The organism is Catellatospora bangladeshensis (assembly GCF_016862575.1).
Lineage (GTDB): Bacteria > Actinomycetota > Actinomycetes > Mycobacteriales > Micromonosporaceae > Catellatospora > Catellatospora bangladeshensis.
Map to the genome: position 1 here is coordinate 172044 of NZ_BONF01000019.1, position 56565 is coordinate 228608.

The following is a 56565-nucleotide window of genomic DNA, read 5'->3' on the forward strand; positions in this document are numbered from 1 at the left end:
ACGACCAGGTAGATCACGGTCTCCGAGGCCCACATGTCCACCTCGGAGCCGCCGCCGGGCCGCGGCTTGATGTCGATGGACATGGTGATGCCGCCGCGGACGCCCCGGCGGCGCATGTTGATGTCACCCGGTCCGCCCGCCGTCGTCCACAGGACGCCACGGGCACCGCCGAACGCGCCCTGCACGAGCCGCGCGACGTCCTCCGGCGCGTACCGGGTGACGACCGTCGTCGTCGCGACGGCGCCCCGCGTCTCGATGAACTGCCACACCAGCGCGCCGATGGTGCCGGCGACGAAGACGAAGCACCAGAAACCTTCCAACGGAGTTCTCCTGTCTCGGGTGAGGGAACGGGACGGACCGATCAGCCGGCCTGCTCGCGGAGCTCGGCGAGCCGCCGTCTCTCGTAGCCCGTGAGCATGGCGTTCGGCAGGCCGCGGGCGAGCTTGAACTCGATGCCCGCGTCGATGAACGGCAGCGTGGCGGGATCGCGCCGGGCGTCGCTGTCGAAGAACTCCCAGACGAGGCGGGCGGCGCCGAGCGTCGCGAAGCCGCCCCGGTCGGCCGCCGTGATCGCCCCCAGCTCCCGCAGGAAGCCGGTGCGATCGCTGCGGGCGTACTCGTACAGCTTTCCGAGGCGGCTCCACAGCTCCCCGCCGTCGATGCCGCTGTGGTGCTCGTCCAGCCAGTACCGGCCGAACGTCTCCAGCAGGTGTGGCATGTCGGCGGGCAGGCGCGGGCGGGGTGCCCGGTTGAACAGTCCCATGGCCGCTGTCTGACGGACCGGCGTCCGTCAGAACCGGTGCGGACCGAGGGAGGTAGCTCATGTCCGCTGGCCGACGGCTGCCACGCACTTCGTACGGCTACCAGGCCCCGCCCGAAGCACGCGCGAAGGGCTGGGAGTGCAACAACGAGGAGTGCGGGACCGGTGACGAGCCCGCACCGCGGTCCTGGCCGTTCCCCTGCCCACAGTGCGGGCGGCCGGCCGATCCCGCCTTCCCCGAGCCGTGGGCCCACGCCGCCCGGGGTCACCAGATCCGCCACCGGCTGACCAGCCCGGACCGGTACCGCCGGGAGATGGCTCAACTCGAACAGCACGAATGGGCGTACGAGGACGCCTGGCGGCGGTCCGACCACGCGGCGGCCGACGCGGCCTGGCGGTCCTACCAGCGGGCCAGACCGGCGGGCTGGCAGACCGCCGACGACTGGTGGATCGCGTCGAGCGTCATGTTCGGGATGGTCCAGGTGGCAGCCGAGTTCGACGATCTCGACCGCGCCGCGGCCGAGCTGCTGGAGTGCTACCCGTTCGTGGACACGCGCGACGTCGACGACGACAACACCACCCGGACCCTCTCCCGCAACTTCGTGTCCATGTGCGTCTTGGTTCTGGAGCGCGAGCGGTCCATCGACCGCCACTGGGAGACGAAGCTGCTCGCCGCAATGCACGATGTCGCTGATCGCATCCGGGGTGTCCTCATGGATCACCACCATCGGGGGTTCCAGCGCATCAGCGAGATCCGCGCGCTGCACCGTTCCCGCGCGGCCATCGCGGGCGCCCGCCGCTCGGCCACGTCCGTCTTCGAAGGGCTGCCGCCGCTGACGTGGGCGGCGGTGCGCGGGGAGAAGCCGAGACCGCCCGCCACCGAGGACCCTCGCGGCCTGGTAGGCGCTTTCGGGCCGAATCCGTGGCTCGCACTCACCCGCGCCGACGCGGCGATCGAGACCGCCGAGGTGCACGGCGACACCGGCCCGCTGGAAGCGCTGGTCCAGCGCCTCGACCAGTCCGGTTTCGACCCCGGGATCGTGCACCTGGCGCGGGCGCGGCTGCACGTGGTGACGGGTGATCTGGCAGCCGCCCTGCGCGAGCTGGACCACGGCTCCCGGGCGACCGGCTTCATCGCCCGGCGGCTGCGGCCGCAGATCCTCGCCACGCGAGGGCTGCTCCAGGCCCGGATGGGCCACGGAAGTATCGATCAGGCCATCGGGCTGTGCCGGGACGGTCGCCGCGCGGGGCTGCGCTGGTGGCGCCAGGTCACGCCCGCCGACTCCGCGCTGGCGAGGCTGCTGCTGTGGCGGGCACTGGAGCCGGACACACCGCCGGATCGGCAGGCCGACGATGTGCGGGAGGCGGTGCGGCTGATCCGCCGCAGGTGCCGGCTGTGGCACATCCACGGCGCCGACGACCGGTTACTGCTGCAGGAGGCGCTCGCCGCGCGGGACGCGCTGCGGGGACGGCCCGACAGCGCACGGCGGCATCGGGCGTGGCGGAACGCGGTGGACGCGCCCTGGAGCACCGCCGCGCGGGCCAGGCTCGCCGCCGCGTGGGCGCAGTGGGCCGCCGGCACGGGCGTCCCGGAGTTCGCCGCCGAGGCGTACGCGCAGCTCGTCGCCCTGACCACGCAGGACGCCGTCGCCCGGTACGGGGCTGGCGCCAAGCAGCGGGTGCTCGCCGCGGCGCAGGAGTACGCCGAGGACGCGGGCTACTGGCTGTCGCGCGCCGGGCGGTTCCGGGAGGCGGTGCTCGCCCTGGAGACCGGCCGCGCCGTGGGCCTGTCGGAGGTGTTCGGGCGGGACAATGCCGAGGTCCTGGGACGGCTGCGCGCGTCCGGGCGGGCCGGGCTGGCCGAGGAGTACCAGCGGGCCATCGAGGCGTTCCGGGCGAAGGAGCGCCGGCCGGCCGCGGAGCTGCGCCAGTCCTGGACGGCGTTGCGGGAGGTCGCCCGGCGGGTCGCGGCGGCGACTGGGGCCGATCCGCTGGCGCTGGACGTGAGCTACGCCGACGTCACCGCCGAGACCGGCGACGGCGCGCTGGTCTACCTCGCCGCCGCGAAGGCGGGCGGGTATGCGCTCGTCGTCGCCGCGACGCACGACCCGCAGTACGTCGACCTGCCCCGGCTCGGCCGCGCGGCGGTCGCCGAGATCGTCGCCAAGGTGCTGCCCGGAGCGGACCCGGAGACCCGCATCCCCAGGCTGGTGCGGGACGCGCCGCGGGACGTCAAGCTGGTGGACGCCGCCCCGGTCAGCCCGCTCGCCGACGGCATGCGCACGCTGTGGCACGCCGGCATCGGGAACCTGGTCTGGCAGAGTGCACGGGGCCGGGTCGTCACCCTGATCCCGGTGGGTCTGCTCGGGCTGCTGCCGCTGCACGCGATCGGGGAGCCGGGCGCGCCCGGGGACCGCTTCACCGAGGGCCGCCACGTCGGTAACTTCTCCGCGATCCGGTACGCGCCCAACGCCCGCGGCCTGCGGCGTTGCCGTGAGACGGCGCGCGGACTGGCCGGGCGCGAGCAGACCCTGCTGGCGGTCGACGTGCCGGACGGCCACGGCCTCTCCGGCGGTCATCACCTGCACCACGTCGGGCGCGAGACCGCGGAGGTCACCCGGCGCTGGACGGGCGGGGCCGCCGCGCCGGTGCACGGGTGCACGTGGGCGGAGTTCAAGGCGGCGGCCGAGCAGCACACGGTGTGGCATCTCGCGTGTCACGGCGCGGCCGACCCGGACGCGATCCTGGACAGCCGCCTCTACTTCGCCGACCGCACCATCACCCTGGCGGAGCTGCAGCAGGAGCTGCGGCCGGGGCAGCGGCGGCTGGCGGTGCTGTCGGCGTGCCGGACGAACGTCACCGGCACGGCCATGCCGAACGAGGCGGTCGGGCTGCCGTCGGTGCTGATCCAGATCGGGTTCGCGGGCGTGCTCGCCACGGCGTGGGCGGTCGACGATCTCGCCACGACCTACCTGATGACGGCCTTCTACCAGCGGTGGTGCCACGGCGGCGAGGAGCCGGCCGTCGCGCTCAACCGCGCCCAGCAGTGGCTGCGCGCCGCCACCCGCGCCGACCTGACGGCGCTGCTGCCCGGTGTCGAACCCGCGGGCGGCGCGGGTGAGCACCCCTACGCCGATCCGCGCTACTGGGCCGCCTTCGCTTACCACGGCGCCTGAGCAGATCCCGCTCTGGACGCCACGCCGCCGGGCGGCCCGGTCTCCCGAGACGCGCCCGGCGGCGTGGTGGTCGTGCTCAGGCGGTGCCGTCGAGCCCTGGGCGCCCGGTCACGCGCCCGCCCGCGCCAGCGCCCGGCCGCCGGTGGCGGCCTCCGCGGCGCCGAGCGCGTCGACGATGTCCTCGACCCGGGCCTTGGCGTCGCCGAACAGCATCTGGGTGTTGTCGCGGAAGAACAGCGGGTTCTGCACCCCGGCGTAGCCCGCGGCCATGGAGCGCTTGAACACGATCACGTGTTCGGCCTCCCAGACCCGCAGCACCGGCATGCCGGCGATGGGGCTGCCCGGGTCGGCGGCGGCCGGGTTGACGGTGTCGTTGGCGCCGATCACCAGGACCACAGAGGTGCCTGCGAAGTCGTCGTTGATCTCGTCCATCTCCAGCACGATGTCGTACGGCACGTCGGCCTCGGCCAGCAGCACGTTCATGTGCCCCGGCAGCCGCCCGGCGACCGGGTGCACGCCGAACCGGACCTGCACGCCGCGCGCCCGCAGGTTGCGGGTCAGCTCGGCGACCGGCCCCTGGGCCTGCGCGACGGCCATGCCGTAGCCGGGCGTGATGATGACCGAGGTGGCCTCGCGCAGCAGGGCGGCGGTGTCGGCGGCGGTGGTCTCCCGGTGCTCGCCGTACTCGGTGTCGTCGCCGGCGGCCTGCTCGGTGCCGAAGCCGCCCGCGATGACCGAGATGAACGAGCGGTTCATCGCCTGGCACATGACGTAGGACAGGTACGCGCCGGACGAGCCGACCAGCGCGCCGGTGACGATCAGCAGGTCGTTGTCGAGCAGGAAGCCCGACGCGGCGGCGGCCCAGCCGGAGTAGCTGTTCAGCATGGACACCACGACCGGCATGTCGCCGCCGCCGATGGAGGCCACCAGGTGCCAGCCGAGCGCCAGCGCGATCACGGTGACCGCGACTAGCAGCCCGCGCTGCGGGTCGGCGACGAACCAGCCGGTGAGCGCGACGAACGCGACGAGCGCGCCGAGGTTGAGCACGTGCCGTCCGGGCAGCATGAGCGGCCGCGAGGCGATCCGGGCGGAGAGCTTCAGGTAGGCGACGATGGAGCCGGTGAAGGTGACGGCGCCGATGAACACCCCGACGAACACCTCGGCGTGGTGGATGTGCAGCAGCGTGCCGGTGAGGGCGGCGTGGGCCGGGTCGGCGACCTCCAGGTAGCCGTTCCAGCCGACGAGCACGGCGGCCAGCCCGACGAAGCTGTGCAGGATGGCGATGAGTTCCGGCATGCCGGTCATCTGCACGACGCGGGCGCGCCACAGGCCGATGCCGCCGCCGATGACCATGGCGATGACGAGCAGCGCGACGGCGGCGGCGGTCATGTCCCGCGCGGCCAGGGCGATGGTGGCGACCAGGGCGATGGTCATGCCGGCGATGCCGTAGACGACGCCGGAGCGGGCGGTCTCGTGCTTGGACAGCCCGGCGAGGCTGAGCACGAACAGCAGCGCCGCGACGATGTAGGCGGCCTGCACTGCGGTGGTGGCGGTCATGTCGATCAGCCCTTCGTGAACATGCCGAGCATGCGCCGGGTGACGGCGAATCCGCCGAAGATGTTGATGGTGACCAGCAGGATCGCGGCGGCGGCGAGCCCCGTGACGACGAGGTTGTCCCGGCCGATCTGCAGGAGGGCGCCGACGACGATGATCCCGGAGATGGCGTTGGTGACCGACATCAGCGGGGTGTGCAGCGCGTGGTGGACCTTGCCGACGACGTAGTAGCCGATGACGACGGCGAGGGCGAACACGGTGAAGTTGCCGACGAACTGGCCGGGCGCGAACGCGGTCAGCGCGAACAGCGCCGCCGCGGCGAGGCCGACGTAGCTGTAGATCCGCGCGGGTGAGGCCTTGGGCTTGTCCGGTACGGCGGGGGCGGGCGCGGCGGCCGCGGCGGGGGTGGCCGACACCTGGACCGGCGGCGGGGGCCAGGTCTTGGCGCCGTCGCGCACGACGGTCATCGCGCGGATCACGACGTCGTCGAAGTCGAGCACGAGCCGGCCGTCGCGGCCCGGGGTGAGCAGCTTCATCAGGTTGAGCAGGTTGGTGGCGTAGAGCTGGGACGCCTGGGTGGGCAGCCGGCCGGGCAGGTCGGTGTAGCCGATGATCGAGACGCCGTTGTCGGTGACGGTGATCTCGCCGGGCACGGTGCCCTCGACGTTGCCGCCCTGGGCGGCTGCCATGTCGACGATGACGCTGCCGGGGCGCATGGCGGCCACGTGCTCGGCGGTGAGCAGCCGGGGCGCGGGGCGGCCGGGGATCAGCGCGGTGGTGATGACGATGTCGACGTCGGCGGCCTGCTGGGCGTACAGCTCGGCGGCGCGCCGGTCGTAGTCGGCGGAGGTCTGCTTGGCGTACCCGTCGCCGCCGCCGGTCTGCTCGGCGGCGACCGAGAGGAACTCGCCGCCGAGCGAGCGGACCTGCTCGGCGACCTCCGGGCGGGGGTCGGTGGCGCGCACGATCGCGCCGAGGCTCTTGGCGGCGCCGATGGCGGCCAGCCCGGCCACGCCCGCGCCCGCGATGAGCACCTTCGCCGGGGGGACCTTGCCCGCGGCGGTGACCTGGCCGGCGAAGAAGCGGCCGAAAGTGTGCGCGGCCTCGACGACGGCCCGGTAGCCGGCGATGTTGGCCATGGAGCTGAGCACGTCCATCGACTGGGCGCGGGAGATGCGCGGCACGGCGTCCATGGCCAGCACGCTGATCGGCCGCTGCGCGAGCGCGTCGACCAGCTCGGGCCGCACGGCGGGCCCGATCAGGCTGATCAGGGTCGCGCCGGGGCGCAGCTGGGCGGCCTCGGCCTCGGTGGGCGGGTTGATCTTCAGGACGATGTCGGCCTGCCAGCACTCCTCGCGGCTGCAGATCTTCGCGCCGGCGTCCTCGTAGTCCTCGTCGGGGAAGCTGGCCCGCGCGCCCGCGCCGGACTCGACCTCCACCTCGTATCCGAGCGCCACGAGCTGGCGTACCACGGCCGGGGTCGCCGCGACCCGGGTCTCCCCGGCCGCCGACTCCGCCGCCACGCCCAGGCGGGACGCGGTGCCCGGACCCTCGCTTGTGGATTCCGGTATTGCTTGCTGCACGCCAGGCTCCTGCCCCACCGCTTCTCCCGTCAACGTCCTGAACGATCGATCGAGAATTTCACACATGGTGTGGTCACCGGACGGGGCCGTCAATGAAGCGGGCCACTGATCGGGCGTACATCACACTCGCGGGCAGGTCGCCGGCCGGCCCGCTGATCGTGCGGCAGCGCGCCCACCTGCGGCGGCAGCAGATGACAACGTTCTCGGGGCACCCCAGGGCCGATGTAAAGAATTCTTGACACCGGGCCGCGTAGTTCCTACCCTCAGGATGTCAAGAATCCTTTACATCGGAGGGTGGCATGGCGTTCGAGGAGAAGCGCACCTGGATCATGGTGCTGGTCACCGTCGCCGCGTACGGCACCTACGTCGCCGTCGTGCTCGGACGGGCCGGGGACACCCCGCTGCCCGACACTCCCTACGCCGCCCCGCTGCTGTGGAGCATCGGCGCGGCCATCGCCGCGACGATCGTGCTGACCATCGCCGCGTCCATCGCGGCACCCCAGGACGCCGGGCGCGGCGCCGACGAGCGGGACCAGGCGATCCACCGCAGCAGTGAGCTGACCGGGCAGTCCTTCGTCGTGATCGGATGCCTCGCCGCGATGCTCATGGCACTGGCCGAGGTGGCGCACTTCTGGATCGCCAACGTGATCTACCTGGCCTTCGTGCTGTCCTCGCTGCTCACGTCCACCGCGAAGATCATCTCTTATCGTCGGGGCTTCCAGCCCTGGTGAAGCACCTCGACCGTGAAGGAGACCAGCCGTGAAGGCGATCACCCAGGACGTGTACGGCACCGTCGACGTCCTGCAACTGAGCGAGATCGAGCAGCCGGCCCCCGGCGCCGGAGAGGTCCTGGTGCGGGTGCGCGCCGCCGGTGTCGACCCCGGCATCTGGCACCTCGCCACCGGCCAGCCCTACCTGGTGCGGCTCGGGTTCGGCCTGCGCCGCCCGCGCCACCGGGTGCCCGGCGGGGACCTCGCCGGTGAGGTCGCCGCGGTCGGGCTGGGCGTGACCCGCTTCCAGCCCGGCGACCGCGTCTTCGGCAACTGCCCCGGCGCCTTCGCCGAGTACGCGTGCGCCAGGCAGGACCGGTTCACCGCGCTGCCCGACGGTGTCACCTTCACCCAGGGCGCGGCCGTCGCCGTCTCCGCCGTCACCGCGCTGCAGACGCTGCGCGACGTCGGGCGGGTCCGGCCCGGGCAGCGCGTGCTGGTCCTCGGCGCCGCGGGCGGCGTCGGCACCTACACCGTCCAGCTCGCCAAGCACTTCGGCGCGCACGTCACCGGCGTCTGCAGCACCGGCAAGACCGACCTGGTGCGCTCGCTCGGCGCAGACGAGGTCGTCGACTACACACGCGACGACATCACGGCCACCGGCGGGCGGTATGACCTGATCGTCGACACGGCGGGCAACCGGCCCGTCGCGCGGTTGCGCCGCATCCTGGCCCCCCGGGGCACGCTGGCCATCGTCGGCGGCGTTACCGAAGACGGAGTGCTCGGCGGGATGCAGCGCCCGCTCGGCATGATGGCGCGGGCGCCGTTCGCCCGCCAGCGGCTGCGCATGGTGCTGGCCCTCACCAAGGCCGCCGACCTGGAGGTCCTGCGCGAGCTGCTGGCCGCCGGGATCTTCACCCCGGTCATCGACCACACCCGCCCGCTGGCCGAGGCCGCCGAGGCGCTGCGGCACCTGGAGCACGGCCGGGCCCGGGGCAAGGTCGTGCTGACGGTCTGAGCGGGGCCGCCCGGCACCACCGGCTGACGGCCACGAGCACGGCCCGCTGGATCGGATCCGGCGGGCCGTCCGGCGCCCGTCAGGCCGGCGGGGCAGGCTGCTCACCGTCCAGCCAGCGCAGGGTCTGGTCCTCCGGCAGCGGGGCGGCGAACAGGTAGCCCTGGCCGTAGGTGCAGCCGGCGGCGTCGGCGGTGCGCCGCTGGTGCTCGGTCTCGATGCCCTCGGCCACGATGTCGAGGCTCAGCGCCCGGGTCAGCGTGACGATCCCCTCCACCAGGTCCCGCTGCCGCCGGGACGTGGTCAGCCCGCGCACGAACAGGCGGTCCAGCTTCACGATGTCGAGCGGCACCTGCCGCAGGTAGCCCAGCGCGGAGTAGCCGGTGCCGAAGTCGTCGATGGCGATGCGCACGCCGCCGCCGCGCAGCCGTTCGAGGGCGTGCCACACCTTGTCGTCGTCGCGCAGCAGCGAGCTCTCGGTGATCTCCAGGACGAGCCGGTGCGCGGGCAGCCCGGTCAGGTCGAGCAGCCGGGCGACGCTGTCGGCGAACCCCTCGGAGCGGAACTGGTGGGCCGAGACGTTGACGCTCACGTACGGGGCACGCTCCTGCGCCGCGGCACGCCAGCGCTGGGCGGCCCGCATCGCGGCCTCCAGCACCCACTCGCCGATGGGCAGGATCAGCCGGGACTCCTCGGCGATCTCGATGAACTCGCCGGGCAGCAGCCGGCCGCGGCCGGGGTGCCGCCAGCGCAGGAGCGCTTCGAAGCCGACGGTGCGGCCGGTGCCGAGGGCGACGATCGGCTGGTACTCCAGGAACAGGGCCTGCTCGGCGATGGCCCGGCCCAGGGAGGTGCGCAGCTCCGCCTGGTGGGTCTGGTCGCTCATCGACGGCTCATACCGCAGCCACTGCCCGGTCCCGGCGGACTTCGCGGCCCGCAGCGCGAGGTTGGCGTTGCGGAGCAGTTCCTGCGCGTTGGCGGCGCGCAGCGTGGTGGCGACGCCGACGCTGGCGCTGCAGACCACGACCGTGCCGCCGCTGGTGCGCACCGGCTCGGACAGGGCGCGGCAGATGCGCGCCGCGAGGTGTTCGACGTCGGCCGCGCTCGCGGCGTCGCGGATCAGCGCGGCGAACTGGTCGCCGCCGTACCGGGCGGCGAAGCCGTGCTCGCCGACGGCGCGGCGCACCCTGCGGCCGACCGTGCTGAGCACCTCGTCGCCGACGGCGTGGCCGTACCCGTCGTTGACGGATCCGAAGTCGTTCAGGTCGATGAGGAGCACGGCGGCGAGCCCGTCCCCGGCGGCCACCGCGTGCTCGGTGCGCTCGGCGAACAGGGCCCGGTTGGGCAGGCCGGTCAGGGTGTCGTGGAACATGCGCTCGGTCAGCTCGTGTTCGAGCCGCCGCTGCGCGGTCACGTCGTGCAGGGTGAGCGCCACGTCGCGGGCCGGGTCGCCGGGGTGCAGCTCGCGGCAGGAGACCTCGACGACGGGCGCGCGGCCGTCCAGCGACCGGATGGTCCAGTCGGCGCGGCTGTCTCCCGCGCCGACGGCGCCGGAGCGCACGTGCCGCAGCAGGAACTCCGCGGCGGCCCGCTGCCGGGCGTCGATGAAGTCGAGGAGGCTGACCTCGCGCAGCGCCGAGGTGCCGAACACGTTGCGGGCCTGCGGGCTGGCGTAGCGGACGCGGTCGTCCTCGCCGACGATCAGCACCACGTCGCAGGTCTGTTCCAGCAGCGCCTCGACCTCGCGGGAGCTGCGGATCCGGCTGACCTCGGCGGTCAGCCGGATCCGGTCCATGGCCGCGGCGGCCTGGGCGGACAGCCCTTCCAGCGCGGGGCGCAGGCGGGCCAGGGCGGCGGTGGCCGGGTCGACGAGCAGGATGCCGACGGGTCCCGTGCCGGGCGTGTGCGCCTCGATCGGCACGAGTGCCGTGTCGCCGTGCCCTGCCCGGCGCGCGGCGGGCAGGGCGTCGTCCTCGGGCAGGCGGATGCGGACCTCGTGCGCCGACCCGCCGGTGAGCCGGGCGACGGCGCGGTCGAGGGCCTCGACGACGTCCTCCGCGCCGGCCGCGGCGGCGAGTTCGGCCGCGGCGTCGCGCAGGGCCAGGACGGTCTCGTCGTCCGGGTACGGCTGGGAAGGTCCTGCTGCCATGTGGACGGCCATCCTCGCCGCCGCCTGCCCCGTCCCCGCCCCGGGCGCGGCTAGGCCGCGGTCAGCCCGGCGGTGACCCTGGTCAGGGCCCGTCCGGCCGCCGCGGCGAGCCGCTCCAGGACGGCGATCTCGTCAGCGGACGCCCGGTGCCGGTCGGCCCAGTAGGCGCCGATGGCACCGACCGGGGTCCTGTCGACCCGGATCGGAACCATGAGCAGGCTGCGTACGAACGTCGGGCGGTACGCGGCCTGCGGGATGCGGTCGTCGGTGCGGATGTCGGCGATGACGACGGTCCGGTCGTGCAGCATGGCCCACCCGCTGATGCAGGAGGTGGCCGGGAAGCGCTGCCCCTTCCAGAGCGGGCTCATCGCGTCCTCGTCGGTGTAGTGGCATTCGCCGTCTTCGAGCTGGACCACCGTCATGCCCTGGGCCTGGACGGCGGCGCGGGCGCTGCAGCGCAGGGCGGTCTGGACGTCCTCGACGGTTTTGGCCTCGTCCAGCATGTCCAGCGCCCAGTCAATGGGACTGACCGAATTAACGAGCATTATCCGTCCCTCCCATATCCATAGCCAACAAATAAGAATATACCGGCCCAAATTGCAGGAGGCGATACTCCCGGCGATGACCATGGCCGCGCGCGGCTAGGGTCGGCTCGTGAGCGGGCTGCCGGTGACGATCGTGGACGCGTGCCTGCGCGACGGCACCGGGGGCAGCCCGACCGCGGTCGTCGGCGAGACCGCGCTGAGCGACGCCGCACGCCGGGCCGTCCCGGTGCTGGCCGGGACGTCGCACGCGGTCTTCGTCGCCGAGGACGGCCCGGCGGTGCGGCTGCGCTTCTTCACCTCCGGCGGGGAGCTGCCCGCCTGCGGCCACGGCACGGTGGCCGCGCTGGCGCTGCTCGCCGAGCGTGCCGCCACGGCCGGGGCCGAGCCGGCCCTGCTCGCGCCGGACCGGGTCTTCGCCGCCCGCTGGGTGCGCCGCGGCCCGTTCGCGGATGCCGAGTTCGACCCGGGCGAGGTCGCGTTGCGCGCCAGCACCGGCCCCGAGCCGGAGCAGGTGCTGGCGGCGCTGGGCCTGGCCGCGGACGCGCTGCCCGCGCCCGTGTGCGCCGCCTCGCTGGGCCGGTGGCGCCTGCTGGTGCCGGTCGCCGACCGGGCCGCGCTGTCGGCGCTGGCGCCCGATGCGGGGCGGCTGCGCGCCGCGTGCGACCGGCTCGGGCTCCTCGGCTGCTACGTGTACACGCCCCCGGACCGGCAGGGCCGGCTGGCGGCGCGCATGTTCGCGCCGTCGATCGGCGTGCCCGAGGACATCGCCAACGCCAACAGCACCGCGTGCCTGGCCGCGCACCTGGCGCAGGCGGCGGCGCGGCCGGTCCGGATCGCCGCCGACATGGGCGACTCGCTCGGCCGTCCCGCGACGGTCACCGCCCACGCGACCGGACGTGCCGTACGCGTGGGCGGCGCCGCCCGGGTCGGGCCCGTGCTGCACCTCGACGTGCCCCGGTGACGAACCCGGGTCACCGTCCGGCGCAGGCCGCCTCGAGGGCGGTCAGGTACGACCGGGCCCAGGCCTGGATGTCGTGCTCGCGGATGTGCGCCCGCATCGCGGCGAGCTGCGGGCTCGGCTCGGCCGGGTCGGCCTGCAGCGCCTCGATCAGGGTGTCCTTGACGCCCTCGACGTCGTGCGGGTTGACCAGGTAAGCCTGGGTCAGCTCGGCGGCGGCCCCGGCGAACTCGCTGAGCACCAGCGCGCCGCAGCCGTCGACGCGGGCGGCGACGTACTCCTTGGCGACCAGGTTCATGCCGTCGCGCAGCGGGGTCACGGCCATGACGTCGGCGGCCCGGTACAGCGCGGCCAGCTCGGTGCGGTCGAAGACCTGGCTCAGGTAGTGCACGGCGGCCACGCCGAGCCGGCCGAAGTCGCCGTTGATCCGGCCGACCTCGCGCTCGACCCGGTCGCGCAGCTGCCGGAACTGCTCGACCCGCTCCCGGCCCGGGATGCCGACCTGCACCAGCACCGTCTCCGGCGCCTTGACTCGGCCGTCGGCCAGCAGCTCCCGGTAGGCCTTGAGCCGGTGCTCGATGCCCTTGGTGTAGTCGAGCCGGTCGACGCTGAGGATCACCCGCTGCGGGTCGCCCAGGTCTGCGCGCAGCTCGGCGGCTTTCCGGACGACCTCGTCCCGGCTGGCCAGCGCCTCCATCTCGGCGGTGTCGATGGAGATGGGGAACGCGCCGGTGCGCACGGTGCGGCCGCCCAGGCTGATCCCGTGCTCGTCGGCGGTCGCGCAGAGCACCTTCGTGACCAGCAGGTGGAAGTTGTGCACCGCGTGGCTGCGCTGGAATCCGATCAGGTCGGCGCCCAGCATGCCGAACAGGATCTCGGCGCGGCGCGGCAGCTGCATGAACAGCTCTGGCGGCGGGAACGGCACGTGCAGGAAGAAGCCGATGCGCAGGTCGGGCCGCAGCTCGCGCAGCATCGCGGGCACCAGCTGCAGGTGGTAGTCCTGCACCCAGACCACCGCGCCGGGCGCAGCGACCTCGGCGGCGCGGTCGGCGTAGCGCTGGTTGACCCGCTGGTATGCCTCCCACCAGCGGCGGTGGTGCACGGCCGGCTCGACGGCGTCGTGGTAGAGCGGCCACAGCGTCGAGTTGGCGAAGCCCTCGTAGTGGTCCTGGAAGTCCTCCTCGGACAGCTCGACCGGGACCAGGTGCACCCCGTCCACGTCGATCAGCGGCGGGGTCGGGCCGGGCGTGCCCGCCCAGCCGATCCAGGTGGCCGGCTTGTTGATCAGCACCGGATGCAGGGCCTCGCCCAGCCCGCCGGGGGTGCGCCGCCACTCGAAGACCCCTTCGGAGGCGGCGGCGTCGTTGATGGGAAGACGGCTGGCGACCACGACTAACGAGGCGTCCCGCATGGGGTGCCCCCCTTCCGAGCTTCGCGGATATGAGACGGTTTGCTGCGCTCCACGGCATTGACCAGTCACGCGAACTTGTAGCAACCCAAAGTTACGAGTCGATTACGTTGGGCGCATCATTCGTTCGTGCCGGTCTCCGCGCAGCGCCGCACGGGTCAGCTCCTCTGCGTACTCAGCTCGGACCACTCTACAGAATGGACAGACCGAACCGGCTGCTCGGCCCATGGTGTCCCGCCTGACGGGCGCCCGCCACACCCGGTCGTGCGACCTGCCCGCTCAGTCCGCCACGCCGACGGCCCGCCCGACGGTCTCGGGCCGCTCCAGCGAGGCGAGCATGCAGGCGGCGACGTTGGCCCTGGAGGCGAGGGCGCCGCCGCGTACGTTGCGGTCCAGCTCGGTGCGGTAGGTCCCGGTCAGCGGCTTGTCGGTCAGCTTCGGCGGGCGCACCGCGGTCCAGTCCAGGCCGCTGCCCCGCAGCACGTCCTCCATCCTGGCCAGGTCCGCGTAGTGGTCCCGCAGCGCCGCCTTGATCAGCGGCCCGACGACGTACCGCATGAGCGGGCCGTCGCCGGGATCGTGCTTGGGCGGGTGCGGGTTGCCGGGCGACGGCACGGTGCCGACGGGGGCGGCGCTGACCACCACGATGCGGCGCACCCCGGCGTCCGCCATCGCGCCCACGATGGCGCGGGTGGCGGGCTCGGTGATGCCGGCGGTGGCGCGGCTGCTGGGTCCGACCGCCGACAGCACGGCGTCGGCGCCGGCGATCGCGTCACGCAGGACGGCGGCGTCCGGAGCGGCCAGGTCGGCGGCGACGGCGCGCACCCCGGGCGGCAGGCGCCTGGGGTCGCGGGCCACCGCGGTGACCTCGTGCCCGGCCGCGGCGGCCTGTGCGAGCAGCTGGCGGCCGATGCCGCCGGTGGCTCCGAATACGGTCAGCTTCATGTCGGTCCCCTCGGGAGCACTCATATAATACGAGTATCGTAATATCTCCTTCGGAGTTCAAACAATATGGAACCCGTAACATCTTCGGCGCGCGGGCAGCAACCCGGCGACGTCATCAAGGGCGACCTGCGGGACCTGCGGGTGCAGCTGGGCATGCTCAACCGGCACGTCGGCGCGCGGCTCGGGCTGCGCGAGGTGGACCTCGACTGCCTCGACCTGGTCAGCAGGCACGGCCCGCTCAGCCCCGGCGCGCTGGCCCGGCAGGCGGGCCTGCACCCGGCCACCATGACCGGCATCCTGGACCGGCTGGAACGCGGCGGCTGGCTGGTGCGCGAGCGCGACCCGGCAGACCGGCGCAGCGTGGTGCTCCGGGTGCCACCCGACCGGGGCCGCGAGATCGCGGGCCTGTTCACCGCCGCGAACGCCGCCATGGACGAGCTGTTCGCCGGCTGTACCGAGGACGAACTCCAGGTCATCGCGGGCTTCCTGCACCGCGCCGTCGAAGCCGTCCGCACCGCCGCCACCGGCCTGTGAACGCCGCCGCGCGCCGTCTACCGCAGCGCGGCCCCGTCGCGCGCGGGCAAGATCGCCGTCCCGTGTCGAAAGATGGGCTCCAGCCACAGCTTTCGACACGAGACGGCGATCTTCGCTAGCCGCCGGACGTGGCCGTCGTCGTCGCCGTGCCGATGGCGCGGGTCAGCGTCGCCGGAGACGCCGGGTCAGCCGCCAGCCGCCGACGGCCCCGACGGCGAGGAGCACGAACGCGGTCAGCCGCAGCCACGCCGGCCACAGGCCGCGGTCGGGCGATCCGGCCGGACGCACCGCCAGCTCCGGGAGCAGCCCGCCGGCGACGGAGATCTCGTACGGAATGCAGCGTTGCATGCCCAGCTCGCACCGGTAGGCGTCGTCGAACCGGCTCAGCACCACCGCAGCGGTGCCGTCGACGGGCACCGACCACAGCGCCGCGACGTCGAAGGGGTCCAGGGACATGCCGAGCACCGCGTCGTCGGACAGCCAGCCCAGGAACGTCTCCACGTCGGCCGCGCCCTCCCGCAGCGCCGACGGCTCGGCGAGGCTGACCGTGCGCACCGCGCCCGACCGCGTGTAGTCGAGGGTGTAGGCGCGGCCGGTCCCCCAGTCCTCGACCGCCCACGGCACCACGGCCAGCAGCCGTCCCGACGGCGACCACGCGTTGCGCAGGGTGAGGCCGTACCCCTGCGGCACCATGACCTGCTCCAGGCGGCGGCCGTCGCGGCCCACCAGCCAGGTCTCCAGCCGGGACTGGACGGCCAGGCGCTGCCCGTTCGGCGCGAACGCAGCCGCCGCCACCGGTCCGACGCCGGTCGTCACCGCCTGCCCGGTGCGCAGGTCGAGCAGGATCAGCTCGCTGTGCTCGGACGCACGCTGCTCGATCGCGTTGCCGACGCCCATGGCCAGGTCGCCCGCGATCGGTCCGATGTCGACGAAGGAGTACGCCAGCACGCCGCCGTCCGGGGAGAGCGCCAGCGGGATGACGCCGCCCGCCCTGGGCAGCGGCACGCCCCGGGCCCGCCCGGTCGCCAGGTCGACCACCCGCACCTCGGTGATGCCGCGGTCGGGCGCGGACAGCACGGCGAAGCTCCCGTCCGGGGCGAGCAGCCACGGCCCGGAGCGGTCCGGCATCGCATCGACCTGCCGGTAGGCGTCGCCGTCGGCGCCGAGCACGAGCGACTGGTAGGTGCGGATCGTCTCGTTGTTGCCGTAGCCGTACAGCATGATCGCCCGGCCGGGCGGCGAGTCGGCGATCGAGCCGGTCAGCGGCGAGTAGCCGGCGATCCGGTCAGGCAGGGTGGCCGTGCCGGGCGGGCGCTGCGCCGGGGTGGCCTGCCGCGCGGCGGACGGCAGCAGGACCACGCCCGCGCCGGCCAGCAGCGCGGCCACCGCGCACAGCACGGTGGTCACCCGGCGGCGGCGCAGGTCGCGCCGGGCGGCCGGGATCAGGTCCTCCAGCAGGCCGGGCCGCAGCGGCGGCTCGGGGTCCTGCGGTGCGGCTCCCAGCAGGGCCGCGATCTGCTGCTCGGTCATGCCCGGCCTCCGATGTAGTTCGGCAGCAGCCGCCGCAGCGCGGCGATGGCGTACGACGTCTGGCTCTTGACCGTGCCGGGCGAGCAGCCCAGCGCCCGCGCGGTCTCGGCCACGTCCAGGCCCTCCCAGTAGCGCAGCACGATCACGGCGCGCTGGCCGGGGGCGAGCCTGGCCAGCGCGGCCATCAGGTCGAGCCGGTCGACGAGCCCGTCGGCGGGTGCGGGCGTGTCCGGTGGTTCGGGCACCGGCCTGACCTTGCGGGACCACCACGTCTGCCGCTGGTCGAGGAAGGCGTTGACCAGGATCCGGCGCACGTACGCGTCGGGCGAGTCGGCCCGCGCGACCTTCGCCCAGTGCCGGTAGAGCCGGACCAGGGCGGTCTGGGTGAGGTCGTGCGCCTGGTCCCAGTCGCCGCACAGCCGGTATGCCGTGCGGCGCAGCTCCAGCACCCGCCCCTGCGCGAATTCGGTGAACGCGCGTTCGTCGTCGGCCCGCAAGGCGACCCCTCTCGTCGTACTGCTGACCGGAGCACCCCGCCACCCGGTTGTGCCGGACGGGCCTCGGCGTCGCAGGACGTCACGACCTCGCGCGGCAGCGCAGCCTACGCTCCGGCGACGAGCGCCAGGTGCCGCCCGCCAAAGAGCGAAGCTCCCGCCAAGCGGTCGGCGCCGCATGGGGGAGCTTCGCTTCAGGGGAAGCGGACGAGGTCAGGTCGGTGACAGCGCGACCTGGTCGCGGCGGCCCAGGACACTCAGCGTCAGTGCGGCCGAGCCCGCCGCGCAGGCCGCCATGACGAAGTAGATCGCCGGGTAGCCCCACAGCCCGGCGATCAGCCCGGCCAGCGGGCCGCCCGCGACCAGGCCGATGTCCCAGAAGGAGGTGAACGCGCCGAGCGCCGCGCCCTGCTGCGCCGCCGCGCTGCGGTTGATCACGATCAGCGCCAGCGCCGGGAACAGCAGCGACAGCCCGGCTCCGATGACCAGGCCGCCGGCCACGGCGACGGCGAGGTTGGGCGCGAGCGCGACGATCAGCAGCCCGGCCGCCTCGACGACGACGCACCACAGCGCGACCCGGTTGGCACCGAGCTTGTCGGGCAGGCCGCCGAGGAACAGCCGTACGCCGACGTAGGTGACGCCGAACGCGTTGAACGCGGCGATGCCGTTGCCGATGTGGCGGGCGTCCAGGTGCAGCACGACGAACGCGGACAGCGCCGCGTAGCCGAGCGCGGCCAGCGCGAGCGCCACGCCCGGCACGAGCGCGGGGCCGGGCAGCCATGCGGGCCGTGCCGTCGATGCGGGCTGCTCGGGTCGGGGCTTGCCGAGCACCAGCAGCATGCCGAGCACGGACGCGACCGCGCAGAACACCCACACCATCGGGTAGCCGCCCGACCACTTCATGATCAGGGTGCCGAACAGCGCGCCGAGGGTGATGCCCGCCCACATGTGGATGCCGTACAGGCCGACGACCCGGCCCCGGCGCTCGGGCGGGCACAGCAGCACCAGCCAGGCCGCCCCGGCGGTGTAGACCATGCCCTCCCCCGCGCCGTGCAGCACGCGCACGGCGATCAGCGTGACGGGGTCGGCGGCGACGAGGTAGGCGAGCCCGGCGAGGGTGCACGTCACGGCTCCGGCGAGCATGACGAGCTTGTAGCCGCGCCGGTCGGCGATCCGGCCCGCGACGGGCCGGGTGAGCACGGCCGAGGCCGCGATCGCGGCGACCACGACACCGACCATGACGTCGCCGAGGCCGAGTTCGCCCAGCACGTAGAACGGCAGTACGGCCAGCGACGCGCCGACCCCGAGCAGGCAGCAGAAGATGCCGCCGAACAGGGGCACGAACGGCCGGTAGAAGGCCAGGCGGCTCACCGCCCGCCTCGCTGCGCCGGGATGGCGGCCGGGCGTACGTGGAAGAAGTGCGTGGGCAGGTGCACCGCGACGCCCTCGTAGATCTCGGCGCAGACCGCGATTCCGGGCTGGGCGAAGGTGCCCGGCGGCGGCTCGGCGATCCTGATGACCGACCGGCCGCCGTCGAGCAGCCGCGCCGCCATCGCGAAGTCGCCGACGAGCGCGCAGCCGGGGTCGACCATGCGGGTACGGCTGATCAGCGTGCCGTTGCGGGCCAGGTCGTCGAGCAGGCTGCCCTTGCCGACCAGGTGGAAGTAGTAGTCGTGCGGGTTGATGATCATGGCGTGCGCGGTGGCGCCGGTCTGCTCGATCTCGTTGCAGGCCGCCATCACCCCGGCCACGTAGTCGCCGTGGTACGGCAGCGCGGCGATGCCCGGGTGCCGCAGCAGGCCGTGCTCGCCGATGGTCAGCGCCTGGTTCTCCGCCGTCGCCAGCCGCACCAGCAGCCGGAAGTCCACGAACACGGCGAGCGCGTCCAGGTCGTCGGCCAGCTCGGCGGGGATCTGCACCCAGGCCTGGATCGGGTGCACCCGGGCGGTGGACATGCCGAACCGGAACGCCGCCTCGCGCCGCAGCCCGGACTCGGTCACCGTCTGCGCCTCCTCGGCCGGCGGGCGGCTCTCGCTCCAGAACCGGACCTCGTCGCCGTCGGCGGCCCGCTTCTTCAGCAGGTTGCGCACGGTGACGCGGGGGCGGTCCTTGGTCGGCTGGAACGCGTCGGTGATGGTGAAGTCGAAGTGGACCTCGGCCTTCTCACCGTCGGCGGCGTACGCGCGCGCGAACGCCTCACCGGGCGACAGGGCGGTGGCTACAGCTGTCGTCGACATCGGATGCTCCTCAACTGGCGTGCGCGATCAGGCGCTGATAGAAGGGCAGGTGGTGGTCGTGGAAGGCGCGCAGCCGCGCGTCGTTGTCGACGGTGGCGCCGTAGCTGCGCGCGATCGGGGCGAACCCGGAGCTGGCGCTCGCGTCGACGTGCCACTGCCGGGTCCGGTGCCATTCGGGCCGGTCCTCGGGGCGCCAGCGCAGCGCGTGCGGCAGGAACGGCAGCCCGACCCGCGCGCAGTAGCGGCTGACCGCGCCGGCCGGGTCGGTGGTCAGCTCCTCGGACCGGATCACCAGCGGCGTGCGCCCGGTGACCCGCCGCGCCAGCTCGAACAGGTCCCACTGGTGCTCGAAGCCGATCTCCGGGCAGGTGACCGTCGGTTTCATCGCGTAGTGCGAGGCGATGGCCTTGGCCGGGTCGCGCACGATGAACGTGTGCACCATGTCGGCCACCTGCTCCGGGTGGTCGAAGAGGTGCTGGTGGCGATACTCCAGGGTGTCCTTGAAGAACACCGTCCGGTCCCGGCCCAGCGCGGCCAGGTGGGCCAGCACGGCGTCGGCGTCGTGCACGGTGACCGTGCCGTCCCCGTCGAGCGCCGGCATCGTCAGCTCGTGCCAGTCGGCGAGGGTGACCAGCGGCTCGTGCACCACGGTGACGTCACCGCGTTCGAGCATCATGCGCAGGAACGCGGTGGACACGGCCCGCGGGTGGGCCCACATCGCGATGACGGTCACTGCGACCACGCGGTCGGGGTGCGGTCCCAGCGGTGCGCGCGCAGGCTCTCGACGAGCCCGGCGGGCAGCGGCCGGGCGTCGCTGACGCCCAGGTTGGCGCGGACGTGCGCCGAGCGCCGCATGCCCGGGATCACCGTGCTGACGGCCGGGTGCTCCAGGATGAACCGCAGCGACAGCTCGGGCAGGGTCATACCCTCCGGCAGCAGCTCTTTGAGCCGCTCGGCCCGCGCCACCGTCGGGCCGAGGTTCTCCGGGCCGAAGTAGGTGCCGCGCCAGTCGCCCTCGGGCCATACCGTGTCGGCGGTGAGGGTGCCGGTCAGGCCGCCCTCGTCGAACGGGACCCGGGCGATGATCCCGATGCCGTCGCGCTGCGCGCGGGCGAACAGCTCGTCCTCGGGCGCCTGGTCGAAGATGTTGTAGATGACCTGGATGACGTCGATCAGCCCGGTGTCCAGCGCCCGCAGGCAGTTGGCCGGCTCCCACCGGTTGACGCTGATGCCCACGCCGTCGATCAGCCCGTCGCTCTTGAGCTCGGCGATCGCCTCCTGCCAGCGTTCGTCGGCGGCCCAGCGGTCCTCCCAGACGTGGAACTGCATCAGGTCGATCCGGTCCACGCCCAGGTTCTTGAGGCTGTGCTCGGTGTACTCGCGGATGTGCGCGGCGGGGAAGACGTCGTCGAGGGTGTCGTGCGGGCCGGGCGGCCACTCCCGGTTGCGCGGCGGGATCTTGGTGGCGACGTACAGCCGCCGGTCCGGGTGGCGGCGCAGCAGCGCGCCGAGCAGCTGCTCGCTGACCCCGCGCCCGTAAACCCAGGCCGTGTCGAAGAAGTTGCAGCCCAGCTCGACCGCCTCGTCGAGGCAGCCCGGCGCGGTGTCGTAGTCCCAGCCGGTGAAGCCGCCCGGCCCGCCGCCGATGCCCCACATGCCGTAGCCGACCTCGCTGACCTGCCAGCCCAGCCGGCCCATCGTGCGGTACTCCACTCGTCTTCCTCTCCTGCGACATCTATCGGGACGATCAGAAAGCTGCCGGGTGCAGCGGCACGGCGTCACCGGGCGGCATCGGATCCCGCGGGGCGGGCAGCGCCCCGGGCCCGCTCAGCCACCGGTGGTACGCGGCCATCGAGCCGTGCAGCGGCTCGTCGGACAGCCCCCAGCGCTGCGCCAGCGCCTGGCAGGCGTCGTTGCCGAACAGCACCGGGTTGTCCGTGAGCAGGCCGCCGAAGCGGCGGGCCAGGGTCGCCTCGTCGGCGCCGTCGGGCAGCCGCAGCAGCGCCAGCAGCGTGCTCAGCTCCCAGTCGGACGTGTCACCGGCGGCCTCGCGCAGGCCGGCCACGAAGGTCCGGCAGTCGACCGTCGACCACGTCGCCACGCCACGGGCGGGCAGCTCGGGGTAGCTGACGCTCTCGGGATGGAAGACGTGCAGCGTGCCGCCTGCCGCCCGCGGATCCCGCAGCCCCGCCACGACGCGCCGCGCCGCGTAGTCCACCGGCGTGTAGTCCGAGCGCATCGGCACCGCCGGGCTCATCTTCAGCCGGTGGAACGCCGACAGCAGCAGGTGGGTCAGCGCCCGCCGGTTCGGCCACCCGTTGTCGGCGGCCGGCATGATCTCGCCGAGCCGGTACACGGTCACCGGCGCGCCGCGGCGGCGCGCCTCGGCCAGCAGCCGCTCGGCGACCAGCTTCGAGAGGCTGTACCCGCCGATCGGCGGCTGCACGGCCGGCACGTCGACGTCCTCGGGCAGCGGGCGGGTGTGCAGGGCGGCCTCGGCCTCCAGCGCGCCCAGCGTCGAGATGTGGTGGATCGGCTTGACCCGGCCGGTCATCGCCAGCCGCAGCAGCTCCTGCGTGCCCAGCACGTTGGCGGTGCGGTGCGCCCGGTAGTCGTAGAGGAAGTTGACCATCGCGCCGTTGTGGAGCACCGTGTCGCAGGCTTCCGCCAGGTGGTCCCAGACCTCGTCCCGCAGGCCGAGCCGGGGACGGGCCAGATCTCCCGCGTACGCCGACAGCCGGGGCGCGAACCGCGGCTCCCACAGGCCCTGCCCGGCCAGCGCCGCCGTCACCCGCGCCAGCGCGTCCGCGTCGCCGGCGGCCCGGCACAGGCACACGATCTCCAGTTCGGTGCCGCTGAGCAGCTCGTACGCCAGGCGGGCGCCGACGAAGCCGGTCGCCCCGGTGAGCAGCACCACGCGCGGCTCGGCGAACGGGCCGCCGTCGCGGATCAGGAGGTCGGCGGGCACGGCCGCGTCGGCGAGCGCCAGCGTGCCGTCGCGTACGCCGGGGTCGGCGTCGCCCGAGCGCCGCCAGACGAGGTCGGTCAGCGCGGCGGCGGTCGGCGCGTCGATCAGGTCCTGGACGCCGATGTCGGTCCCCGTCTCCCGGGCCAGCTCGGTCACGGCCGCCAGCGCCTGCAGGGAGTCGCCGCCGCTGCGGAAGAAGTCGTCCTCGCCGCCGAGTCCGGGCTGGCCGAGCGCGATGCGCAGCACGTGCAGCACCCGGTCGGCCAGCGTGGCCGGTTCGGGGAGTTCGCGCGCCAGCCGCCGCGCCAGCATGCCGGACAGCGCCCGGCGGTCGACCTTGCCGTTGCCGGTCAGCGGCAGCTCGGGCAGCACGACGTAGTGCCGGGGCAGCATGGTGCGCGGCAGGACCTCGCGCAGGTGGGCGCGCAGGGACGCCTCGGTCAGCCGCTCGTCGCCGGCCGCGAAGATCGCCAGGGATCTCCCGCCGTCGGCCGTGTGCACGAGCACGCGGCATTCGCGCAGTTCGGGGCAGCTTGCGGCCGCGGCCTCGATCTCGCCCAGCTCGATGCGCACGCCCGCGATCTTCACCTGGGAGTCCTTGCGGCCGTGGAAGAAGAACCTGCCCCGGTCGTCCACGTGGCCGAGGTCGCCGGTGCGGTACAGCAGCGGGCCCGGCAGCTCGGGAAAGGGGTTGCGGACGAAGACCTCGGCGGTGCGGACCGGGTCGTCCAGGTAGCCCCGGCCGAGGCAGACCCCGCCGATGACGATCTCCCCCGGCGTCCCCGGGGGCAGCGGCCGCAGCTCGTCGTCGACGATGACCGCGTAGCAGTTGTCGATCGGCCGCCCGAGCGGGATCACGTCGCCGTCGTCCGCGGAGACCGGATGGAAGATCATCCCGATCGAGGCCTCGGTGGGGCCGTACCCGTTGGTGATGCGCAGGTCCGGCAGCAGGGCGCCGAGCCGGTGGGCCATCCTCGGGCTGATCTCCTCCCCGCCCACGATCAGCTGCCGCAGCGTGGAGATCTTCGCCAGCGACCGGCGGTCGCGGTCGACGATCGTGACGAGCAGGTTGAAGATGCTCGGCACGAAGTCGGTCATGGTGATGCGGTGCTCGGCGATGGTCGCGATCGTGTGCTCCAGGTCGAGGAACTCGCCCTGGGCCGGGATGACGCAGCGGGCGCCCGTGGTCAGCGGCCAGAAGAGCTGCCACACCGAGGAGTCGAAGGTGTGCTTGCTGTTCTGCAGCACCACCTCGTCGCCGGTGGCGGCGAAGTACCGCGTCATGAAGCGGAACCGGTTGGTCAGCCCGGCATGCAGGTTGAGCGCGCACTTGGGCTCGCCGGTGGTGCCCGAGGTGAAGATGCCGTAGCAGAGGTCGTCGGCCGTGGCCGGCGTGCCGAGCCCCTCCGGGGCGCGGCTGATCTGATCGACGTCGAGCGGCAGGGCCAGCCCGCGCAGCTCCTCGGGCACGGCGGCGGGATCGGCGCAGAGCACCAGGCGCGGCCGGAGCGCGCCGATGGTGGCGCGCAGGCGGTCGGCCGGCCAGGCAGGGTCCAGCGGCACGAACGCGGCGGCGAGCTTCATCAGGGCGAGGTACGCGATCGGCATCTCCAGCCCGTTGGCCAGCAGCACCGGCACCACGTCGCCCCGGGTCACCCCCAGGTCACGCAGCTGCCCGCCGAGGCCGTTGGCCAGCTCGTCGACGTCGCGGTAGCTGAGGGTGCGGCGCTGGTAGGTCAGCGCGGGCCGATCGGGACGGCGGCCGGCCTGTTCCTCGATCATCGACGGGATCGCCTGGAAGGGCCCGTCGTCGTACGCGCTCCCAGCGTATGCGCCCAGCACCAGCTCCCGGGTTACCGCGTCCATCTGCCCCAACCATCCCGATGCCCCGTCGACAGTGGCGTGTGGAGGTAGACCATAATGTGGAACCCATTGAGATATCTAGAGGTCTGACTAAAAACTGATCGATGTATCTCACCTGTTACCACAGGTAGCAGCGCTGTTTCGGCAAGACGTTATTGGAGCGTTACCTTTCTCGGCACTCGAATACATCGACGAGTGACGTAGTCTGTCGGGCCATGGGCGATCGGCGACCACCGATGCCGGGCGCCCCACTCACGGAGGGAAGCGCCAGCGTGAACAGGACAAAAATCCTCGCACCCGTGGTCGCGGCGATGACGGCTCTCGGGGTGATCCTCGGAGCCCAGCCCGCCTCAGCGCACTACATCGGCAACTTCATCCGGCTCGAAGGCGCGTGGGACGTCGACGACGAGGGCACCGGCGGCTGCCACGTCGGCTACTTCTGCGCCTGGGACAAGTACGGATACGACGACTACGGCATCGGCTTCTACAACACCAAGTGGGACTGGGCCGCGTCCGACGTGCCGAAACTGGCCAACGGCCAGAGCATCAACGACAACTCCGAGTCCTGGTGGAACCACGGGACCCCGAGCAACAACAACGACGTGCAGATCTACCAGTACGCCGGCGGCTCCGGGCTGTCGCTGTGCATCCAGAACGGCGTGCAGCTCGACAGCTGGAACGGCAACCCCGGCGACATGCGCAACCGGACGTCCGCGCACGTCTGGCGCAGCTCCTGCTGAACGCGTCGTGATGCCAGCCAGACACGGGGCGGTCGGCATCGGGTTAGTGCTGGTCCTGGTCTCGGCGTGCGGCGCTACGCCGCCCGCCGGGACGCAGCCGGCAACCCCCGCCACCGGCACGTCCGCCGACACCTTCGCCGCCGTCGAAGCGGCCCTCGCCGAGGCCAACCAGCTCGAGGCCCAGGTCCGCACCGCCCAGGTCCAGCTGGCCGTGCGGTGCATGACCCGCCAGGGCTTCACCGTGCACCCCGCCAGGCCGCCGGTCACCACCCGCGCCGACGCCCTCGCGCCCCCGCTGCTCTCCCCTGGCCTTCCCGACGCCAGGACCCGCGGGTACGGCATCGGCGAGACGGTCGCGTCCGCCGAGCCCAGCCCACCGGCCGACGGGTTCAGCCGGCTGGCCAGGGCCGATCAGGAACGCTACGAGCAGGCCTGGTCGCGCACGGCTGACGGCGCACCCTGGCGGGACGGCCCCGACGGGCGCCCGCTGCCCGCAGGCTGCCTCGGCGAGGCATACGCGGTCCTCCACGGCGCCGCCCGCCACGGGCCGCGCAACCCCGTCACCGAGCTGAGCCCGGCGGCGCAGGACGCCTACCACGAGCATCCGCGGCTCACGGCGGCGCTGACCGCTTGGTCGTCCTGCGTGGAGCAGCACGGCCAGCCCCGGTTCACCGACCCCGCGCAGGCCTATCGCTACGCCGAGCACTTCCACTACCCGGCGGGCGACTCCGCCGAGGATCCGGTGCCGGCCGGTGGCCCCTGGCCGTTCGCGCAGGCCCGGCCCAGGGAGATCGCCCTGGCCACGGCCGACGCCGAATGCGCCGACCGCAGCGGCCTGCGGCAGGTCCAGCCGCAGGTGTGGCGCGAGGCCGTCGCATCGGCGTACGTCCAGCTCGAACCGCAGTTCGTCGCCTACCGCGACGCCCTGACCCGCGCGCTCGGCAACGCGCGCACGGCCCTGGTGGAGGCGTGAGAGATGTCCGAGACACGTGATGACGACGCCCGGCGCTCCCGCCGGTGGCTCCTGTGGGCCGTGGCGGCCGGACTCGCCGTCGGCGCGGCGGCCGTGCTGCTGCGCGGCGCCTGGCAGCCGGCCGCCGCAGGCGAGGTGGTGCAGGTCGACGGAGTGCCCGGCGTCGCGACCCCGGACGAGGAGCTGCTGGGCTGGGCGGAGCAGACGCTGGCCGCACGCTGCATGGCCGACCGCGGTTTCCGGGTGTGGGTGCGGTGGCGGCCCGCGCCCACCGAGGAAGGGCCGCATCCCCGGTACGGCAGCGACGACGTCGCCTGGGCGGCGGCAAACGGCTTCGGCATCGGCGCGCAGCGGCGCGCCCCGGCGACGCAGGCACCGGAGCCGAACCGCGCCTACCTGGCGAAACTCTCCGACGACCGGCGGGCGGCGTACGACCTGGCCTATCACGGCGATCCGAAGCAGACCGTGTCCGTGTCGCTGGCCGGGGGCGCCGTGGTCCGGACCGGCCGGGACGGGTGCCTCTCGGCCGCCCGCACCGAACTGTTCGGCGACCTCGCCGCATGGCTGCGGCTCGACTCCGGCTGGCGCAACCTCGACGCCGAGGTCGTCCCGGCGGTGACGGCCATGCCCGAGTACCTGCGCGCGCTGACGCGGTGGCGCGGCTGCATGCGCGCCGCGGGGCACGAGACAGCCGACCCGGGGGCCCTGCGGGACGAGGCCTCGCAGGCGTACCGCACCGCCCCGTCCCACGAAGCGGCATTCGACCGGGAACGGGCGTCGGCGGTCCAGGAGGCGACGTGCGCGGCCCAGACCGGCTTCGTCAAGACCGCGGAGGGCCTCGACGCCGCCCATCGGGCCCGCCTCGCCGAGCAGCGTGCCGGCGACCGCGCGGCGTATGACGCCATCCGCGCCGCGGGACGGCAGCGGGCCCTCGCCCTGCTCACCGAACTGTCCTGAGATGGCTGACTTCCTCGTGGTGGGCGGCGGCATCGCCGGGGCCGGTGCGGGCTACTTCCTGTCCGCGTACGGGACGGTCACGCTGCTGGAGATGGAGCCCAGCCCCGGTTACCACGCGACCGGGCGCTCGGCCGCGCTCTTCTCGGAGTACTACGGCAACGCCACCGTGCGGGGCCTGACCGCGGCCAGCCGCCCGTTCTTCGAGTCGCCGCCGCCCGGGTTCGCCGAGCACCCGCTGCTGAGCCCGCGCGGGGTGGTGGCCCTGTGCACTCCGGACGAGCAGGAGCGCTTCGAGCGCGCCCTCGCCGAGGGGCAGGACGCGCCGTTTCCCGTACGCGAGATCGACATGGCGGAGGTGCGGGCGCGCTGCCCGGTGGTGCGCACGGAGTCGTTCGCCCGCGCGATGTACAAACCCGCCGCGGCCGACATCGACGTCGAGGTGCTGCATCGCGGCTTCCTGCGCGGGATCACCGCCGCGGGCGGCCAGGTGGTCACCCGCACCAGGGTGACCGAGGTCGCGCAGCGCGGCGGGCGGTGGCATGCCGCCGGTTTCGCCGCGCCCTACCTGGTCAACGCGGCGGGGGCCTGGGCGGACGAGGTGGCCGCGAGCGCCGGGGTGCGCGGCTGCGGCCTGGTGCCGAGACGGCGCACGGCGTTCCTGGTCGACGGCCCGGCGGGGATGAGCACCGCGCGCTGGCCGATGGTGGCCGACGTGTCCGAGACCTTCTACTTCAAGCCGGAGTCGGGCCGCCTGCTCGTGTCACCGGCGGACGCCACCCCGGCCCCGCCCGGCGACGCCCGGCCCGACGACCTCGACGTCGCCGTCGGCGCGCAGCGCATCCAGGAGGCGACCACGCTGGAGGTCAGGCGGGTCCATCACGCCTGGGCGGGCCTGCGCACCGGTGCCCCGGGTGACGTGCCGGTGATCGGGCAGGCCCCGGACGCGCCCGGCTTCTTCTGGCTGGCCGGCCTCGGCGGGTACGGGGTGCAGATCGCGCCCGCCGCGGGCCGGGCGCTGGCCGAGGCGGTGACGGGGGTCAGCTCTCGTCGTTGAGGACGCTGCTGACGCCGACGAGCTGCGCGGCGTACGCGCGGGCGATGAGCTTGGCCGGCATCAGGCCGGTGAGCAGGCGGACCGGCGCGGGCATCGGCTTGTTGGTCCGCTCGCCGGCCGCCCGGCGGGACACCTTGCGCACCCGGGGCGTGCGCAGCCGCTCGTAGCGCCGCAGCGCGGCGGGCACGTCGGCCGGGCCGCCGCGCAGGATGCGGCTGAGCACCCACGCGTCCTCCAGCGCCTGATTGGCGCCCTGGGCCTGGGTGGGCGGGAAGGCGTGCGCGGCGTCGCCGAGCAGCGTCACCCCACCCCGGCCCCACTGATCGGGGATGCGGTGGGTGACGTGCACGAACGACTCCAGGTCCGTATCGCGGATCTGGGTCAGCAACGTGTCGACCTGCGGACCGTAGCCGGTGAACCGCTCGGCGAGCGCGGCGGCGGGCGACCCGGTCAGCGGCTCGCGCACGTCGAACCACCACTGCAGCAGTCCGTCGCCGGAGGGCAGCATGCCGACGAGCCCGGCGCGGCCGACCACACAGACGCCGGTGCTGCCCGCGGCGAACTCCGGCAGCACCGGGGTCAGGCCCTGCCAGGTGGTCCACTCGTTCTCGGCGGCGGGCGCCGGGTCGAGGACCGCACGGCGTACCGCGGAGCGGTGCCCGTCGGCGCCGACCAGCACGTCGGCTTCGTGGCGCGCGCCGGTGGCGTCGATCGCGGTCACCCCGTCCGGGCGGACCTCGACGTCGGCGACCTCGCGGGAGAACACCACGTCGACGCCCTCGGCGAGGTGCTCGATCAACCGGGCGCGGGGCGTGCTGACCACGGGGAAGCCGGTGCGCCGGGCGACGTCGGCCAGGTCCGCGTCGACCATGGTGCGGCCGTCGGCGGTGTCGAAGCGCAGGCGGTCGAGCCGCCCGCCGAAGCCGCCGAGCGGCGCGCCGAGCCCGGCCAGCGCGGCGGCGCCGTTGCTGAAGACGGTGAACGCCGCGCCGCCGGTGCGCAGCGCGGGTGCCGCCTCCAGCACACGCACCCGGTGGCCCGAGCCCATCAGGCCACGGGCCAGGGCGAGCCCGCCGACGCCGCCTCCGGCGATCAGAATCTCCACGACCCGCCTCCGCTGTTCCAGATCTTGTGCGTTTGGTGCTGCTGGGACGACACGAAGTACACAAGATCTCGCCGGACCGGTTCACTACGATCGTCGTACTACGGATGGTGCCATACGATGGGAATGTGCCACCACCCAACCAGCAGCGGCGGGACCTGCTCGCGGACGCGGCCATCGAGCTGCTCGTGGAGTCCGGGGTGCACGGCGTCACCCACCGGGCGGTCGATCAGCGAGCCGGGCTGCCCGCCGGCACCGCCTCCAACTACTTCCGCAGCCGGGAGGCGCTGCTGGTGGCGACCGCGCAGCGGGTGGTGGAGCAGCACCAGGCAGACATGGCCGCCGCGATCGCGCACGGCCCGCCCCCGGCCCCGGGCATGGATGACCGGGAACGGGCGATCGAGCTGATCGCGGGCTCGCTGCTGCTGGCCGCCGGGCCGCACCGCAGCAGATACCTGGCGATCTTCGAGCTGCGCCTGGAAAGCCTGCGCCGCCCCGCCCTGGCGGCGGCGATCGACGAGCTGATGGCGGCGATGGCCGCGTTCACGGGCGGGCACCATGCCGAGGCCGGGCTGGCGATCCCGCCCGCGGCGGTCCCCGCTCTGCTCGTGCTGTACGGCGGCGCGCTGTTCGCGCTGACCACCGGCCCCGCCGAACTCGTCACGCCGGAGGCGGTCCGGCCCCTCGCCGTGGCCATCGTGGACGGCGGCCTCGCCTCGGCGCGTGCCTGATTCGCGGAGCCGCTCCCGGCGGCCTCACCGGGTCAGGCGACCGCCCGCCCGGTCGCCGTGCTCGGCCGGAGTGCGGCCAGGTGGCGGACGTTGGCCCAGACCACGTACAGGACCGGGGCGGGCAGTAGGAACAGGCCGATCGCGGGCTTCACGGCCACGGCGGCGGTGAGCGTGCCGAGCACCGCGAGATTCACCAGGCTCAGGTGCCAGCCGCGCAGTGCCAGGTAGGCGCAGCTCAGCAGGGTACGGGGCCGCCACCGAGCTCCCGTGGCGAGCAGCACGGTGGTGGCCGCCACCACCAGGGCGATCAGCAGCGCGAGCACCGGCGTCGCCGCCGCGAACGGCCCGCCGAGAGCCAGCCGGAAGTCCACCGCGAGCACGATCACCAGCGCGGCGGCGACCGCGGCGGCGGCCAGGGCGTGCCCGAACGACGCCCGGTACGCCGCCCAGAACGCCCGGCCGATCCGGTGCTCGCCCTCGCCGAAGGCGGCGAACGCGCCGAACGCGCCCGCCGCGGCCGGTCCGCAGATCACGGCCAGCGCGGTGAAGAACGGCCACGCCGCCAGCGGCTCGGGGGACGCCGCGAACGCGAGCAGCAGCGGCAGGGTCGCCGCGACCAGGCACAGGTTGACTTTCAGCCCGGCGTACACCGTGTTGAACACGGTCTCGTAGGGCAGGCGGGCGAGCAGGCGCATGGTCGGCTCACCCCTTGATGCCGGACGTGGCGACGCCCTGGATGAAGTAGCGCTGGCCGAGCAGGAAGATGACCAGGATGGGCAGCACGGACAGCACCGAGCCGGTCATCATCATGGCGTAGTCGGCGTCGTACTGGCCGACGAACGAGCGCAGGCCGAGCTGGATCGTCCAGAGGTCGTTGCTGGTCAGGTAGATGAACGGGCCCATGTAGTCGTTCCAGGTGTTGACGAACGTGAGCAGCGCCAGGCTGGCCAGCGCGGGCCGGGACAGCGGCAGCATGATGCGGGCCCAGATGCCGTACTCGCTGAGCCCGTCGACGCGGGCCGCCTCGCACAGCTCGTCCGGGATGGTCAGGTAGTACTGCCGCATCAGGAACACGCCGAACGCACCGAAGGCCTGCAGCAGGATCAGCGACAGGAACGTGTCGGTCAGCCCGGCCTTCTGCATCATGATGTACTGCGGGATCATGTACGCCTGCCACGGCACCGCGATCGTCGCGATGTAGGCCAGGAACAGCGCGTCGCGCCCGCGGAAGCGCACCTTGGCGAACCCGTACGCGGCGAAGCTGCCGGTCAGCACCTGGAGCAGGGTGATGACCAGGCTCAGGAACACGGTGTTGCCGAGGTAGGTGCCCAGCGGGATCTGGTCCCAGATGCGGGTGAAGTTGCCCCACTGGAACTCGTCCGGGATCCACCGGATCGGGCTGGTCAGGACCTCGTTGTTGCGCTTGAGCGAGGCGCTGACCATCCACAGGAAGGGCACCAGGATCGCCACCGCGCACAGGCCGAGCACGGTGTAGAGGACGACCTGGGCGAGGGGGCGGGGTCGGCGGGCCGCCGGGGGCGCGGCGGTGTCGGCGGTGCTCACGAGCGCTCCCTGCGGTTGTTGAACCAGAACTGGGTCAGCGTCAGGACGAGTACGAGCAGGAACAGCACCAGGGAGATCGCCGAGGCGTAGCCGAACTCGCCCTCGATGATGCCCCGGCGGTAGATCTGCTGGGACAGCACGAGCGTGGCGCGGCCCGGCCCGCCGTCGGTCATGACGACGACCAGGTCGAAGACCTTGAAGCTCTGCACGGTCAGCAGGATCAGCACCAGGAAGGTGACCGGCCGCAGGCCCGGCAGGGTGACGGCGCGGAAGCGCTGCCAGGCGTTCGCGCCGTCGACGCGGGCGGCCTCGTGGTGCTCGGTGGGGATGGCCTGCAGCCCGGCGAGGAACAGCACCATGTAGTAGCCCATGTCGCGCCACACGCTGGTCAGGATGACGGCGGGCATGGCCCAGTCGACGCTGGTGGTCCAGCCGGGCGGGGAGTCCACGCCGAGCCACGACAGGAACTGGTTGACCGGCCCGAACTCGGGGTTGAACAGCATGTTCCAGACGATCGCCACGGCCACCAGCGAGGTGACGTACGGGAAGAACGCCGCGGCCCGGAAGAAGCCGACCCCGCGCAGCCGCCGGTTGAGCAGCAGCGCCAGGCCGAGCGCGGCGAGCATGGTCAGCGGCACGTGCCCGAGCGCGTAGTAGGCGGTGTTGCGCAGCGCGATCATGGTGGACTCGTCGCGCAGCAGGCGCTCGAAGTTGTCCAGCCCGACCCATTCCGGCGGGTTGTAGGAGTCCCACTCCATGAACGACAGGGCCAGCGCCCCGGCCACGGGTACGAGCGTGAGCAGGGCGAAGCCGAGGAAGTTCGGCAGGATGAAGCTCCAGCCGATGAGGGTGTTGCGCCGGGCGCGGCGGGGGCGCGCCCGCGGTGGCGAAGGCGCGGCGCCCGGGGCCGCCGTCGGCGCGGTGAGCAGGTCTGCCATCTCGTCCTCCCGGGGGCCGCGGGGACGGCCGGTATGCCGTCCCCGCGGGCCTGCGTGTGGGTCAGCCGATCTCGTTCTTGACGCGGGTCTCCATCTCCTTGATCGCGTCGTCGATCGACTTCTGCTTCGTCATGATCAGCTGGTGTTCCTCGTTGAGGACCGTGTCGACCTTGGCGGTCTTGTCGCTGACCGGCATCTCCGGGTTGATCTTGTCCGGGCTGAACGCCTTCTTGGACAGCTCGTCGGTCGGCATGCCCTGCAGCGCGAAGTACTGCTGCAGGACCTCGTCGGTCTTCAGCGCCGGCACCACGCCGATGCCCGCGATCGCCTTGGCGCCCTCGATCGACGCGGCGAACTCGACGAACTTCTTCGCCGCCGCGGCGTGCTTGGCCTTCTTGTTGACCGCGAACGCGGTGGGCGCGCCGAACGTGGTGACCCCGCTGGCGCCGGTGCGCTGCGGCATGGGGGCGATGCCCCAGTCGACGTCGGTGGTGCCCTTCTTCTTCTCCGACAGCAGCTTCGCGATGAACCAGGTGCCCATCGGCAGCATCGCGGTCTTCTGCGACTCGAACATCGAGGCGTAGCCGGTCTTCTGGGTGACCGCGGTGCCGAAGTCCTGGGTGGCCCCGGCCTCCTGCAGCGCCAGCGCGGTGCGGTACTGCTCGGCGAAGAACTTGTAGTCGCCGCCGAGCTGGTCGCCGCCGTTCTGCGCGGCCGAGATCGCCTGCACCACCGAGCGCCACGTGTGCTGGTAGGCGCCGTAGACCTTCTTGTCACCGGTGCCGGTGGTCAGCTTCTTGGCGGCCTCGACGTACTGGTCCCAGGTCAGGTTCTCCGGGTAGGGCAGCTTGGCCGTGTCGAACATCTTCTTGTTGTAGTAGAGGACCCAATGGTCCTGCCGGTACGGCAGCGCGTAGTACTTGTCGCCGTCCTGCTTGTACTGGTCGAGCCCGGCGAGCTTGGCCGACTCCGGCTTGGTCGCCAGGTCGGTGACGTCGGCGAGCTGGCCCCGGCCGGCGAAGCGCACGTAGTCGGCGAGGGTCTTCATGGTGATGACGTCGGTGCTGTCGCCACCGGCGAGCATCGTCGTCACCTTGGTCGGGTAGTCGGCGGCCAGGATGTCGACGGGCTTGATGGTGATGTCCGGGTTCGCCTTGTGGAAGGCGTCGAACAGGGTCTGGAACTCGGGCGTGGAGGCCAGGCTCCATACCGCGACGGTGAGCTCGACGGGGCCGCCCTCGGCCTCGTCCTCGCCGCCGCCGCACGCGGTCAGCGGCAGCAGGGTGGCCATTGCCAGGCCCACCGCTGCGAGCATCCTTCTTCTGATCACGAAACGTTCCTTCCTGCCAGGACAGCCGCTCACGCGGCGGAGGATTCGTTCTGTGCTGGGTGGTGCGGGCCGGTCGGCGGCAGGGGCAGCGCCGCCGTGGTGTTGACCTGGTCCGGCCAGGTGACCCGGACGACCGGCGCGTCCTCGGGTCCGGTGATCTCCGCGTGCGGCGGCGTGGTGCCGCCGCCGTTCAGTGCCAGGGCCGCGACGTGCCACGCGCCCGCGCGGGGGACCGCCTTCAGCCACGGGACGGCGGTCCACTCCCCCAGCGGGGTGGCGTCGGGCAGCCGGTCCACCCCGGCGACGGTCAGGCCGGACAGCCCGACCGCGGTCGAGACGAGGCCCATGCCGTCGGCGCGTGCGACGGGCCAGGCGCCCGCCTGCGGTGACGCGGCCTCGGCAGAAGCCGTGCCGGAGCCGGCCGTGGAGTCATGGGGCTCGCCGGTCGGCGGGTCGGCGGCGGGGACGGGCCAGCCGCCGAGCCGCAGCGCCGTGACCCGCTCCCAGCCGGGCGCACCGGCCGGGTCGACGTGGACCAGGCGGACCTCCCACGCGCCGCGCACCACCGACACCGTGGTGAGGGTGCCCGCGTCGAGGGCCGCGCCTGGACGGCCGGAGCCGTGATCGGGTGCGGTGGGGTCGGGCTCGACCCAGTGGCAACAGGCGCGTGAGGCCAGCACCGCGGCCTGCCCGGCGTCGTCGAGCCGGACGTCGAGGGTGGTGAAGCCGCTGCGGTGGGTGGCCCGGCCGAGCGTGTCCAGCAGCACCGCCGACTGGTCCAGCGGGCTGTCCCAGCCGTCGTCGTCCATGACCGGCGCGGTCGCGGTCGAGTAGCCCAGCCGCGCGTAGATCGGCGAGTCGCCGGTGCGGTCGCCGGGATGGGCGTGGTCGGTGCCGTGGTTGTAGACCCGCACGACGCCGTCGGCGCTGGTCCCGGCCACCGCCCAGCCGGGCGCGGCGATGACGGCGAGCTGGTCGCCCTGCTCGACGGGTAGCGGCTGCTCGACGGCGGTCCACACGGGATGGTCGGCGGGCAGCGCGAGGCCGAGCATGCCCTTGGCGGCCCAGTACGGCGAAGCCGTGCCGGAGTAGCGCTGCGCCATGCGCCGCCACGGGTGGAACCAGCCCAGGGTGAGCAGTCCGTCCTCGTCGGGGGCGCCCCGGTCGGCGAAGTGCTTGACCACGCCGGAGGCGGCCCGGCGCAGCAGCCCGGGGCTGACCGCCTCGCTGCCCGCGACGGCGCCCGCCCAGTAGGGGGCGGCGGCCGCGAACCGGTAGACCAGGCTGCGGCCCTGCAGCAGCGGCGAGCCGTCCGCGCCGACCAGCCGCACGGCGTCGAGCAGGAACCGGTCCAGCCGCTGCCGGTAGGCGGGCAGCCGCGGCGCGGACATCTGCTGCGCTCCGGCCATCCGGCTCCACAGGATCGGGTACAGGTGCAGCGCCCAGCCGACGTAGTGGTCGTAGCTGCGCTCGTCGCCGTCGCTGTACCAGCCGCCCTCGCGGACGAACGACTCGTGCCGGGCCAGGTCGGATTCCATGTCCTCCAGCGACCACGGGCCGCCGACGGAGGCGAGGAACTGCTCGACCACGATGCGGAACCACACCCAGTTGTTCTGCGGGTAGGTGTGGTCGCCGACGACCTGAGCGAGGTAGTCCACGACCCGCTCCTGCACGGCCGGGTCGAGCCGGTCCCACAGCCACGGCCGGGTCAGGTCCAGGATCAGCGCGATCGAGGCCGCCTCGACCTTGGCCTGGCCGTGCTCGCGGGGCATGACCCAGCGCTCCGGCGAGTGCGGGTCGCTGCCCGCCGCGATGCCCGCGGCGTACCGTTCGAGCAGGTTGCCGGGGTCGGCGCCGTGCTCGCCCGCGATGCGGAACCCGGCGAGCAGGAAGGTGCGGGCGAAGCCCTCCAGCCCGTCGACCGCGGTGCCGTAGCCGCCGGGCGCGCCGGGCGGGGTGATCCGGGCCCCGGTCGGCGAGGCGTACCGCCAGGCGGCGTCGAGCATCCGGTCGGCCAGCGCGGCCCACTCGGTGCGGGTCCAGCCGGTGTACGGCGAGAGGTCCACCTCGGGCCGCATGGTGTTCTCCTTCACGCGCTCACCTCCAGGGCCTCGCTGGTGACGGCGTGCAGCGCGGGCTCGCCGCGCACGAAGCGGGTCAGCTCGTCCAGGGCCTGCGCGCTGAGCCGGCGGGTCTCCGAGCCGAGCGATCCGGCGATGTGCGGGGTGATCATGACGTTGGGCAGCTGGGCCAGCAGGGATCCGGCGGGCAGCGGCTCGGGGTCGGTGACGTCGAGGATGGCGTTGAGCCGCCCGGTGGCGCACTCGCGCTCCAGCGCGGCGGTGTCGAGCACGGCGCCGCGGGCGGTGTTGACGATGGTCGCGCCGTCGGGCAGCAGGGCCAGCTCGCGGGCGCCGATGGCGTGGCGGGTCTGCGGCAGCTCGGGCAGGTGCAGGGAGACGATCTCCGAGGCGGCCATCAGCTCGTCGAGTTCGACCAGCCGGCCGCCCGCGGCGGCGACGGCGGCGGGGTCCGCGTACGGGTCGGTGACCAGGATCTGCCCGGTCTCGATGGTGCGCAGGCGCTCCACGACGCGGCGGCCGATGCGGGAGAAGCCGACGATGCCGACGGTGCGGCCGTAGTTGGACAGGTCCTCGCGGTGGTGCACGGCGTCCCAGTCGGCGGGGTGCAGCCGCGACTGCGCGGCGAGCAGGTGCGCCTTCTTGCCCGCGAAGATGATCGCGGCGAGCGTGTACTCGGCGACGGGGGTGGCGTTGGCCTCGGCGGCGCTGGTGACCAGGATGCCGCGCTGCCATACGCCGTCGGAGACCAGGTGGCGCACGCTGCCGGCGCAGTGCAGCACGGCCCGCAGCCGGGGCGCGGCGTCCAGCCGCTCGGCGGTGAGGGTGGGCGCGCCCCAGGACGTGATCAGCACCTCGGTCTGGGCCAGCCGGGCCCGGGTGTGCGGGTCGTCGATGTCGTCGGACCAGATCGGATCGCCGAGGTCGGCCAGTGACCGCAGCCGGGACAGCTCCTGCGGCCCGAACTGGAGCCGGAACGTCTCAGGCCGCATCACGAGCAGTGCCTGCGGACGGTACATGCGGTGGCCCCTCCGGTCACGGTACGGCTTTGCTGATATGTTCATTTCTGTTCATTCGAACAGGTGCGATGAGTAGACCAGCGCGAGAACTGCACGACAAGGGCCCGTTACCGAGCTGTAACACGAAACCCGTTGACCTGGACTTTTCTTTGTGAACGAATTTGTTCGTTTCAGCGGAAGGGAGGGTGCGGTGCGACCATGCCGGTCCGGGCCGGTCACATCCGGCCGAACGGCCACCCGCCGCGTGCGCTGCCGCCACGGGCGTCCGTGCACAATCGACGCCTACGCGCGTTACCCGACCGTGGAGGCCCACGCGTGACCCTGTCCGAGTCCCCGCTGCTGCCCGACCAGCGCCGCGAACGGCTGCTGGCCGACCTGCGCACGCACGGCACGCTGCGGGTCAGCGAGATCGCCCGCGCCCTCGGCGTCACCACCGTCACCGTGCGCCGCGACATCGCCCAGCTCGCCGACGAGGGCGTCATCGAGCGCGTGCACGGCGGCATCCGGCTGCCCCGCGGCGCCGACGCCCCGGCTACCACCGAGGACCAGGGCAGACCCGCCCCCGCCGACGAGGCCGACCGGCCCGCCGTGGGCATGGTCGTCCCGTCGCTGGACTACTACTGGCCCGAGATCGTGCGCGGGGCCCGCGACGCCGCCCCCGACGCAGGGGTGCGCATCGTGCTGCGCGGATCGTCCTACGACGACATCGCCGACGTACGCCGCCAGACGACCTGGCTGATGGAGAACGCGGGCGTGCAGGGCCTGCTCATCGCCCCGCCCACGGTCGGCGACGAGGCGGCGGCGCTGGTCGCCTGGCTGGCCGGGCTGGACATCCCCGTGGTGTTCGTCGAGCGCACCGCCACCGTCGGGCCGTACCTGGAGCACGTCGAGTCCGTGTCCACCGACCACGCGTTCGGCGCGAGCCTGGCCGTGCGCCACCTCGCCGCGCAGGGCCACCGCCGGGTCGGCTTCCTCGCCTCGGCCAGCAGCCCGCACACCCCCGCCGTACGCCGCGGCTGGCGGCAGACCGCCGAGGACATCGGGCTCGACCTCGCGGGCACACCGGAGCTGATCAGCCCCGACCACCGCGACCCGCGCTGGGGCGACGAGATCGACCGGGGCATCGACGCGTGGACCGCCACCGGCACCACCGCGCTGCTCGCCCACTCCGACCGGGAGGCGATCTCGCTGGTCGCCCGGTGCGAGGAGCGCGGTATCCGGGTGCCCGGGGACCTGGCCGTGGTCGCGTTCGACGACGAGGTGGCCGGCCTGGCCAACCCGGCGCTCAGCGCGATCCGGCCGGCCAAGTACCCCATCGGCCGGACCGCGATGCAGCTGCTGTCGCAGCGGCTGCTGGACCCGGACCGGCCGGTGCACCGGGTGCTGGTCAGCCCGCAGCTGATCGTGCGCGACTCCAGCGGCGCCCGTGGCTGACCCCGGCCTGCCCCGGCCCGCCGCCGCGCTCACCTCGCTGGTGCGCGACATCCACGCCGCGGCCGCCGAGGACGCCATGCCGGAGCTGACCTTCGCCGCGTACCGCGACTTCGCCGACACCGGCAACCGGCTGCGCTACGAGGACCGCTACTTCCGCCGCCGCGCCCGGCTGGCCGCCCGCGCCGCCCAGGCGCTGCTCGACCCGGGCGCCGACCTCGGGCCGCTGGCGGACACGCTGTGGTCGGTGTGCGGCGAGTACAGCTGGGCGCTGCCCGCGCACGAACGCCACGGCACCCGGCCGGAGCAGTGCGTCGACCTGTTCGCCGCGGAGACGGCGCACACCCTCGCCGAGACCGTGGCCGGGCTGGGCGAGCGCCTCGACCCGCGCGTCGCCGGGCGGGTCCGCGACGAGGTCGAGCGGCGGGTGTTCGCGCCGTACGCCGACGAGCGGCCGCTGGCCTGGGAGGGGTTCGGCAACAACTGGGAGGCGGTGTGCGGCGGGGCGGTCGGCATGGCCGCGCTCGCGCTGCTCGGCGGCTCCCCCGGCGACCGGGAACGGCTCGGCGCGATGCTGGACCGCAGCCGCCGGGCCATGGCGTCCTACCTGGCCGGGTTCGGCGACGACGGCGGATGCGCCGAAGGCGTCGACTACTGGGTCTACGGCTTCGGGTACTTCGTGTACTTCGCCGAGGCGCTGCGGGCGTACACCGGAGAGGACCTGCTCGCCGCGCCGAAGGTGCGCGAGATCGCGGCCTTCCCGCACCGGGTCGCGCTGGGCGGCGGGGCGTACGTGCCGTTCTCGGACGGCTCGGAGCGGCCGTGGCTGCCCGCGGGGCTGCTCACGCGGCTGTCCGAGCGGTTCGGCACGCCGCCGCCGTCGGTGGTCCCGTCGCTGCACGACGACCACTGCTACCGCTGGGGGCACCTGTCGCGGACCCTGTCCTGGCACCGGCCGCTGCCGGTTCCGGACGAGGCGGAGACGTCCAGCTACCTGCCCGACCTGGGCTGGGCCGTGCATCGCGGGCGGTACGCGTTCGCGGCCAAGGGCGGGCACAACGACGAGCCGCACAACCACAACGACCTCGGCCACTTCGTGCTGCACACGCACGGCGAGAGCGTGCTCGACGACCTCGGCGCGGGCGAGTACACCGCCGAGTACTTCCGGGCCGGACGGTACGACGCGCTCCAGCCCTCGGCGCTGGGGCACTCCGTCCCGGTCGTCGACGGGCAGGCCCAGCTGCCGGGGCGGGACCGGGCCGCGAAGGTCCTGCACCACGGGCTCGACGGCGGCACGCTCTGCTTCGACCTCGACCTGACCTCGGCGTACCGGGTCGCGGGGCTGCGGTCGCTGGTGCGGCGCTTCCGCTGGTTCCCGGAGGGGCGGCTGGAACTCACCGACGAGATCGACGCCGAGCGGGCGCTGCCGATCGACGAGATCTTCATCAGCCGCCGCAGACCGGTGCTGTCGGCGGCCTCGGCGGACTGGGACGGGCTGGTCAGGCTCGTGCGCAGCCTGCCGCAGGCGTCGGTGGAGGAGCTGCTGACCACCGACCACCACGGCCGGCCCGACCACGTCTACCGGCTGCGCTGCCCGGTGCTGGCGCCCGCCGGGCGTTCCGTGCACCGGTTCGTGTTCGAGCTGCGTTGACCCGGTTCAGCCGTCCAGCGGGTCTCAGGTTCCGATTGCCGGCAGTCCGAAGCGCTCTGCTCGATGCACCGTCGAAGACTGCTGTCGCATGACGGTCCGCATCGGCTGCGTCGCCCCGACCAGAGCGAGCTTGGCCCGGTAGTGAGCGATGGCCGCCTGGCAGGTGGCGACGACCGAGCACGGACGCGGCCTGCCGCAGGCGCACAGACCGAACAGGTCGTCGTGATGATGATCGAGAATATCCAGGGCTGTATTGATCTGCCGCCGCGCGTACGCCTCGAACTGCTCGGCTGTCAGCGCTCTGCCCATGACCGTACCCCTCCCCTGGCATGGCGATGGGGCGCGGCGGCCGGGTGCCATGGGATGCGGCCGGCCGCCGCGCCGTTCGGGGCGGGTGCGAATCACCCCACTGACAGTCAACCGGCGACTACCGCCGGGCTGTAGGCTCGCGGGCAGGTGCGAACGTTTCACAGGTTTAACCACGTTGATGAACCACGCTCACGAAGGGCGGATACGTGCGCGCCGATGCCCCACGCAACGATCGGCTGTATGCGCTGATCGCTCAATCTGGAATCTCGTACGAGGCGCTGGCACGGTCGGTGTGCCACATCGCCGCCGAGAACGGCGACACCTCCCTGCGCGCGAACAAGTCTTCAGTGGCGCATTGGATCGCCGGAACCCGCCCTCAACCGCGCACGGCCGGCTACCTCGCTGAGGCCCTGTCCCGGCGGCTCGCGCGTCCACTCACGCCTGCCGAACTCGGGCTAGGCTCAGGTGATGATTCCGTCTACGACCCGGCGACCCTGCCGCGGGACCCCGTGGCGGCCGTCGCGCATCTGGGACGGGCCGACGTGGACCGCCGCACCCTGATCTCCGGAGCCGCGTACTCGGTCGCCGCGCTCCTGCTGCCTCTGCAGCAGCCGGAGATCGCCGCGCGCGCTCACGCCGCGCGCAGCCGACCCATGAGCGCCGTCGGCCAAGGTGAGATCGACGCCGTCCGGCAGATGACCACAGCGTTCAACGCCGCCGACGAGCGCCTCGGCGGAGGCCACGCCCGCACTGCCGTCGTCGAGTACCTGACCACCGACGTCACGGCGTACCTGCGCGGTTCCTTCGCTACGGACACGCTGCGCCGCTCGATGTTCGCCGCAGCCGCCCAGCTGGCGTACCTGGCCGGGTGGAAGGCCCACGACCTCGGTCTGCCCGGTCTGGCGCAGCGCTACTACCTCCACTCCTACCAGCTCGCAGCCGAGGCCGATCCTCACGCACACGCTGCGTACGGGCTGCGCATCCTCGCCCACCAGGCGATGGACCTCGGACGGCGGGAACACTGCGTCGACCTGGCCCACGCCGCGCTCGACCGGGTCAAAGGCCGGACCGACCCCGACACCGAAAGCCTCTTCTGGCTCACTGCCGCCCGCGCCTACGCCACCGGCGGCAACAACCACCAGGCGCGCTCCGCGCTGACCAAGGCAGAACAGTTGCTCGACCGTAGTCGCGGCGACGCGGCCCCGGAGTGGGCGTCGCTGGGCGGACCCGCCGAAGCCCGGCTGGCCAACCAGTCCGGCAAGGCCCTACAAGCGATGGGCGATCTCAAGGCCGCCGAGGACCAGCTCAGGCGCTCAGCACGCTGCTGGAACCCCGACACCCACCCCCGCATACACGCACTCACCCTGGCCGACCTCGCCGAGATCCAATGCGCCCGGGGCAACGTCGAAGCCGCCTGTCAGACGTGGAACACCGCCCTCGACGGCATGATCGGGATCCGCTCCGCCCGCACCCGCGACGCGGTCGCATCCATGCGCGCCCACCTTGCCGCCTACCGTCGACGGGGACTGGCCGCAGCCCAGCGCCTCGACGCCCGTGCGGCCGTTCACCGATGAGGTTCGGAGGTGGCGATGTTCGCCCTGGTAGTACGGTTTGACATCCGTGACGCGCAGTCGGCGGTCAGGTTCGACGAGCTGACGGAACAGGCGGTGGAGCACATCCGGGCGAAGGAGCCGGGCACGCTGGTGTACGCGGCGCACAAGGTCGACGGTGAGCCGCTGGCGCGCGTGTTCTATGAGGTCTACGCCGACGACCAGGCGTTTCAGGCGCACGAGGCGGCCAGGCATGTGATCGCGTTCCACGCGGCGAAGGACCCGTTGCTGGTATCGCATCGGGTGGAGTTCCTGTCGCCGACGACGGCGACGGGTCTGCCGACGTGAGCGGTGACGATCCGGGCGCGTGGGCGACTGGGAGTGGATCGCGTTCCCACGGCGGCGTCAGGTCTCCACCTGGTAACCCAGTGTCAGCTCGTCACCGCTGCGGCCCCGGATCCCCCAGTTGTGGCGTGGCGTCTCGAAGATGGTGATCTCGACGTCCTGCGGTGCGATTCCGCACACCGCCTCCAGCCGGTCGAACAGCTCCCGGACCAGGCGTTTCCGGGTCTCGATCGTGCGCCCTTCGAACATCGAGATCTCGATGACGGTGTAGCGGTCCGTGCGGTCCGGCGGATGGATGAAGTCGGCGGGTTCGAGGGCGAGGAAGCGGTGGAACCGCTTCTCCCCAGGCAGGCCGAGCACGTCGACGGCGCAACCGTGGATCACGTCCGAGATCGCGCCGCGAGCCGCGTCGAGATGTGCTCTGTGCCCGTAGACCTTCACCTGCGCCAAGGCAGCGCCTCACTTTCAACCGGCGGCCGTCAGGCCCACGACCAGGCGCAGCGCGAGAAACAGCAGGATGCCGCCCGCCAGCAGCCAACCGGCCCACACCATCAGCTTCCGGGCACGCGGCAGCCTTCGCAGGAAGAGCGCCGTGAACCAGGCGACGATACCGAGGATCGCCGCGATGAGGGCGATCGTCCCATCCACGATGGCACCGGCGATCGCGAGCGGGCCGGGTTCTCCTGCGCCGCGGATGTTGGACACGTTGAGGGCGATGAGCCCGGCGGCCGCCAGCTCCACCGCGATCGACCAGAGCAGCAGGCCTACCAACCGGCCCGCGGTCGGCCGTGCTGGCGGGAACGCGGAATGGGCTGGGTCAGTCGACGGCATAGCGTTCCCCCGAAGCACCGGCTCTGGTCGCGACCATCGTTCGGCTTCGAGCGCCACCTGTCAATGCCAGTGATCGCGGGTTCGTGTCGGAAAGTGTGGCCTGGCCATAGGTTTCGACACGAGACGGCGATCTTTGGTGGTGGCCGGGTGTGGGTGGGCTGGTGGAGATCGCGGATCGGTGTCCAAATGTGGGGTCTGGCCGCACTTTCCGACACGAAACGCCGATCTTGGTGCGCGCGGCGCGCCGGAGGCGCAGGGGTGCCGAGCCAGCCCTCACGGGTGACCGTGCCGTCGGCATGAGCGCGTCTGGCGCGCGGTGGAGTGCCGGGACGTACCTCCCTACGGTGCGATTGTTCACACGTGCTGGTGAGGACGCTGGGTGGGCGCAAAACGGGCATGCCAGAAAAGATGATCTTGGGTAGCCTGAGCCCATGCCGCCACGTCTCCCCCACTCTGACCCCGGCATTCCCGATACGAGAGGCCCCGCGCGGTATCTGTGGTGGCTGGTGCGCTGCCAGTGGCCGCGCGCGCTGCGGGGCAGCGTCGTCGCCACCACCTGGATGATCGGGCTCGCGCTCCGGCCGTACCTGATCGCGCGGGCGATCGACGACGGCCTGCGCACCGGTGACTGGCCGGCGCTGCTGACCTGGGTCGCCGCGATCCTCGGTGCGGGCGTCGTGCTGGCGTACCTGGGGATCATGCGGCACCGGACGATGACGTTCCTGCGCGAGGACGCGACCGCCCGCTCGTCGCAGGTGCTGCTGCGGCACGTCGCGACGCTCGGCGCGGTGCTGCCGCGTCGGGTGCCCGGCGGCGAGATCGCCACGGTGTGCGGCACGGACATCTCGCAGACCTCCTGGGCGCTGACCATGGTCGGGCCGGGCGTGGGCGCGGTGCTCGCGTACACCACCGCGGGGTTCGTGCTGAACGCGGTCGACCCGGTGCTGGCCGTGGTCGTGCTGCTGGGCGTGCCGGTGGTGGCGCTGGTGGTGGGGCCGCTGCTCAACAAGCTGCAGGGCGTTGACACCCGCTACCGGGCCGAGCTGGGCGTGCTGACCACCCGGGCCGGTGACATCGTGTCCGGGCTGCGGGTGCTGGCCGGGGTCGGCGGCCGGGACCTGTTCGCGCGCCGCTACGCCGAGCGCTCGCAGCTGCTGCTGCGGCAGGGTTACCGGGTCGGCGACATCATGAGCTGGGTGCAGGCCCTGACGGTGGGCATCCCAGCGCTGTTCCTGGCGGCGGTCGTGTGGCTGTCGGCGCGGATGGCGGCCGAGGGGCAGATCACCGTCGGCGAGCTGGTGGCCGTGTACGGGTACGTCGCGGTGCTGGCGATGCCGGTCTGGTTCCTGCTGGAGGGCGGGTTCATGACGGTACGCGGGCTGGTCTCGGCCCGCCGGATCATCGCGGTGCTGCGGCTGCGGCCCGACGACGCGGGCGCGACGGGCACCGGCCCGGCTCCGGAGGGCCGCGCCGACCTGCACGATCCGGACTCGGGGCTGACCGTCCCGGCGGGCCTGCTGCTCGGGGTGGCCGCCGAGAATCCCGCGGACGCCATCGCGCTGGCCGACCGGCTCGGCCGGTACGTGCCCGGCGACGTGACGTGGGGCGGGCAGCCGCTCACCGGGCTGGACCTGGCCGAGGTCCGAACCCGGATCCTGGTCGCCGAGCACGACTCGCACTTGTTCGCGGGCACCCTGCGCGACGTGCTGCGGGTCCATGACGGGGTGACCGAGGCGCAGATCGGCGCCGCGATCCGCACCGCGTCTGCCGACGACGTGGTCGAGTCGCTGCCGGGCGGTCTGGACGCGCCGGTCGAGGAGCGGGGCCGCAACCTGTCCGGCGGCCAGCGGCAGCGGGTGCGCCTGGCGCAGCACCTGCTCGCCGAGCCCGAGGTGCTGATTCTGCTCGACCCCACGTCGGCCGTGGACTCGCACACCGAGGCCCGCATCGCCGACCGGCTGCACGCGCACCGGGCGGGACGCACCACCGTCGTGTTCGCCACGTCCCCGCTGCTGCTGGACCGGACCGACCTGGTGGCGTACCTGCGCGAGGGCAGGGTCGCCGCCGTCGGGACCCACGAGGAGCTGCTGCACACCGAGCCCGGCTACCGGGCGCTGGTCGCCCGCGACGCCGAGGAGCCGCAGACCGATGCCGCCGCGCAAGTCGGTGCGCTGCGTTGACCGCTGCCGGAGGACCGATGAAGATGCTGCCCGTCGCCGACCGGGCGACCATACGCGGCTCGGTCGCCGAGCTGGCCCGCGACGAGAAGGGCCCGCTGGGCGTCACGCTGGTCCTGCACCTGGCCGCCGCGGTCGTCGGGCTGGCCGCGCCGTGGCTGATAGGGCGGATCATCGACCGGGTCATCGGCGGTGCGGGTGCGGGCGAGGTCGACGTGCTCGCGCTGGCGATCGGCGGCTGCGTGGTCGTGCAGATCCTGCTGTCGCGCACGGCGCAGAACCTCGGCAACCGCGTCGCCGAACGCGCCAACGCGCGGCTGCGGGAGGACTTCGTCGCGCGTACGCTGCGCCTGCCGGTCTCCGTCGTGGAGCGCGCCGGCACCGGTGACCTCGCCACGCGCAGTTCGGTCGACGTGGCGACCGTCGGCAACGCGCTGCGCCAGGTGGTGCCGACGGTGCTGATCTCGGCGATCCAGCTGGTGGCGATCCTCGCGGCGGTGTTCCTGCTGCATCCGCTGCTCGGTTTCGTGGTGCTGGCCGGTGCGCCCAGCACGATCGCCGTCGCCCGGTGGTACCTGCGGCGCGCGCCCCAGGCGTACCTGGCCGAGGGCGATGCGACGTCGCGGCTGACCGAGACGCTGACCGCGACCGCCGAGGGCGCGCGGACCGTGGAGGCGCTGCGGCTGGCCCGGCAGCGCGAGCGGGAGGGCACCGCGCGGATCACCGACCAGTGGACGACCCGCCGGGCGACCCTGGCGCTGCGCAGCGTGTTCTTCCCGGTGGTGGAGTTCAGCTACGCGCTGCCCGCGGCGGCGATGCTGCTGGCGGGCGGGTTCTTCCTGGGCAACGGCTGGCTGAGCCTCGGCGCGGTGGTCTCGGCGACGCTGTACTCGCAGCAGTCCATCGAGCCGCTCGACCGCATCATCATCTTCCTGGAGCAGGCGCAGCGCGGCGGTGCGTCGCTGTCCCGGGTGCTCGGCATCGGGCTGGTGCCGCCGGAGCCGCGCGGCGTCGCCACGGCGCCGCCCGGCCAGGCCCTGGTCGTACGCGGGGCGCGGTTCTCCTACGCGGGCGGCCACGACGTGCTGCACGGCATCGACCTGGAGGTGCGTCCCGGCGAGCGGCTGGCCGTGGTGGGCCCGTCCGGGGCGGGCAAGTCGACGCTGGCCCGGCTGCTGGCCGGGATCGACGCGCCGCGCGAGGGCGTGGTGAGCCTCGGCGGTGTGCCGGTGACCGAACTGGACCCGGCCGAGCGGCGCCGCCGCATCGCGCTGGTCACCCAGGAGCACCACGTGTTCATCGGCACGCTGCGCGACAACCTCGCGTTCGCCGCGCCGGACGCCACCGAGGACGACATGCTCGCCGCGCTCGCCGCCGTGGGCGCGGGCTGGTACGGCGATCTGCCCGACGGTCTCGACACCGAACTCGGCGACGGGGCGCGGCAGCTCAACCCGGCCGACGCGCAGCAGCTGGCGCTGGCCCGGCTGGTGCTGGCCGACCCGCACACGCTGATCCTCGACGAGGCGACCGCGGCGCTGGACCCGACGACCGCGCGGCGTACGGAGCGCTCGCTGGGAGCCGTGCTGGAGGGGCGGACGGTGATCGCGATCGCGCACCGGCTCTACACCGCGCACGACGCCGACCGGGTCGCGGTGCTGGAGCACGGCCGGATCAGCGAGCTGGGCAGCCACGACGAGCTGGTCCGGGCCGGTGGGGCGTACGCGGCGCTGTGGCACTCCTGGCACGGCGACAAGGCCTGAACCCGGTCCCGGGGCGGTGCGTGCCGCCGTTCCGTGGCCGGTTCCGTGGTGAGCACGGATGTCCGGCCGGGCTCCGTGGCGAAGACTGGGAAGCACGGAACACCGCGGGACACCGGCCCGGCGGATGATCCGGGACCTCATCGGGCATCGAACACAGGAGAGCTGACATGGCCGCCACGAAGACCGCCAAGACCACCGCCGCCAAGAGCGCCAAGGCCGCCGAGAAGTACGACGGCTTCACCGAGGAGGAGCGCGCCGCGATGAAGGAGCGCGCCAAGGAGCTCAAGTCAGCGCGCCGTGGCACCAAGGACGAGGAGCCCACGGTGCTGGCGAAGATCGCCGAGATGCAGGAGCCCGACCGGGTCCGCGCCGAGCGCATCCACGCCATCGTCCGGGCCAACGCGCCGCAGCTGGCGCCGAAGCTGTGGTACGGCATGCCCGCCTACGCCCGCGACGGCAAGGTGCTCTGCTTCTACCAGGCCGCGGAGAAGTTCGGCGCGCGCTACGCCACGTTCGGCTTCAACGACGTGGCCGGGCTCGACGACGGCACCGTGTGGCCGACCACGTTCGCGATCACCGAGCTGACCCCCGCCGACGAGGCGATGCTCGCCGAGCTGGTGAAGAAGGCGGTGAGCTGAGCACCCCACCGCTCAGCACGCCGCCGGGCCGGGACGCCGTACGCGTCCCGGCCCGGCTCCGTTCACCGCCCGCGCGGCGCGACCAGGCCCGACTCGTAGGCGAGCACGACCAGCTGCGCCCGGTCGCGGGCATGCAGCTTGGCCATGGCGCGGTTGACGTGGGTCTTCGCCGTCAGCACGCTGATCACCAGACGCTCGGCGATCTCGTCGTTGGACAGCCCCTGCGCGACCAGCACGACCGCCTCCCGCTCGCGGTTGGTCAGGCCGTCCAGCCCCGCCGTGGCGTCCGGGCGCGGCGGCTCGGTGACGTACCGGTCGATCAGCCGGCGCGTGATCGAGGGCGCGAGCAGCGCGTCACCGCGCGCGGCGACCCGGATCGCGTGCAGCAGGTCCTCCGGCTCGATGTCCTTGACCAGGAACCCGGCGGCCCCGGCACGCAGCGCGTGGAACACGTGCTCGTCGAGGCCGTAGTTGGTCAGGATCACCACGTGCACCCCGGCCAGGGCCGGGTCGGCGGCGATGCGCCGGGTCGCCTCGATGCCGTCCATGACCGGCATCCGGATGTCGACCAGCGCGACGTCGGGCAGGTGCCGCCGGGCCAGCGCCACGCCCTCGGCGCCGTCGGCGGCCTCGGCCACCACCTCGATGCCGTCCTCGACGTCGAGCAGCGCCCGGAACCCGCTGCGGATCAGCGGCTGGTCGTCGACGAGCAGGACCCGGATCACGGCGTACGCTCCACCGGCAGCTCGGCCCGCACGCTGAACCCGCCCCCGTCGCGCGGTTCGGCCCGCAGCCGCCCGCCCAGCGCGGTGACCCGCTCGCGCATCCCGAGCAGCCCGACGCCCGGGGTCGCGGTGGCGCCGGGCACGGCCCGCCCGTCGTCGTCGACGTGGATGGCGAGCACGTCCGGCCCGTAGTCGATGCGGACCGCGGCGGTGGCCGCGGCGGCGTGCCGGGCGACATTGGTCAGCGACTCCTGCACGATCCGGTAGGCGGTGCGGTCCACCGCGGCGGGCACGTCGTGGCGCTGCCCCTCGATGGTCAGGGTCGCGTCCAGGCCCGCCGACCGGGCGCGGGCCACCAGGTCGGGAACGTGCGCCAGCCCGTGCGGCGGGGTCCGGCCGTCGTCGCGCAGCGCCTCCAGGGTGGCCCGCAGCTCCCGGGCCGCCTCCCGCCCGGCCTCCTCGATGGCCAGCAGCGCCGGGGGCACCTGCTCGCCGCGCCTGCGGGCCAGGTGTACGGCGACCCCGGCCTGCACCTTGATGACGGAGATCTGGTGGGTGAGCGTGTCGTGCAGCTCGCGCGCGATGTGCAGGCGCTCCTCCTGGGCGCGGCGCAGCGCCGTCTCCTCCCGGGTGCGCTCGGCCTCGTCGGCGCGCCGCTCGGCCTGCCGCAGCGCCTCACCCGCGGCGGCGGCGGCGACCAGCCAGGCGATCTCCAGCGCGCCCCGGGACCGGGACAGCGCCTCGGCGACCGACAGGCCCTGCGGCAGGGTGAGCGCCGCGAGCGGCAGCGCGGTCAGCATCAGCACCGCCGCCACGGCCGTGGCCAGGCGATGTCCGGCGCGCACGGCGGCGTACACGGCGAACAGGAACGCGACGGCGGGCACGTCGAAGCCGAGCGCCTGGTAGCCGACGGTGCACAGCCCGGTGGCGGCCAGCACGGCCACCGGGGTGCGGCGGCGCGCGATCAGCGCCAGGCCGGCGGCCACGAGCAGCACGAAGCCGAGCGGGTCGGCGCCGGCCGCGGGACGGGTCTCGGAGACCCCGGCGGCCAGCAGCGACACCGCGACGCCGACGGCGACGGCCGCGTCGGTGAGGCCGCGGGGGAGACGGGGCCGTCCTGTGCTCATGGGCGCACCCTAACCGGGTCCGGCGCGCGGCGGCACCTGCCCGCGGACGAGGTGGCGCATACCGCAGGCGCGGTATGCGAGCTGCTTCTACCGCGTCCGCGGCAGGCGGGTGCGCCACCCGCGGCAGTGCGAAGTGCCTGCGGCGGGACGACGACCGGCGGCGCGTCCGGCGACAGGATCGGTTGCACCGCAACACGTCGAAAGGAGACGCACATGGACTCGTCAGGAGCCCGGCGACCGGTCCGGCTCGTGCTCGCCCTGGGCAGCGCCGTGCTGGCCGGGGTGTTCGGGTTCGCCGCACCGGCCGCCGCGTACGCCTCGGCCGCGCCAGGGGTCACCTACCTGAGCGCCGGGCGGCTCGGCGCCAGCGCGGGCGGCCTGCTCGGGCTGGCCGGAGTGGTCATCGGCTGGCTGGCGGTGGCCCGGCCCCACGGCCGCCTCGGCGTCGGCAACGGGCCGCTCGGGGCGATCCTGTCCCTGGGGGCGGGGGTGATCGCGCTGGCGCTCGGCGCGCTGGTCGTGGCCACCTCCGACAGCGGGATCGGCACCGGCAACGGCCGCGGCGGCGCGTACGTGGCGCTGGTCGTGGGCCTGATCAGCGTGGCGCTCGGCGGGCGCGCGCTGGCCCGCGCCCGCCGCACGGACTGACCTGCGCTTGCGCTGGCCCGGCCGTCGCGCCGGGCCGGCTCGCGCCCGCCGCCTCCCCTGAGCAAGATCGCAAGGAGGCGGGTAGCCGTCAGTCCCATTGACGGCCGACGGGCGGCGCGGTCGAATGATCGCCCGTCCCACTGCCGAAGGTGAAGCCCATGAGCAAGGTCGCCATCGTGACCGGCGCGTCCGCGGGGATCGGCGCGGCCACCGCGCGCCGCCTGCACGAGCTGGGCTTCACCGTGTACGCGGTGGCGCGCCGGCTGGACCGGATGGCGCCGCTGGCCGAGCTGGGCATCCGCACCGCGAGCGTCGACGTCACCGACGACGCCGCGCTGACCGCCCTGGTCGAGCGGGTCGCCGCCGAGTCGGGCCGCATCGACGTGCTGGTCAACAACGCGGGCTACGGCTCGTTCGGGGCGCTCGAAGACGTGCCCCTCGACGAGGCGCGGCGGCAGTTCGAGGTGAACGTGTTCGGCGCGGCCCGGCTGTGTCAGCTGGTGCTGCCGCACATGCGGGCGCAGGGTGCGGGCCGCATCATCAACGTCTCCTCGGTCGGGGCGCGGCTGTACGAGCCGCTGGGCAGCTGGTACCACGCGACCAAGTACGCGCTGGAAGGGCTGAGCGACTGCCTGCGGGTGGAGGTGAAGCCGCTCGGTGTCGACGTGGTCCTGATCCAGCCCGGCGGCATCGAGACGGAGTTCCCGCAGGTGGCGGGCGAGCGCCTGCTGGCCGTCTCCGGCGCCGGCGCCTACGGCGAGTACGCCCGGCAGTATGCGGCAGCCCTGACCGGCGAGGCGGACCACATCTCGCCGCCTTCGGTGGTGGCCGCCGTGATCGCCCGCGCGGCGACGGTGCGGCGGCCGCGCATCCGCTACGCGACGGGGCGGGGCGCGAAGGCGGCGGTGTTCGCCCGGTGGCTGCTGCCGGACCGGGTCTTCGACCGGGTCGTGGTGGCGCTGTTCGCGGCGCTGGCGCGGGTGGCGGCCCGCCGCGCCCGGCCGCTGGAGCAGGCCGTGCGGGCCGAGCCGGGCACCTGACCGGCACAATCATCGGGTGCCGAAGGCGATCCCCACCGACGAGCAGATCCGTGCGCTGCACGAACGTCACGCGCCGAGCCAGGAGGCGTTCGACCTCGTCCACACGCACTGCGTGATCGTCTGTGCGGTGGCCGAGCAGCTGCTCGACGCGCACGGCGCGGGGGTGAACGCCGACCTGGTGCGGGCCGGCTGCCTGCTGCACGACATCGGCGTCTACCGCCTGTACGACGCGGCGGGCCAGCTCGACCACCGCTTCTACATCCGGCACGGCGTGCTCGGGTACGACCTGCTGCGCGAGGCCGGGCGGCCGGAGGTGCTGTGCCGGTTCTGCACGCACCACACGGGGGTCGGGCTCACGGGTGACGACGTGCTGCGGCAGGGGCTGCCGCTGCCGCCGGGCGACTACCTGGCCGACACCGCCGAGGAGCGCCTGGTGATGTACGCCGACAAGTTCCACAGCAAGAGCGACCCGCCGACGTTCGTCTCGGCGAGCACCTACACGGGCAAGGTCCGCCGGTTCGGCGAGGACAAGGCGGCCCTGTTCGCGGACATGGTGGCGCAGTACGGCGAGCCGGATCTGGCGGTGCTGGCGCGCCGCTTCGGGCACGCGCTGGGGTGAGGATCAGCCCGCCGAGCACATTGGAAGTATTCCGAAACTTTCGGAGCACCGTTCGCCCAGAACGATTGCCGTCTCGTGAGGACAGGCGCGGGCATATCCCCTGAACCTGCGATTGTTTGCCATCAGCGGTCGCCGATAGTTTCCGGAAGTCGTTGACATACACGCAACGAATTATGACGATGCATTCATCGACGAACCCGAGGGCCCTCCGGGCGTCGACGCCAAGACCGGTCTGCCCCCTGCGCCGCCGTGCGCCCGGATCGCGACGCCCGTCAGCGATCCGCGCCGCGCCGACGGCGTACCCACCCCTGGTCCCCGCCAGGCCCACGAACAGGGAGATTCAACATGCGCGACGCACCCGCCCGCCCACGCGGCCGGCACGGCCGCGGCAGGCTGCTCCTCGGCGCGGCCTGCGCCGCGGCGCTGGCCCTCACCGGAGTGCTGCCCGCGGTCACCGCCCACGCCGACACGACCGTCACCACGAACCAGACCGGCACCGACAACGGCTACTACTTCTCGTTCTGGAAGGACAGCGGCAACGTCTCCATGACCATGGGTGCGGGCGGCCAGTACAGCACCCAGTGGAGCAACGTCAACAACTTCGTCGCCGGCAAGGGCTGGAAGCCCGGCACCCGCCGGGCGGTGACCTACTCCGGCAGCTTCAACCCGTCCGGCAACGCATACCTGACGCTGTACGGCTGGACCCGCGGCCCGCTGATCGAGTACTACATCGTCGACAACTGGGGCACCTACCGGCCCACCGGCACGTTCATGGGCACCGTCACCAGCGACGGCGGCACCTACGACATCTACCGCACGCAGCGGGTCAACCAGCCCTCCATCGAGGGCACCGCGACGTTCTACCAGTACTGGAGCGTCCGGCAGCAGAAGCGGACCGGCGGCACCATCACGGCCGGCAACCACTTCGACGCGTGGGCGAGCAAGGGCATGAACCTGGGCAGCCACGACTACCAGATCCTGGCGACCGAGGGCTACCAGAGCAGCGGCAACTCGAACATCACCCTCGCCGAGGGCTCCGGCGGCGGTGGTGGAGGCGGAGGGGGCGGCAGCAGCGGCTGCACCGTCAGCGTCTCCCGGGCCGACGAGTGGTCCGACCGGTTCAACGTGAACCTCGCCGTCAGCGGCAGCAGCGACTGGACCGTGTCGATCGGCCTCAACGGCGGCCAGAGCCTGCAGAGCAGCTGGAACGCCTCCGTCACCGGCAGCACCGGCACGCTGACCGCCCGCCCGAACGGCTCGGGCAACAACTTCGGCATCACCCTCTACAAGAACGGCAACAACACCACCCCGACCGCGAGCTGCTCCGCGGCAGGCGGAGGCGGCGGCAACCCGACGCCCTCCCCCACGCCGACCGGCGGCGGTGGCGGCGGTTCGAGCTGCTCGGCCGGGTACGTCGGGCTGACGTTCGACGACGGGCCCAACACGGGCACGTCCAACCAGCTGATCAGCACGCTGCGGCAGTACAACGCGACCGCGACGATGTTCCCGACCGGCTCGAACGCGCAGGCCAGCGCGTCGCTGATGCAGGCCTACCGCAGCGCCGGGCTGCAGATCGGCAACCACAGCTGGGACCACCCGCACCTGGTCAACATGAGCGCCTCCGACATCCAGTCGCAGCTCACCCGCACCCAGCAGGCGATCCAGCAGACGGCCGGGGTCACCCCGAACCTGTTCCGGCCGCCGTACGGGGAGACGAACTCGACGCTGCAGTCGATCGAGTCCCAGCTCGGGCTGCGGGAGATCATCTGGGACGTCGACTCGCAGGACTGGAACAACGCCAGCGCCAGCTCGATCCGGCAGGCGGCGAGCCGGCTGACCAACGGGCAGATCATCCTGATGCACGACTGGCCGGCCAACACGGTCCAGGCGCTGCCGGGCATCCTGCAGGACCTGCAGGCGCGCAACCTCTGCACCGGCCACATCTCCGCCAGCACCGGCCGGGCGGTCGCCCCGTCCGGCTCTGGTGGCGGCGGTGGGGGCGGCGGCGGCAGCTGCACCGTCAGCGTCAGCCGGGCCGATGAGTGGTCCGACCGGTTCAACGTGAACCTGGCCGTTAGCGGCAGCAGCACCTGGACCGTCACCATCCGGCTCAACGGCAGCCAGAGCCTGCAGAGCAGCTGGAACGCCTCGGTCACCGGCAGCACCGGCACGCTGACCGCCCGCCCGAACGGCTCGGGCAACAACTTCGGCATCACCCTCTACAAGAACGGCAACACCACCACCCCGACCGCGACCTGCGCGGCGTCCTGAAAGAGCGGAGGGCCGGGAGCGGATGCTCCCGGCCCTCCGGCCTGTTCCGTGTGCGGTTACGGGATCAGCCGGCGGCAGCCGGGTTCACCACGCTGACGGTCAGCACGTTGCCCGACTGGGCGGTCACGGTCGCGGTCACGCCGTGGCCGGCGACCTTGACGCTGCCCTGCGGGTTGGCGGTGCTGTAGTACGCGTCCGGGTTGGCGTCGGCGAACGTCGCGATGCCGCCGTCGCCCGGCGCGCACGCCGCCAGCGTCTGCACCGTCTGCGACTTGCCGCTGCCGACCAGCGCCTCCTTGTGCAGGCACAGCTGCGCCACCGGCTGGATGCCGAAGGTCGCGTCGAACGGCTGGCGGCGGTTGCTGGGCCGGGTGCCGTCGGCGTACGCGAACGGCACGGGCCGGGCGTCCACCGGCAGCGACAGGCCGCTGCCCGGGTGCGCGGAGGTGTTGTTGTCCTCCATCGCGTGGTTGACGTACCACACCAGCATGCCGGGCTGGAACGAGAAGAACTCGACCTTGTTCGGCGCGCTGTAGGTGTAGCTGAACTGGTACGGGCCGGTCTGCAGGGTGCTGTCGTACCCGGTGTACTGGCGGTTCTCCAGCAGGTAGTACCGGTCGGCCGTGGTGGTCACGGTGCCGGTGGAACGCTGCCAGCGGCCCGTCGCGGTCCACTGGCCGGGCTGCTCGGCGTCGTCGGTGAGCACGGTCGTGTTGCCCGCCTTGACGACGACGTCGTCGATGAACGCGCCGGCGAAGTGCACGCCGCCGTCGGTCTGGTAGCGGAACCGGAACTGCGTCGCCGCGCCGCCCGCCGTGTACGAGTAGCGCAGCGTGGTCCACTTGCCGCTGGACGAGCCGGTGATCGGCTGACCCAGCTGCGACCACGTGGCGCCGCCGTTGGTCGAGTACTCGGCGTACAGGTAGTCGTAGCCCGCCTCGATGTCGTACCACGCCTTCGCGGTCAGGGTGATCTTCGCCGCGGCCGGCAGGGGGTGCGTCAGCGTCTCGTTGAGCTGGTCGGCACTGCCGGTCCACCAGGCGTACTGGCCCGAAGCGGGCGTCGTGTACGTGGTCGACGTGCTCGCCGGAGGCAGGTTCACCTTGATCGCCTGCGCGTTGGCGGCGGTGCCGTCCTGCGCCGGGTCCAGCTGGAACGTGCCGTTCTGGCCCAGCTCGACCTCGCGGTAGTCCAGCCAGCCGAGGAACAGCTTCTCCTCCGGGCCCATCAGGCCGGGGGTGGTGCCGATGCCCTCGCCCGCCGCCGCGCCGTGGCCCAGCCACGAGCCGGAGCTCATCAGGGTCCAGAACGCGGTGGTGTTCTCGCCGCCGTTGGTGTCGTAGTAGTCCGGCAGACCGAGGTCGTGGCCGAACTCGTGGGCGAAGACGCCCAGGCCGCCGTTCTCCGGCTCGGTGGTGTAGTCGCCCAGCCAGTAGTTCGAGTCGCCGATGCGAGCGCCGCCGGACAGGTTCGCCTGGCCGCCGACGCTCGGGCCGGTCAGCCCGAAGTCGGTCGGGTTGACGTACCAGCGGTGCGACCAGATGGCGTCCTCGCCCTGCGCGCCGCCGCCCGCGTCCTCGCCCTCACCGGCGTGCACGGCCTGGAAGTGGTCGATGTAGCCGTCCGGCTCGTCGAAGTTGCCGTCGCCGTCGAAGTCGTAGCGGTCCCAGACGTCGAACTGCGCCAGGTAGTCGTTGATCTGCGCGGTGCTCATGGTCGAGCTCGCGTGCTGGAACCAGGCGTTGCCGGTGTCCTGGATGAACGCCCACGAGCCGCCGTTGTCCTCGATGGCGTTGTCGCCGTAGTAGGAGGCGTTGTAGGGCACCTGCACCCAGTCGCTGACGGTGTTGGTCACCGAGTACTTACCCGACGACAGCGCCTCGTAGTAGCTCTTCATCGACTCGCCCGAGCCGTTGAACAGCTGCTCGTAGTGGGCGGAGTCGAAGTCGGCGGCCCAGACCGTCGAGTTGTCCGTGGTCCGGTCCGGCTGCGGGATCTCGTTGTGCAGCGGTCCGGGGGCGGTGCCGTAGCGGCCCACGCTCTGCGTGCCGAACTCGGACAGGATGGTGAAGATCTTGTCGGTCTTCTCGAACGCGACCTCGACGACGTTGTTGCTCTCGGCGTCGACGGTGACGTTGCCGTCGGCGTCCATCCGCGCCTTGCCGCGGGCGAGCAGGTCCAGCGCCGCCTTGCGCTTGCCGATCCACTGCTCGGTGCGCGGGCCGGGCCGGTTGTGGGGCCGGTGCGCGGCGGTGTCCACCGCGGCGCGGCCCGCGCCGGTGTCACCGGCGGGCGTCGCGCCGGCCGGCCACTGCAGGGCGGCGACGACCAGCGCCACACCTGCCGCACCGGCGGCAGCGGTGACGGTGAGCTTCCTCATGTGTTGGTCCCTCCCCGGGGCGGAAGAAGTAGAGCAGCATCGCTCCACCCCGCGGAGCCTCACACAGGACGGCTAGATGATCTCTCCACCGCCGGGCCGGGCTTCCGTGACACGGCTGTCACGGACGGCGCACACCGATGTCGGCC

Annotated in this window: 49 protein-coding genes (1 of these 49 cut by a window edge); 21 read left to right on the forward strand and 28 right to left on the reverse strand. The window is 73.1% G+C overall.

What is annotated here, in order from left to right:
• On the reverse strand, positions 1 to 320 hold the 5' portion of the coding sequence (locus Cba03nite_RS18105; protein ID WP_203747269.1) for a hypothetical protein. Its footprint begins 88 nt before the window's first position; the window shows 320 of its 408 coding nt (coding positions 1-320); its start codon is at positions 318 to 320; its stop codon lies beyond the left edge, outside the window.
• Between the two features lie 41 nt (positions 321 to 361).
• Positions 362 to 763 (reverse strand): hypothetical protein, encoded by a 402-nt coding sequence (locus Cba03nite_RS18110; protein ID WP_203747272.1) that lies wholly within the window; start codon positions 761 to 763, stop codon positions 362 to 364.
• 59 nt (positions 764 to 822) lie between these two features.
• Here Cba03nite_RS18110 and Cba03nite_RS18115 point away from each other — a divergent pair, with 59 nt between their 5' ends.
• Positions 823 to 3936: a CHAT domain-containing protein gene (locus tag Cba03nite_RS18115; RefSeq protein ID WP_203747275.1), complete on the forward strand. Its 3114-nt coding sequence runs from the start codon at positions 823 to 825 to the stop codon at positions 3934 to 3936.
• A gap of 108 nt (positions 3937 to 4044) precedes the next feature.
• Here Cba03nite_RS18115 and pntB read toward each other — a convergent pair whose 3' ends face one another.
• Positions 4045 to 5493 carry a Re/Si-specific NAD(P)(+) transhydrogenase subunit beta gene (gene pntB / locus Cba03nite_RS18120; RefSeq protein WP_203747286.1) on the reverse strand — a complete coding sequence of 483 codons (1449 nt, stop codon included), beginning with the start codon at positions 5491 to 5493 and terminating at the stop codon, positions 4045 to 4047.
• Between the two features lie 5 nt (positions 5494 to 5498).
• Positions 5499 to 7073 (reverse strand): Re/Si-specific NAD(P)(+) transhydrogenase subunit alpha, encoded by a 1575-nt coding sequence (locus Cba03nite_RS18125; protein WP_275411598.1) that lies wholly within the window; start codon positions 7071 to 7073, stop codon positions 5499 to 5501.
• 299 nt (positions 7074 to 7372) lie between these two features.
• Between Cba03nite_RS18125 and Cba03nite_RS18130 the strand changes: the two genes are divergently transcribed.
• Entirely contained in the window at positions 7373 to 7804 is a 432-nt protein-coding gene (locus Cba03nite_RS18130) for a hypothetical protein (RefSeq protein WP_203747292.1), read from the forward strand.
• Positions 7805 to 7832: 28 nt separating this feature from the next.
• Positions 7833 to 8801, forward strand: a complete 969-nt coding sequence (locus tag Cba03nite_RS18135; protein ID WP_203747295.1) for an NAD(P)-dependent alcohol dehydrogenase — start codon at positions 7833 to 7835, stop codon at positions 8799 to 8801.
• Between the two features lie 79 nt (positions 8802 to 8880).
• Here Cba03nite_RS18135 and Cba03nite_RS40345 read toward each other — a convergent pair whose 3' ends face one another.
• The gene (locus Cba03nite_RS40345; protein WP_203747298.1) at positions 8881 to 10947 is read right to left on the reverse strand and encodes a putative bifunctional diguanylate cyclase/phosphodiesterase; all 2067 of its coding nucleotides are present in this window, start codon (positions 10945 to 10947) and stop codon (positions 8881 to 8883) included.
• Between the two features lie 50 nt (positions 10948 to 10997).
• Entirely contained in the window at positions 10998 to 11492 is a 495-nt protein-coding gene (locus Cba03nite_RS18145; protein WP_203747301.1) for a GAF domain-containing protein, read from the reverse strand.
• A gap of 109 nt (positions 11493 to 11601) precedes the next feature.
• On the opposite strand from Cba03nite_RS18145, the gene Cba03nite_RS18150 reads away from it, so the two are divergent.
• Entirely contained in the window at positions 11602 to 12453 is an 852-nt protein-coding gene (locus tag Cba03nite_RS18150) for a PhzF family phenazine biosynthesis protein (protein ID WP_203747304.1), read from the forward strand.
• Positions 12454 to 12463: 10 nt separating this feature from the next.
• Here the strand turns inward: Cba03nite_RS18150 and Cba03nite_RS18155 are convergent, their stop codons facing one another.
• Positions 12464 to 13861 carry an alpha,alpha-trehalose-phosphate synthase (UDP-forming) gene (locus Cba03nite_RS18155; RefSeq protein ID WP_203747307.1) on the reverse strand — a complete coding sequence of 466 codons (1398 nt, stop codon included), beginning with the start codon at positions 13859 to 13861 and terminating at the stop codon, positions 12464 to 12466.
• Between the two features lie 276 nt (positions 13862 to 14137).
• Positions 14138 to 14803, reverse strand: a complete 666-nt coding sequence (locus Cba03nite_RS18160; RefSeq protein WP_203747310.1) for an NAD(P)-dependent oxidoreductase — start codon at positions 14801 to 14803, stop codon at positions 14138 to 14140.
• A gap of 66 nt (positions 14804 to 14869) precedes the next feature.
• On the opposite strand from Cba03nite_RS18160, the gene Cba03nite_RS18165 reads away from it, so the two are divergent.
• Positions 14870 to 15337, forward strand: coding sequence for a MarR family transcriptional regulator (locus Cba03nite_RS18165; RefSeq protein WP_203747312.1), 468 nt, complete (start codon positions 14870 to 14872; stop codon positions 15335 to 15337).
• A 162-nt stretch (positions 15338 to 15499) separates the two neighbouring features.
• On the opposite strand, the gene Cba03nite_RS18170 is transcribed toward Cba03nite_RS18165, so the two are convergent.
• The 7 genes from Cba03nite_RS18170 to Cba03nite_RS18200 form a co-directional block, all read right to left on the reverse strand.
• A complete protein-coding gene (locus Cba03nite_RS18170; protein WP_203747314.1) occupies positions 15500 to 16867 on the reverse strand; it encodes a WD40 repeat domain-containing protein in 1368 nt (455 codons plus the stop codon).
• Positions 16864 to 17364, reverse strand: coding sequence for a SigE family RNA polymerase sigma factor (locus Cba03nite_RS18175; RefSeq protein WP_239125833.1), 501 nt, complete (start codon positions 17362 to 17364; stop codon positions 16864 to 16866). The genes Cba03nite_RS18170 and Cba03nite_RS18175 overlap by 4 nt, the downstream gene beginning before the upstream one ends.
• A gap of 210 nt (positions 17365 to 17574) precedes the next feature.
• Positions 17575 to 18732, reverse strand: a complete 1158-nt coding sequence (locus Cba03nite_RS18180; protein ID WP_203747318.1) for an MFS transporter — start codon at positions 18730 to 18732, stop codon at positions 17575 to 17577.
• Positions 18729 to 19598: a family 3 encapsulin nanocompartment shell protein gene (locus tag Cba03nite_RS18185; RefSeq protein WP_203747332.1), complete on the reverse strand. Its 870-nt coding sequence runs from the start codon at positions 19596 to 19598 to the stop codon at positions 18729 to 18731. Before Cba03nite_RS18185 ends, Cba03nite_RS18180 begins: the two co-directional genes overlap by 4 nt.
• Before the next feature lie 10 nt (positions 19599 to 19608).
• The gene (locus Cba03nite_RS18190; protein WP_203747334.1) at positions 19609 to 20340 is read right to left on the reverse strand and encodes a sulfotransferase-like domain-containing protein; all 732 of its coding nucleotides are present in this window, start codon (positions 20338 to 20340) and stop codon (positions 19609 to 19611) included.
• Entirely contained in the window at positions 20328 to 21311 is a 984-nt protein-coding gene (locus Cba03nite_RS18195) for an aldo/keto reductase (RefSeq protein ID WP_203747336.1), read from the reverse strand. Before Cba03nite_RS18195 ends, Cba03nite_RS18190 begins: the two co-directional genes overlap by 13 nt.
• 34 nt (positions 21312 to 21345) lie before the next feature.
• Positions 21346 to 24432: a non-ribosomal peptide synthetase gene (locus tag Cba03nite_RS18200; protein WP_203747339.1), complete on the reverse strand. Its 3087-nt coding sequence runs from the start codon at positions 24430 to 24432 to the stop codon at positions 21346 to 21348.
• Positions 24433 to 24701: 269 nt separating this feature from the next.
• Here Cba03nite_RS18200 and Cba03nite_RS18205 point away from each other — a divergent pair, with 269 nt between their 5' ends.
• From Cba03nite_RS18205 to Cba03nite_RS18220, 4 genes are read left to right on the forward strand one after another with little or no spacing between them, the layout of a single operon-like run.
• On the forward strand, positions 24702 to 25169 hold the full coding sequence (locus Cba03nite_RS18205; protein WP_203747341.1) for a peptidase inhibitor family I36 protein: 468 nt from the start codon (positions 24702 to 24704) through the stop codon (positions 25167 to 25169).
• A gap of 10 nt (positions 25170 to 25179) precedes the next feature.
• The gene (locus Cba03nite_RS18210) at positions 25180 to 26142 is read left to right on the forward strand and encodes a hypothetical protein (protein WP_203747343.1); all 963 of its coding nucleotides are present in this window, start codon (positions 25180 to 25182) and stop codon (positions 26140 to 26142) included.
• 3 nt (positions 26143 to 26145) lie between these two features.
• Positions 26146 to 27099, forward strand: a complete 954-nt coding sequence (locus Cba03nite_RS18215) for a hypothetical protein (protein ID WP_203747345.1) — start codon at positions 26146 to 26148, stop codon at positions 27097 to 27099.
• A gap of 1 nt (position 27100) precedes the next feature.
• Positions 27101 to 28153 carry an NAD(P)/FAD-dependent oxidoreductase gene (locus Cba03nite_RS18220; RefSeq protein WP_203747347.1) on the forward strand — a complete coding sequence of 351 codons (1053 nt, stop codon included), beginning with the start codon at positions 27101 to 27103 and terminating at the stop codon, positions 28151 to 28153.
• Here Cba03nite_RS18220 and Cba03nite_RS18225 read toward each other — a convergent pair.
• Positions 28137 to 29258, reverse strand: a complete 1122-nt coding sequence (locus tag Cba03nite_RS18225; RefSeq protein ID WP_203747349.1) for an FAD-dependent oxidoreductase — start codon at positions 29256 to 29258, stop codon at positions 28137 to 28139. The two genes, Cba03nite_RS18220 and Cba03nite_RS18225, sit on opposite strands and share 17 nt — an antisense overlap.
• Before the next feature lie 125 nt (positions 29259 to 29383).
• Here Cba03nite_RS18225 and Cba03nite_RS18230 point away from each other — a divergent pair, with 125 nt between their 5' ends.
• Complete coding sequence (locus Cba03nite_RS18230) at positions 29384 to 29986, forward strand: TetR/AcrR family transcriptional regulator (RefSeq protein ID WP_203747351.1); 603 nt, start codon at positions 29384 to 29386, stop codon at positions 29984 to 29986.
• 32 nt (positions 29987 to 30018) lie between these two features.
• Here the strand turns inward: Cba03nite_RS18230 and Cba03nite_RS18235 are convergent, their stop codons facing one another.
• The 6 genes from Cba03nite_RS18235 to Cba03nite_RS18260 form a co-directional block, all read right to left on the reverse strand.
• Entirely contained in the window at positions 30019 to 30681 is a 663-nt protein-coding gene (locus Cba03nite_RS18235; protein WP_203747354.1) for a DUF624 domain-containing protein, read from the reverse strand.
• 7 nt (positions 30682 to 30688) lie between these two features.
• Positions 30689 to 31549, reverse strand: a complete 861-nt coding sequence (locus Cba03nite_RS18240; RefSeq protein ID WP_239125834.1) for a carbohydrate ABC transporter permease — start codon at positions 31547 to 31549, stop codon at positions 30689 to 30691.
• Positions 31546 to 32487: a carbohydrate ABC transporter permease gene (locus tag Cba03nite_RS18245; protein WP_203747357.1), complete on the reverse strand. Its 942-nt coding sequence runs from the start codon at positions 32485 to 32487 to the stop codon at positions 31546 to 31548. The genes Cba03nite_RS18240 and Cba03nite_RS18245 overlap by 4 nt, the downstream gene beginning before the upstream one ends.
• Before the next feature lie 61 nt (positions 32488 to 32548).
• The gene (locus tag Cba03nite_RS18250; RefSeq protein WP_239125835.1) at positions 32549 to 33817 is read right to left on the reverse strand and encodes an ABC transporter substrate-binding protein; all 1269 of its coding nucleotides are present in this window, start codon (positions 33815 to 33817) and stop codon (positions 32549 to 32551) included.
• 29 nt (positions 33818 to 33846) lie between these two features.
• Positions 33847 to 35910 (reverse strand): DUF2264 domain-containing protein, encoded by a 2064-nt coding sequence (locus Cba03nite_RS18255; RefSeq protein WP_239125836.1) that lies wholly within the window; start codon positions 35908 to 35910, stop codon positions 33847 to 33849.
• Positions 35907 to 36917 carry a hydroxyacid dehydrogenase gene (locus tag Cba03nite_RS18260; RefSeq protein WP_203747360.1) on the reverse strand — a complete coding sequence of 337 codons (1011 nt, stop codon included), beginning with the start codon at positions 36915 to 36917 and terminating at the stop codon, positions 35907 to 35909. Before Cba03nite_RS18260 ends, Cba03nite_RS18255 begins: the two co-directional genes overlap by 4 nt.
• Positions 36918 to 37232: 315 nt before the next feature.
• Between Cba03nite_RS18260 and Cba03nite_RS18265 the strand changes: the two genes are divergently transcribed.
• The gene (locus tag Cba03nite_RS18265; protein ID WP_203747363.1) at positions 37233 to 38351 is read left to right on the forward strand and encodes a substrate-binding domain-containing protein; all 1119 of its coding nucleotides are present in this window, start codon (positions 37233 to 37235) and stop codon (positions 38349 to 38351) included.
• Positions 38344 to 39999 carry a heparinase II/III family protein gene (locus Cba03nite_RS18270; protein ID WP_203747366.1) on the forward strand — a complete coding sequence of 552 codons (1656 nt, stop codon included), beginning with the start codon at positions 38344 to 38346 and terminating at the stop codon, positions 39997 to 39999. The genes Cba03nite_RS18265 and Cba03nite_RS18270 overlap by 8 nt, the downstream gene beginning before the upstream one ends.
• Positions 40000 to 40023: 24 nt before the next feature.
• Here the strand turns inward: Cba03nite_RS18270 and Cba03nite_RS18275 are convergent, their stop codons facing one another.
• Positions 40024 to 40308: a hypothetical protein gene (locus Cba03nite_RS18275; RefSeq protein WP_203747369.1), complete on the reverse strand. Its 285-nt coding sequence runs from the start codon at positions 40306 to 40308 to the stop codon at positions 40024 to 40026.
• Between the two features lie 206 nt (positions 40309 to 40514).
• Here Cba03nite_RS18275 and Cba03nite_RS18280 point away from each other — a divergent pair, with 206 nt between their 5' ends.
• Positions 40515 to 41882, forward strand: a complete 1368-nt coding sequence (locus Cba03nite_RS18280) for an NsdA family TPR-like regulatory protein (RefSeq protein ID WP_203747371.1) — start codon at positions 40515 to 40517, stop codon at positions 41880 to 41882.
• A gap of 15 nt (positions 41883 to 41897) precedes the next feature.
• The gene (locus tag Cba03nite_RS18285; protein ID WP_203747493.1) at positions 41898 to 42206 is read left to right on the forward strand and encodes a putative quinol monooxygenase; all 309 of its coding nucleotides are present in this window, start codon (positions 41898 to 41900) and stop codon (positions 42204 to 42206) included.
• 57 nt (positions 42207 to 42263) lie between these two features.
• Here the strand turns inward: Cba03nite_RS18285 and Cba03nite_RS18290 are convergent, their stop codons facing one another.
• Both Cba03nite_RS18290 and Cba03nite_RS18295 read right to left on the reverse strand, forming a co-directional pair.
• Positions 42264 to 42644 (reverse strand): tautomerase family protein, encoded by a 381-nt coding sequence (locus Cba03nite_RS18290; protein ID WP_239125845.1) that lies wholly within the window; start codon positions 42642 to 42644, stop codon positions 42264 to 42266.
• Positions 42645 to 42668: 24 nt separating this feature from the next.
• Positions 42669 to 42974, reverse strand: a complete 306-nt coding sequence (locus Cba03nite_RS18295) for a hypothetical protein (RefSeq protein ID WP_203747375.1) — start codon at positions 42972 to 42974, stop codon at positions 42669 to 42671.
• A 491-nt stretch (positions 42975 to 43465) separates the two neighbouring features.
• On the opposite strand from Cba03nite_RS18295, the gene Cba03nite_RS18300 reads away from it, so the two are divergent.
• The 3 genes from Cba03nite_RS18300 (at position 43466) to Cba03nite_RS18310 (ending at position 47609) form a co-directional block, all read left to right on the forward strand.
• Positions 43466 to 45214 (forward strand): ABC transporter ATP-binding protein, encoded by a 1749-nt coding sequence (locus tag Cba03nite_RS18300; protein ID WP_203747377.1) that lies wholly within the window; start codon positions 43466 to 43468, stop codon positions 45212 to 45214.
• 17 nt (positions 45215 to 45231) lie between these two features.
• Positions 45232 to 46971, forward strand: a complete 1740-nt coding sequence (locus Cba03nite_RS18305; RefSeq protein WP_203747379.1) for an ABC transporter ATP-binding protein — start codon at positions 45232 to 45234, stop codon at positions 46969 to 46971.
• Positions 46972 to 47138: 167 nt separating this feature from the next.
• Entirely contained in the window at positions 47139 to 47609 is a 471-nt protein-coding gene (locus tag Cba03nite_RS18310; RefSeq protein WP_203747381.1) for an iron chaperone, read from the forward strand.
• Between the two features lie 62 nt (positions 47610 to 47671).
• On the opposite strand, the gene Cba03nite_RS18315 is transcribed toward Cba03nite_RS18310, so the two are convergent.
• Positions 47672 to 48334 carry a response regulator gene (locus Cba03nite_RS18315; protein ID WP_203747384.1) on the reverse strand — a complete coding sequence of 221 codons (663 nt, stop codon included), beginning with the start codon at positions 48332 to 48334 and terminating at the stop codon, positions 47672 to 47674.
• Positions 48331 to 49461, reverse strand: coding sequence for a sensor histidine kinase (locus Cba03nite_RS18320; protein WP_203747386.1), 1131 nt, complete (start codon positions 49459 to 49461; stop codon positions 48331 to 48333). Before Cba03nite_RS18320 ends, Cba03nite_RS18315 begins: the two co-directional genes overlap by 4 nt.
• 213 nt (positions 49462 to 49674) lie before the next feature.
• On the opposite strand from Cba03nite_RS18320, the gene Cba03nite_RS18325 reads away from it, so the two are divergent.
• The 4 genes from Cba03nite_RS18325 to Cba03nite_RS40650 all read left to right on the forward strand — a co-directional run bounded on the left by Cba03nite_RS18325 (position 49675) and on the right by Cba03nite_RS40650 (position 54039).
• On the forward strand, positions 49675 to 50109 hold the full coding sequence (locus tag Cba03nite_RS18325) for a DUF6223 family protein (RefSeq protein ID WP_203747389.1): 435 nt from the start codon (positions 49675 to 49677) through the stop codon (positions 50107 to 50109).
• Positions 50110 to 50267: 158 nt separating this feature from the next.
• Complete coding sequence (locus Cba03nite_RS18330) at positions 50268 to 51149, forward strand: oxidoreductase (protein ID WP_203747392.1); 882 nt, start codon at positions 50268 to 50270, stop codon at positions 51147 to 51149.
• A 16-nt stretch (positions 51150 to 51165) separates the two neighbouring features.
• Positions 51166 to 51768, forward strand: coding sequence for an HD domain-containing protein (locus tag Cba03nite_RS18335; RefSeq protein WP_203747395.1), 603 nt, complete (start codon positions 51166 to 51168; stop codon positions 51766 to 51768).
• A 345-nt stretch (positions 51769 to 52113) separates the two neighbouring features.
• Positions 52114 to 54039, forward strand: coding sequence for a glycoside hydrolase family 11 protein (locus Cba03nite_RS40650; RefSeq protein WP_346111054.1), 1926 nt, complete (start codon positions 52114 to 52116; stop codon positions 54037 to 54039).
• 64 nt (positions 54040 to 54103) lie between these two features.
• Here the strand turns inward: Cba03nite_RS40650 and Cba03nite_RS18355 are convergent, their stop codons facing one another.
• Complete coding sequence (locus tag Cba03nite_RS18355; protein ID WP_203747398.1) at positions 54104 to 56419, reverse strand: immune inhibitor A domain-containing protein; 2316 nt, start codon at positions 56417 to 56419, stop codon at positions 54104 to 54106.
• Between the last annotated feature and the right edge of the window lie 146 nt (positions 56420 to 56565).

What these genes read in the sequence shown, in the direction of transcription:
- Cba03nite_RS18110 (WP_203747272.1), bottom strand. Translation starts at nt 763, where the DNA reads ATGGGACTGTTCAACCGGGCACCCCGCCCGCGCCTGCCCGCCGACATG.
- Cba03nite_RS18115 (WP_203747275.1), top strand. Translation starts at nt 823, where the DNA reads ATGTCCGCTGGCCGACGGCTGCCACGCACTTCGTACGGCTACCAGGCC.
- pntB (WP_203747286.1), bottom strand. Translation starts at nt 5,493, where the DNA reads ATGACCGCCACCACCGCAGTGCAGGCCGCCTACATCGTCGCGGCGCTG.
- Cba03nite_RS18130 (WP_203747292.1), top strand. Translation starts at nt 7,373, where the DNA reads ATGGCGTTCGAGGAGAAGCGCACCTGGATCATGGTGCTGGTCACCGTC.
- Cba03nite_RS40345 (WP_203747298.1), bottom strand. Translation starts at nt 10,947, where the DNA reads ATGGCAGCAGGACCTTCCCAGCCGTACCCGGACGACGAGACCGTCCTG.
- Cba03nite_RS18145 (WP_203747301.1), bottom strand. Translation starts at nt 11,492, where the DNA reads ATGCTCGTTAATTCGGTCAGTCCCATTGACTGGGCGCTGGACATGCTG.
- Cba03nite_RS18155 (WP_203747307.1), bottom strand. Translation starts at nt 13,861, where the DNA reads ATGCGGGACGCCTCGTTAGTCGTGGTCGCCAGCCGTCTTCCCATCAAC.
- Cba03nite_RS18160 (WP_203747310.1), bottom strand. Translation starts at nt 14,803, where the DNA reads ATGAAGCTGACCGTATTCGGAGCCACCGGCGGCATCGGCCGCCAGCTG.
- Cba03nite_RS18165 (WP_203747312.1), top strand. Translation starts at nt 14,870, where the DNA reads ATGGAACCCGTAACATCTTCGGCGCGCGGGCAGCAACCCGGCGACGTC.
- Cba03nite_RS18170 (WP_203747314.1), bottom strand. Translation starts at nt 16,867, where the DNA reads ATGACCGAGCAGCAGATCGCGGCCCTGCTGGGAGCCGCACCGCAGGAC.
- Cba03nite_RS18185 (WP_203747332.1), bottom strand. Translation starts at nt 19,598, where the DNA reads ATGTCGACGACAGCTGTAGCCACCGCCCTGTCGCCCGGTGAGGCGTTC.
- Cba03nite_RS18200 (WP_203747339.1), bottom strand. Translation starts at nt 24,432, where the DNA reads ATGGACGCGGTAACCCGGGAGCTGGTGCTGGGCGCATACGCTGGGAGC.
- Cba03nite_RS18210 (WP_203747343.1), top strand. Translation starts at nt 25,180, where the DNA reads ATGCCAGCCAGACACGGGGCGGTCGGCATCGGGTTAGTGCTGGTCCTG.
- Cba03nite_RS18215 (WP_203747345.1), top strand. Translation starts at nt 26,146, where the DNA reads ATGTCCGAGACACGTGATGACGACGCCCGGCGCTCCCGCCGGTGGCTC.
- Cba03nite_RS18220 (WP_203747347.1), top strand. Translation starts at nt 27,101, where the DNA reads ATGGCTGACTTCCTCGTGGTGGGCGGCGGCATCGCCGGGGCCGGTGCG.
- Cba03nite_RS18235 (WP_203747354.1), bottom strand. Translation starts at nt 30,681, where the DNA reads ATGCGCCTGCTCGCCCGCCTGCCCTACGAGACCGTGTTCAACACGGTG.
- Cba03nite_RS18245 (WP_203747357.1), bottom strand. Translation starts at nt 32,487, where the DNA reads ATGGCAGACCTGCTCACCGCGCCGACGGCGGCCCCGGGCGCCGCGCCT.
- Cba03nite_RS18260 (WP_203747360.1), bottom strand. Translation starts at nt 36,917, where the DNA reads ATGTACCGTCCGCAGGCACTGCTCGTGATGCGGCCTGAGACGTTCCGG.
- Cba03nite_RS18275 (WP_203747369.1), bottom strand. Translation starts at nt 40,308, where the DNA reads ATGGGCAGAGCGCTGACAGCCGAGCAGTTCGAGGCGTACGCGCGGCGG.
- Cba03nite_RS18285 (WP_203747493.1), top strand. Translation starts at nt 41,898, where the DNA reads ATGTTCGCCCTGGTAGTACGGTTTGACATCCGTGACGCGCAGTCGGCG.
- Cba03nite_RS18300 (WP_203747377.1), top strand. Translation starts at nt 43,466, where the DNA reads ATGCCGCCACGTCTCCCCCACTCTGACCCCGGCATTCCCGATACGAGA.
- Cba03nite_RS18305 (WP_203747379.1), top strand. Translation starts at nt 45,232, where the DNA reads ATGAAGATGCTGCCCGTCGCCGACCGGGCGACCATACGCGGCTCGGTC.
- Cba03nite_RS18310 (WP_203747381.1), top strand. Translation starts at nt 47,139, where the DNA reads ATGGCCGCCACGAAGACCGCCAAGACCACCGCCGCCAAGAGCGCCAAG.
- Cba03nite_RS18320 (WP_203747386.1), bottom strand. Translation starts at nt 49,461, where the DNA reads ATGAGCACAGGACGGCCCCGTCTCCCCCGCGGCCTCACCGACGCGGCC.
- Cba03nite_RS18325 (WP_203747389.1), top strand. Translation starts at nt 49,675, where the DNA reads ATGGACTCGTCAGGAGCCCGGCGACCGGTCCGGCTCGTGCTCGCCCTG.
- Cba03nite_RS18330 (WP_203747392.1), top strand. Translation starts at nt 50,268, where the DNA reads ATGAGCAAGGTCGCCATCGTGACCGGCGCGTCCGCGGGGATCGGCGCG.
- Cba03nite_RS40650 (WP_346111054.1), top strand. Translation starts at nt 52,114, where the DNA reads ATGCGCGACGCACCCGCCCGCCCACGCGGCCGGCACGGCCGCGGCAGG.
- Cba03nite_RS18355 (WP_203747398.1), bottom strand. Translation starts at nt 56,419, where the DNA reads ATGAGGAAGCTCACCGTCACCGCTGCCGCCGGTGCGGCAGGTGTGGCG.